The organism is Verrucomicrobiia bacterium (assembly GCA_035495615.1).
Taxonomy (GTDB): domain Bacteria; phylum Omnitrophota; class Omnitrophia; order Omnitrophales; family Aquincolibacteriaceae; genus DATJFP01.
This window is the reverse complement of the sequence record DATJFP010000011.1, coordinates 1-55,145: the sequence shown is the minus strand read 5'-3', so window position 1 is coordinate 55,145 and position 55,145 is coordinate 1. Positions and strand designations below refer to the sequence as shown.

41 protein-coding genes and 1 tRNA gene are annotated in these 55,145 nt (G+C 58.2%); 36 read left to right on the top strand and 6 right to left on the bottom strand.

Annotated features, from left to right (window positions below; genetic code table 11):
- The 16 genes from VL688_01195 to VL688_01120 all read left to right on the top strand — a co-directional run.
- A partial coding sequence (locus VL688_01195) for a hypothetical protein (protein ID HTL46655.1) occupies positions 1 to 1,375 on the top strand: 1,375 nt, incomplete at its 5' end.
- Between the two features lie 51 nt (positions 1,376 to 1,426).
- Complete coding sequence (locus VL688_01190; protein ID HTL46654.1) at positions 1,427 to 1,807, top strand: hypothetical protein; 381 nt, start codon at positions 1,427 to 1,429, stop codon at positions 1,805 to 1,807.
- A gap of 75 nt (positions 1,808 to 1,882) precedes the next feature.
- Positions 1,883 to 4,675, top strand: a complete 2,793-nt coding sequence (gene uvrA / locus VL688_01185) for an excinuclease ABC subunit UvrA (GenBank protein HTL46653.1) — start codon at positions 1,883 to 1,885, stop codon at positions 4,673 to 4,675.
- A gap of 114 nt (positions 4,676 to 4,789) precedes the next feature.
- Complete coding sequence (locus tag VL688_01180) at positions 4,790 to 5,242, top strand: hypothetical protein (GenBank protein ID HTL46652.1); 453 nt, start codon at positions 4,790 to 4,792, stop codon at positions 5,240 to 5,242.
- Positions 5,243 to 5,469: 227 nt separating this feature from the next.
- On the top strand, positions 5,470 to 7,143 hold the full coding sequence (locus tag VL688_01175) for an AAA family ATPase (GenBank protein ID HTL46651.1): 1,674 nt from the start codon (positions 5,470 to 5,472) through the stop codon (positions 7,141 to 7,143).
- The gene (locus VL688_01170; GenBank protein ID HTL46650.1) at positions 7,140 to 8,498 is read left to right on the top strand and encodes a hypothetical protein; all 1,359 of its coding nucleotides are present in this window, start codon (positions 7,140 to 7,142) and stop codon (positions 8,496 to 8,498) included. Before VL688_01175 ends, VL688_01170 begins: the two co-directional genes overlap by 4 nt.
- A 61-nt stretch (positions 8,499 to 8,559) precedes the next feature.
- The gene (locus tag VL688_01165; protein HTL46649.1) at positions 8,560 to 9,333 is read left to right on the top strand and encodes a hypothetical protein; all 774 of its coding nucleotides are present in this window, start codon (positions 8,560 to 8,562) and stop codon (positions 9,331 to 9,333) included.
- Between the two features lie 16 nt (positions 9,334 to 9,349).
- On the top strand, positions 9,350 to 9,946 hold the full coding sequence (locus VL688_01160) for a nucleotide exchange factor GrpE (GenBank protein ID HTL46648.1): 597 nt from the start codon (positions 9,350 to 9,352) through the stop codon (positions 9,944 to 9,946).
- A gap of 53 nt (positions 9,947 to 9,999) precedes the next feature.
- Positions 10,000 to 11,118 carry a molecular chaperone DnaJ gene (gene dnaJ / locus VL688_01155; protein ID HTL46647.1) on the top strand — a complete coding sequence of 373 codons (1,119 nt, stop codon included), beginning with the start codon at positions 10,000 to 10,002 and terminating at the stop codon, positions 11,116 to 11,118.
- Positions 11,119 to 11,121: 3 nt separating this feature from the next.
- Positions 11,122 to 11,514, top strand: coding sequence for a VanZ family protein (locus VL688_01150; GenBank protein ID HTL46646.1), 393 nt, complete (start codon positions 11,122 to 11,124; stop codon positions 11,512 to 11,514).
- A 53-nt stretch (positions 11,515 to 11,567) separates the two neighbouring features.
- On the top strand, positions 11,568 to 11,993 hold the full coding sequence (locus VL688_01145) for a thioesterase family protein (GenBank protein ID HTL46645.1): 426 nt from the start codon (positions 11,568 to 11,570) through the stop codon (positions 11,991 to 11,993).
- 232 nt (positions 11,994 to 12,225) lie between these two features.
- Positions 12,226 to 13,242 carry an NAD(P)H-dependent glycerol-3-phosphate dehydrogenase gene (locus VL688_01140; protein HTL46644.1) on the top strand — a complete coding sequence of 339 codons (1,017 nt, stop codon included), beginning with the start codon at positions 12,226 to 12,228 and terminating at the stop codon, positions 13,240 to 13,242.
- A gap of 89 nt (positions 13,243 to 13,331) precedes the next feature.
- On the top strand, positions 13,332 to 13,604 hold the full coding sequence (locus tag VL688_01135) for an HU family DNA-binding protein (GenBank protein HTL46643.1): 273 nt from the start codon (positions 13,332 to 13,334) through the stop codon (positions 13,602 to 13,604).
- 91 nt (positions 13,605 to 13,695) lie between these two features.
- Complete coding sequence (locus tag VL688_01130) at positions 13,696 to 14,412, top strand: class I SAM-dependent methyltransferase (GenBank protein ID HTL46642.1); 717 nt, start codon at positions 13,696 to 13,698, stop codon at positions 14,410 to 14,412.
- 165 nt (positions 14,413 to 14,577) lie between these two features.
- Positions 14,578 to 15,402 (top strand): mechanosensitive ion channel domain-containing protein, encoded by an 825-nt coding sequence (locus tag VL688_01125; protein ID HTL46641.1) that lies wholly within the window; start codon positions 14,578 to 14,580, stop codon positions 15,400 to 15,402.
- 106 nt (positions 15,403 to 15,508) lie between these two features.
- Positions 15,509 to 15,583: transfer RNA gene (locus VL688_01120), tRNA-Pro, on the top strand.
- A 250-nt stretch (positions 15,584 to 15,833) separates the two neighbouring features.
- Here the strand turns inward: VL688_01120 and VL688_01115 are convergent.
- Positions 15,834 to 16,484 carry a DUF6629 family protein gene (locus tag VL688_01115; protein HTL46640.1) on the bottom strand — a complete coding sequence of 217 codons (651 nt, stop codon included), beginning with the start codon at positions 16,482 to 16,484 and terminating at the stop codon, positions 15,834 to 15,836.
- A gap of 217 nt (positions 16,485 to 16,701) precedes the next feature.
- On the opposite strand from VL688_01115, the gene VL688_01110 reads away from it, so the two are divergent.
- The gene (locus tag VL688_01110; GenBank protein HTL46639.1) at positions 16,702 to 18,096 is read left to right on the top strand and encodes a PP2C family protein-serine/threonine phosphatase; all 1,395 of its coding nucleotides are present in this window, start codon (positions 16,702 to 16,704) and stop codon (positions 18,094 to 18,096) included.
- Positions 18,097 to 18,198: 102 nt separating this feature from the next.
- On the opposite strand, the gene VL688_01105 is transcribed toward VL688_01110, so the two are convergent.
- Entirely contained in the window at positions 18,199 to 18,420 is a 222-nt protein-coding gene (locus VL688_01105) for a hypothetical protein (GenBank protein ID HTL46638.1), read from the bottom strand.
- Positions 18,421 to 18,646: 226 nt separating this feature from the next.
- Between VL688_01105 and VL688_01100 the strand changes: the two genes are divergently transcribed.
- The 3 genes from VL688_01100 to VL688_01090 all read left to right on the top strand — a co-directional run bounded on the left by VL688_01100 (position 18,647) and on the right by VL688_01090 (position 23,297).
- The gene (locus VL688_01100) at positions 18,647 to 19,558 is read left to right on the top strand and encodes a response regulator (protein ID HTL46637.1); all 912 of its coding nucleotides are present in this window, start codon (positions 18,647 to 18,649) and stop codon (positions 19,556 to 19,558) included.
- Between the two features lie 158 nt (positions 19,559 to 19,716).
- Complete coding sequence (locus VL688_01095; protein HTL46636.1) at positions 19,717 to 22,185, top strand: MMPL family transporter; 2,469 nt, start codon at positions 19,717 to 19,719, stop codon at positions 22,183 to 22,185.
- A 128-nt stretch (positions 22,186 to 22,313) separates the two neighbouring features.
- On the top strand, positions 22,314 to 23,297 hold the full coding sequence (locus tag VL688_01090) for an aldo/keto reductase (GenBank protein ID HTL46635.1): 984 nt from the start codon (positions 22,314 to 22,316) through the stop codon (positions 23,295 to 23,297).
- A gap of 18 nt (positions 23,298 to 23,315) precedes the next feature.
- Here the strand turns inward: VL688_01090 and ligD (VL688_01085) are convergent, their stop codons facing one another.
- Genes ligD (VL688_01085) through VL688_01070 form a run of 4 tightly spaced genes read right to left on the bottom strand, consistent with a single transcriptional unit; the run spans position 23,316 to position 25,475 of the window.
- Positions 23,316 to 24,272 (bottom strand): non-homologous end-joining DNA ligase, encoded by a 957-nt coding sequence (gene ligD / locus VL688_01085; protein ID HTL46634.1) that lies wholly within the window; start codon positions 24,270 to 24,272, stop codon positions 23,316 to 23,318.
- On the bottom strand, positions 24,250 to 24,594 hold the full coding sequence (locus VL688_01080; protein HTL46633.1) for a hypothetical protein: 345 nt from the start codon (positions 24,592 to 24,594) through the stop codon (positions 24,250 to 24,252). The genes ligD (VL688_01085) and VL688_01080 overlap by 23 nt, the downstream gene beginning before the upstream one ends.
- 19 nt (positions 24,595 to 24,613) lie before the next feature.
- Positions 24,614 to 24,913, bottom strand: coding sequence for a hypothetical protein (locus VL688_01075; GenBank protein HTL46632.1), 300 nt, complete (start codon positions 24,911 to 24,913; stop codon positions 24,614 to 24,616).
- Between the two features lie 19 nt (positions 24,914 to 24,932).
- Positions 24,933 to 25,475 (bottom strand): hypothetical protein, encoded by a 543-nt coding sequence (locus tag VL688_01070; protein HTL46631.1) that lies wholly within the window; start codon positions 25,473 to 25,475, stop codon positions 24,933 to 24,935.
- A 314-nt stretch (positions 25,476 to 25,789) separates the two neighbouring features.
- Between VL688_01070 and ligD (VL688_01065) the strand changes: the two genes are divergently transcribed.
- The 16 genes from ligD (VL688_01065) to VL688_00990 all read left to right on the top strand — a co-directional run.
- Positions 25,790 to 26,785 carry a non-homologous end-joining DNA ligase gene (ligD, locus tag VL688_01065; GenBank protein ID HTL46630.1) on the top strand — a complete coding sequence of 332 codons (996 nt, stop codon included), beginning with the start codon at positions 25,790 to 25,792 and terminating at the stop codon, positions 26,783 to 26,785.
- Positions 26,782 to 27,735, top strand: a complete 954-nt coding sequence (gene ligD, locus VL688_01060; protein HTL46629.1) for a non-homologous end-joining DNA ligase — start codon at positions 26,782 to 26,784, stop codon at positions 27,733 to 27,735. Before ligD (VL688_01065) ends, ligD (VL688_01060) begins: the two co-directional genes overlap by 4 nt.
- Positions 27,719 to 28,597, top strand: coding sequence for a Ku protein (locus VL688_01055; GenBank protein HTL46628.1), 879 nt, complete (start codon positions 27,719 to 27,721; stop codon positions 28,595 to 28,597). The genes ligD (VL688_01060) and VL688_01055 overlap by 17 nt, the downstream gene beginning before the upstream one ends.
- On the top strand, positions 28,594 to 29,304 hold the full coding sequence (locus VL688_01050; GenBank protein ID HTL46627.1) for a DNA polymerase ligase N-terminal domain-containing protein: 711 nt from the start codon (positions 28,594 to 28,596) through the stop codon (positions 29,302 to 29,304). The genes VL688_01055 and VL688_01050 overlap by 4 nt, the downstream gene beginning before the upstream one ends.
- Positions 29,305 to 29,481: 177 nt before the next feature.
- Positions 29,482 to 46,584, top strand: a complete 17,103-nt coding sequence (locus VL688_01045) for an FHA domain-containing protein (GenBank protein HTL46626.1) — start codon at positions 29,482 to 29,484, stop codon at positions 46,582 to 46,584.
- Positions 46,585 to 46,681: 97 nt separating this feature from the next.
- Positions 46,682 to 46,960 (top strand): peptidylprolyl isomerase, encoded by a 279-nt coding sequence (locus VL688_01040; protein HTL46625.1) that lies wholly within the window; start codon positions 46,682 to 46,684, stop codon positions 46,958 to 46,960.
- 18 nt (positions 46,961 to 46,978) lie between these two features.
- A complete protein-coding gene (rho, locus tag VL688_01035; protein HTL46624.1) occupies positions 46,979 to 47,986 on the top strand; it encodes a transcription termination factor Rho in 1,008 nt (335 codons plus the stop codon).
- A gap of 15 nt (positions 47,987 to 48,001) precedes the next feature.
- The gene (locus VL688_01030) at positions 48,002 to 48,436 is read left to right on the top strand and encodes a DoxX family protein (protein ID HTL46623.1); all 435 of its coding nucleotides are present in this window, start codon (positions 48,002 to 48,004) and stop codon (positions 48,434 to 48,436) included.
- 56 nt (positions 48,437 to 48,492) lie between these two features.
- Entirely contained in the window at positions 48,493 to 49,740 is a 1,248-nt protein-coding gene (locus VL688_01025; GenBank protein ID HTL46622.1) for a dicarboxylate/amino acid:cation symporter, read from the top strand.
- A gap of 30 nt (positions 49,741 to 49,770) precedes the next feature.
- Complete coding sequence (locus tag VL688_01020; protein ID HTL46621.1) at positions 49,771 to 50,391, top strand: START domain-containing protein; 621 nt, start codon at positions 49,771 to 49,773, stop codon at positions 50,389 to 50,391.
- A gap of 34 nt (positions 50,392 to 50,425) precedes the next feature.
- Complete coding sequence (locus VL688_01015; GenBank protein ID HTL46620.1) at positions 50,426 to 51,253, top strand: DUF1338 domain-containing protein; 828 nt, start codon at positions 50,426 to 50,428, stop codon at positions 51,251 to 51,253.
- A gap of 242 nt (positions 51,254 to 51,495) precedes the next feature.
- On the top strand, positions 51,496 to 51,726 hold the full coding sequence (locus VL688_01010) for a hypothetical protein (GenBank protein ID HTL46619.1): 231 nt from the start codon (positions 51,496 to 51,498) through the stop codon (positions 51,724 to 51,726).
- Positions 51,727 to 51,856: 130 nt separating this feature from the next.
- Positions 51,857 to 52,291: a hypothetical protein gene (locus VL688_01005; protein HTL46618.1), complete on the top strand. Its 435-nt coding sequence runs from the start codon at positions 51,857 to 51,859 to the stop codon at positions 52,289 to 52,291.
- Positions 52,292 to 52,388: 97 nt separating this feature from the next.
- Positions 52,389 to 53,156, top strand: a complete 768-nt coding sequence (locus VL688_01000; GenBank protein HTL46617.1) for a YceI family protein — start codon at positions 52,389 to 52,391, stop codon at positions 53,154 to 53,156.
- A gap of 52 nt (positions 53,157 to 53,208) precedes the next feature.
- Positions 53,209 to 54,225, top strand: coding sequence for a 3-deoxy-7-phosphoheptulonate synthase (aroF, locus tag VL688_00995; protein ID HTL46616.1), 1,017 nt, complete (start codon positions 53,209 to 53,211; stop codon positions 54,223 to 54,225).
- A gap of 15 nt (positions 54,226 to 54,240) precedes the next feature.
- Positions 54,241 to 55,145, top strand: a 905-nt coding sequence (locus VL688_00990; protein ID HTL46615.1) for a TerC family protein, incomplete at its 3' end; no start/stop codon positions are given.

Here is a 55,145-nt window from a genome sequence, read left to right as displayed (position 1 = left end):
GCAAAACCATATCGGCCAGCTGGGCTACGACGACGGGCGTTACCTGGGCGAAGTCGAATACATCGAACAGCGCACGGATTTTCCCGCCAATCCGCGCAATCTGAACGAGACCCTGCTTTCGGAATTTCCTTTTGACCGCGGCGTTGCCGTCAAAGCGGGATACCGCGTGACAGACAGCATCATGCCGTATGGAAAATTCCAGATGCAGATGAAGGGGGACAACCTGTATCAGCTGGGCGGCGGCGTGCGGTATGAAGTTACGAATCAGATTTTCGCGTACCTCGAAGAAATGTTCGGCAATGCCGGAGACGCCACCTACTTCGGCCTCGAAAAGCAGCACAACTCGCGCTCGCGTTCTTATGCCAACATCCGCATGCGCGACCGCGGCATCGGTGAAAAGACCTTATCGAGCGCCATCGGCAGCTCTTATTCGCTCTCAGAAAAGTCCCGCGTGTTTTCCGAGCGTGAATACTCCACGCACCAGAGCGTGGACGGATTCGCGGACATCCTGGGCATTTCCGGCGAAATGCACGATCATTGGGACTACGAGGCGCGTTACGAAAGAAGGCACCTGGACAATTCCAGCACGCGCCTTCTCGACATCTCGGCCGCCAACGCGCTTGCACGGACCAATACCTTCAACACGGTTTCAGGCGCGCTGGCCTATGCCGACGGCAAAAAGCTGCGCGCGCGCACTTATCTCGAGGTCCGCCGCGACCAGGATGCCCCGAAGCTCTGGCAATGGGTCACGCGCAATTCCGTCGAATACCACATCAACGAGGACCTGAGCTACCTCGGGAAGGTGGACTTTGGCAAGTCGCGCTTCACGGATCCGGGAGACGATGTCGCCGACTTCATGGAGCTGTCGACCGGCTTCGCATACCGCCCCGTGGATTTCGACCGCTTCAACATGCTGTCGCGCTACACGTACGTGCGCAATTTCGCCGACGACGTCCAGTTCACGACCGGCAGTTTTTCGGCCGCCGAAACCGACGAGACCGCGCATATCATCGCGGTGGACATGGCCTACGACCTGCACCGGCTTCTCGGCGTGGTGGAAAAAATCGCTTACAAGCGGTCCATGCTGGACACGCCGTACAGCGCGGAGTCGGTCCTTCACAATTTCCTGTGGGCGCATCGCTTCAATTTCCACGTCACGCGCAAATGGGACGTGGCCGCCGAATACCGCATGCTCTGGCAGTTTGACGCGGCGCAGACGCTCAAGCACGGGCCGCTCCTGGAAATCGACCGGGAGTTCTACGAATACGTCCGAATGGGCGTGGGGTACAATTTCACGGACTTCGAGGACGATCTCCGGAAGTCCAACGGTTTCACGTCCCATGGCCCGTTCGTCCGCATGACCGGAAAATTTTAATTCAAGGCTTTTCCGGTTTTGCCGATTCATTGAGAACCTGAGGCGGATATCATGATCAAAAAAACCTTAATACTCGTTTTCGCTGTTGCCCTCGCCGGCTGCGCTTCGACCAAAGACAAGCTTCTTCCTGCCCACGACGAAGTGCTGATTTACCAGCTGCCTTTTGATTTGACGTATCTGCGTACTCTGGAAGCGGTTGAGAATGTCGGCGGCTGGGAGCTCGAGGAAACCGAGAAAGAAAAAGGCCTCATTAAGGTGCGCAACATCGATTTCGGCAGCTTTGAGGATGCGGACATCCGTACGGCGACTCTCCTCATTACCCGCATGAACCGCAACGAGACCTCCGTCTCCCTGGCGGAGTATTCCCAGCACGTCAAAGACGGCGACGTCCTTTTGAAACGCATTTCCCAGTACCTCAGCCGCGAAGTCTGATTTCCGGCCTGATTTTCCTTCCCGTTTGAAGCTTCGTTCCAACGCTTGACCTCCCTGATAAACTAATAGATGTATATGGATGCTATCGTTCTTCGCGGGGTTAAAACCCACAATCTCAAAGACCTGGACCTGATTCTTCCCCACAAAAGGTTCTACGTCATCACCGGCGTCTCGGGCTCCGGAAAGTCGTCCCTCGCCTTTGACACGCTTTATGCCGAAGGCCAGCGCCGCTACGTCGAATCACTGTCGGCCTATGCCCGCCAATTCCTCGAGCGCATGGAAAAACCCGACGTCGAAGGCGTGAGCGGCATTCCTCCGGCGCTGGCGATCGAGGCCAAAAACACGATCAACAATGCCCGGTCTACGGTCGGCACGCAGACCGAAATCAACGATTACCTCCGCGTTTTTTTTGCGCGCATCGGGCAGACGTTCTGCCCGGATTGCGGCATCGAAGTTACCCAAAACAACCCGCTGTCCATCGCCGGGATGATGGTCCGGGAATTCTCCGGAAAAAAAGCCGCGGTGCTGTTCCGCGTGCCGCTGGGGCAGAAAGGTAAAAATTACCTGAAAGAGTCCCTGGCCGAACTCGAACGCCAGGGATTTACGGAGTTTTTTTACAAAGGCGCCGCCGTGCCCGCAGCCGAGATCGAGAAGCAGAAGCTGGAAGAGCTGCAGGTCGTCGCGGACCAGATGGCCGTCGAGGAGAAATCAAAAAAACGCCTGGTTGATTCCGTGGAGCTGGCCTTCCGCCTCGGAAAAGGAGCCGTGCAGATCGCCGTGGGAAGCAAGGTGCTGAAATTCTCCGACCAGATGCAATGCCGCGAGTGCGAACGCGTTTTCCGGGAGCCCGTGCCAAATCTTTTTTCCTTCAACAGCCCGCTCGGCGCTTGCCCGCTTTGCCAGGGGTTCGGCCGCGTCATCACAATCGATTGGAACCTGGTCGTGCCGGACGAGAAAAAATCCCTGCGCCAAGGCGCGATCGAGCCGTGGACCAAGCCGAGCGCGGAATGGGAAAAAAAGCAGATGATCAAATACTGCGAGAAGAAAGGCATCCCGCTCGACAAGCCGTGGAAAGACCTTTCGCAGAAGCACCGCGACCTGATTCTTTTCGGGCCCGGTTCCGAGAAAGAATATTTCAGCGTCAAAAATTTCTACGAGTTTCTGGAGACCAAGACCTACAAGATGCACGTCCGCATTTTCCTGAGCAAGTACCGCTGCTACATCCCGTGCTCGCAATGCCACGGCACGCGGCTGAAGCCCGAGGCGATTTACGTCAAGGTCGGCGGGAAATCGGTCGCTGACCTGCAGCACATGAACATCGAAGACCTGCTGGCCTTCGTCAAAGGCCTGAAGTTTTCCAAGGAAGATTTCGACCGGGTCGAGCCGGTTTTTCTCGAGATCACGGGGCGCCTGCGGTTTTTGGTAGAAGTGGGCCTGGGTTATCTCAGCTTGGGGCGTCTTTCCCGGACGCTTTCGGGCGGAGAGGTGCAGCGCATCAATCTCGCGTCCTCGCTGGGTTCGGCGCTTGTCGATACGCTGTATGTGCTGGATGAGCCGAGCATCGGGCTTCATGAGCGCGACAATTATCTCCTGATCCGCCTGCTGCGGGAGCTGCGCGACCTCGGCAATACCGTGGTCGTGGTGGAGCATGACCGCGCCATGATCGAAGCCGCGGACGAAGTGCTCGACATGGGACCGCGGGGCGGTGAAAACGGCGGCCGCCTCCTTTTCCAGGGGCCGGTGAAGGACCTTCACAAGATCGAGGAATCGTTTACGGGACAGTATCTCTCGGGCAAGCTCGAGATCAAACGCAGGGGAACGGACAAGCTCGCGCTGACGCCGGAGGCGTCCATCGAGATCAAAGGCGCCACGGGTCATAACCTGAAAGGCGTGGACGTGAAGATCCCGCTCGGAAAAATGGTCGTCGTCACCGGCGTTTCCGGATCGGGCAAGAGCACGCTGATTTACGACACGCTCTACAATCATTATCTTCGCGACCGCGGGCAGCCGGTCCAGGATCTCGGGCCGGTCAAAGCCGTGCGCGGCCTCGACCGCTTCGACGAGATGATCCTGGTCGACCAATCGCCGATCGGACGCACGCCGCGCTCCAACCCGATCACGTACATCAAGGCCTTTGACGAAATCCGCAAGCTCCTTGCGTCGACGCCGCAGGCCAAGCGTCAGGGGTTCGGCCCCGGCCATTTTTCATTCAACGTGGACGGCGGACGCTGTCCGCATTGCAAGGGCGACGGGCGGATCAAAGTCGAAATGCATTTCCTGGCCGACGTTTTCATTCCCTGCGAAGCATGCCAGGCCAAACGCTACAAGCCGGAAGTCCTGGAGATCCGCTACCGTGAAAGAAACGTCGACGAAATCCTGGGGCTTACGATCGACGATGCCGTGGCCTTTTTCGCGGGCGAAGACACGCTTTGCGCGAAGCTGAAACTGCTGCAGCGCGTGGGGCTTGGGTATTTAAGGCTGGGGCAGTCGGCGACCACGCTTTCCGGCGGCGAGGCGCAGAGGCTGAAACTGGCGGTCGAAATGCTGGAGAAAAAAGCCAAGCACGTGGTTTACCTGTTCGACGAACCTACGACCGGCCTGCATTATCACGACATCCATTATTTGATGAGTGCCTTCGACGAGCTGTTGGCGGCCGGGAACTCGCTTATCATCATCGAACACAACATGGAAATCATCCGCCTTGCCGATCACGTCATCGATCTGGGCCCGGAAGGCGGCGGCAAAGGCGGAGAACTCATTTTTCAGGGCCGGGTGGAGAATTTGCTCAAATGTTCTAACTCCCACACGGGAAGTTACTTAAAACAATATCTGGAAAAACTGCCCAAACGGGCCAAATCCGCTGTTTGAAGTTACTTACTTTTAAAGGTATCATTGAGGGGTATTGAATGGAATGGCCCCTTCAAACGTCAAAGTCGCCAATCAACAGGGAGGTTCCGAGGGTCCTTGTTGCGGTTGTGGCCCATGAAAATCAAAGATTGGGTTTTACTTTTTGTCCTGGTCTCGAGCGTTGTGATTGATACCGGGGTGATCCGGAAAGACTTCGACCCCATCAAGAACACCCAGACCGACGCCATATCTCTAAAGCAAAAAGAGGAAGAAACCAAAGACGGAGTCAAAGGCCCCCCGACACCGTCTTTCAAATTTTACAAACGGACCGACTTTTTGGTCAAAACCCCCATGCAGACGCCCGTGGAGTGGCAACTCCCCAAAGCTGCTTCGTCAGACAGGATTCCGGAGCCGGGTGAGCCCATCCCCGAAGACCTGGGAACGGAAGAAAGAGGAACGGCGCAGCAGCCTCAGGCGGAGGCCGCTCCTTCGGAAGCCCCCCAGGAAGACTGGTGGTCGGAAACCGAGGAGACCAAGGAATCCAAGGAACCAGCGGCCAAGGCGGGGGATTGGCAGGATAACTGGTAGAGTCCCCAGAATTGAGTTTAAGAAATGGAGCTAAAAAGCCGTTTCTTATACGCGGCTCTCTGATCTTTAAGAAGCATTATGGTATTATTTATAACATAAAGCAGACAGCCCCATGGAGACGGCCTTCAAAGGTTGACAAAGTTTTTAATGAAAGGGTATAGTTTTAAGTACTATTGCCCGCACTATTTGATGCAACTTATTGAAATACAAAATGTTTGGGGAATCCGATGAATAAAAAGATGCGCGTTCTGAGAATGCATTACCTGAATCACCGGACTAAGATTTTCATTACCCTGGGCGTGGTTCTGCTGATCGTTTTGTCGGTTTACGGCATGATGTCGCTGGAAAGCTACTATCGGAACATCACGCTGGCGCAGATGCCGATCTCCATCCTGCTTGTTCTCGTGAACAGCGTGGTCTTCGTTTATATGTATATGGCCGTGATGCGGGGCGGTTTTTCGAAGATCGACAAGAAAAACATCAATGCCAAGGACGTCAGTATTAAGTTTGCCGACGTCATCGGCCTCGAAGACGTCAAGGAAGAGTCCTGGGAAGTGGTCCAGCTGATCAAAGACCATGCCCGCGTGAAAAAAATCGGCGGCAAGATCGTGAAGGGTATCCTCATGGTGGGTCCCCCGGGATGCGGCAAAACCTACCTGGCCAAAGCCATCGCTACCGAAGCGGGCCTTCCGTTTCTTTCCATGGCCGCCAGTGAATTCAACGAAGTGTTCGTCGGAGTCGGTGCGAGCCGCGTCCGCCAGCTTTTTCAGACCGCCCGCCGTTTGTCTTATGGCTTAGGCGGCTGCGTGATTTTCATCGACGAATTGGATGCCATGGGCCACCGCCGTACGTTTAATCAGTTCGGCAGCGGCGAATCCAATTCCACGCAGAACCAGCTTCTCGTTGAAATGGACGGTCTCACCCAGAAGTCGGAAAACATCATCGTCATCGGTGCCACGAACGCCGCGGAGGATTCGCTGGATCCCGCGCTGCTTCGTCCCGGCCGTTTTGACCGTAAACTCTACGTGACCAAGCCCGGCCTCGAAAGCCGCGAGGAGATTTTTAAATACTATCTCGGCAAGGTGAAGCACGAAGCTTCGATTGACTCCAAGCGCCTTGCGCGCAAAGCTGTGGGCAAAAGCCCGGCCGACATCGAGAACATCGTGAAAGAAGCCGCGCTGATCGCCACGCGCCACGGCAAGGAAATCGTGTCGCACAAGGAAATTTCCGAGGCCATCGAACGCATCGACCTCGGGACGAAAAATAAAATCACGATGAACGCGCGCGAAAAAGAAATGACGGCGTACCATGAGACGGGTCATTTGATCACGACTTACCTGCTGCACCCGCGCAACGACGTGTTCAAGGCTTCGATCATTCCCAGGAAGTCGAGCCTCGGCGTCGTGCATCCCACGTCCATCGAAGAATGGCACAGCTACGACCGCGAGACGCTTCTCGCGGACATCAAGGTCTGCCTTGCGGGTTATGCCGGCGAGAAGGTCAAGTTCAAGACCACGACGAGCGGCGTGACTTCCGATTTCAAGAAGGCCATGGCGATCGCCCACCACATGGTGTGGGAATGCGGCATGGGACCTACCGGCCTCGTGGGCGATTACACGATCATTCCGAAGGCCCAGATTTCCGAAGAAACCAAAAACAAGCTCAACGACGACGTTCAGGTGATCATCAAGGGCTGCCTGAAAGAAGTCGAGGACCTGCTCAAGCAGGAAAAAGACCTGTTCGAACGGTTTTCCCACGAGCTTCTGACCAAGCAGGAACTGGATTACGACCAGATCGAGGCCATTTTCGCGGAGTACGGAAAGGCCAATCCTCGCCGTTTCAGCGGCAATCCGGATACCGGGTCTGTGCCTCTTCCGGGCGAAGGAAGCGAATTGAAATGAGACTTCGTACGGGACATGCTTTCATCGGACTTTGCTTGATGGCTCTGGCGGCTGCCGGCTGCGAGTCCAGGTCCTATCCTTCGGACCGTTTGAAAGAATCTCTTTCCGAAATCTGCCGCACGGAATACGGCATCGATCACATCGAGGTCAAAATCGCAGGCGATACGATCGGTGTTTATCTTCCGCTCGACAAGCTTTTCGCGACGGACTTCAAAGGGTCGGTGATTGCAGGCAAGGTCCGTAATCTGGAAACGCTTTTCGAGCCTTCTCCGGAAGCCATGGATAAGGTGGAAGACGTGCTATTCTCCATTTCCCGCGTCCTGCTGAGCACGGACAAGAATTTCAAGTTTTACGTGCTGCAGGCGACGGACGTCGAGAACACCGGGCTGCAGCTCGTTCTCAAAGGCTATGTGGACGACGTGAAGCGCGTCCGCGTCTGGGACATTTCGCGCGAAGAATACCGCAAACGCGTCATCCATGAAATGAAACAGAACCGCGCCGTGCTGTGGCACCGTCCCGTGCGCCAATTCTTCGACAAGCTCCAAAAGCAGGACATGGCGTCCCTGGCCCAGGAATATTTCGGCACGACCATGACGCCGGAAACGCTCGAGTCGCTTTTCTTTAAAAAGCTGGCGCAAGGCGGCGTGGCGCAGTGGGACATCACGGACATGCGCAGCGCGCGCGTGCAGCGCGGCGAAGTGCTCGTCTATGTGAAGGCCATGCCTAAAAAAGCGGGCGTGCCGCTTTTGAAAGAAGATGCCCAGTATCTTTTCCTGGTTTCGTACAAGGCCGCGGAACCGCAGATCCTCCGCATCATCCCGTTCCAGTATTTGGATGAAGGCGGCAATCTCCAGAAAATCCCGTTCCCGGAAGACATCAAGATGGAGCAGAGCCTGGAGACCTGGGAACAGGAATTCCCGCTCGAAGAAATCAACCTCGGTGACTTTCTGGCCGAATCGGCCACGCGGCGCTCCCAGATGCTCATTGCCACCGACGAGAGGATTCAGAACACGTTCCAGGAAGTCAAAGCCAGCATCAAGTACGAAAAAGACCTGCCTTCACCGCATTTCAGCTATGTATTCGATTCGGTCGTGCTCCGCGATCCCGCGGCCAGCCCCGTGAATTCGATCGTCTACAATGAGGACATGGTCTACCTGCTGGATGTCATTTCCCGCGATTTTGTGGACCTGTTGCGAAGCTATCAGTTCGGCGATTACGAATATTTGAGCCTCCACATCCCTCAGGAGCAAGGAGAGCATATTATCGCCCGCGATGCCCTGGAGCTTTTCCGTAAGAAGAAAGTCGATTTCCAGGGGCTGCTCAATCCCAGCCCCAGCCCCGCGGCCGCGTTATAAATCCCGGCCCGCTTCCGATACCATTGAGCCGCCTTTCCTTTTTTGATAAAATAACTCTGGTATGAAAAAACCCATCACGCCGAGACAAGAGCTGATTTTAAATTCCCTCGTCGAAACGCACATCGATACCGCTGTGCCGGTCGGGTCCCAGGCCCTGCGCGGACGCTGCCGCATCACGGCTTCGCCCGCGACCGTGAGAAACGAGATGAGCGCGCTCGAGGAAATGGGCTACCTCACGCATCCGCATACGTCTTCTGGCCGCATTCCCACCGACCAAGGCTACCGGTATTACGTGGACCATTGCCTCGGTTTGAGCGAAGCTCCGGAACGCGTCGTGAAAAAATGCGAGGACGACCTGTTTGAACTGAGCAAGGAAACGCCTGATCCCATGAGCTTCGTGGAAGAGGCGCTGCGCCTTCTTTCGACGTTCGTCCGCGAGGCCGGCCTTGCGCTTTACGAAACCTCGGGGCGCGAGACGCCGCACGGCGGCGCGAAAGTTTTCATGCAGGGCTCCAGCCACATTCTGGAAAAACCCGAATTCCGCGACTGGAATAAATTACAGACGCTTTTCCGTGCCTTCGAAGAAAAAATGGAACTGATGGCGTCCATTCAGAGCCAGCTTCTCGAGCAGGGTGTTTCCATCCGAATCGGCCGGGAAAATCAGGTAGAGGCCCTCCGGGGCTGCACCGTGATCGCGGCGCAGTATTCGATTTCCGGCCGGCAGAAAGGCACTCTGGCCCTGGTGGCGCCGACGCGCGTAAAATATGCGCATGCCGTTCCTCTTCTCAAAAGCGTCGCCTCTTTGATGGGAGCCATCCTGGACGAAAAATTCTAGTTTTCGAGGCAAGGACATGACCCGCGTGGACCACAAGAACCCAAAAGACAAAACTCAGGAAGAATCCCAGGAACCGAAAGACGCTTCCCCGGATTCGGTCGTGCTTTCGAAAAAAGAGTACGGCGAGATGACGGCCCGCCTGCGCGAGCTCGAAGATATGAAGGACAAGCTCCTGCGCTCCGCCGCGGATTTTGAGAACGCGAAAAAAAGACTGGCCCGCGAAAGGGAGGAATTCATCCGCTTCAGCCAGGAGAACCTGCTCAAGGGGCTCCTGCCGGTCCTCGACAATTTCGAGCGCGCCATGGCGCACGTGGAGCTTCCGGCCTCGGGTTCCTCCAAGGAGCTCAAGGGCGTCATTTCGGGCATCGAGATGGTTTACAAGCAGCTGATGGACGTCATGAAAAGCCAGGGGCTGACCAAAGTCCAGGCCCTGGGCGAACATTTCGACCCGCACAAGCATGAAGCCGTGGCTTTCAAGGAAGAAGAAGGTAAAGACCAGGAAGTTCTCGAAGAGCTTGAGCCAGGCTATATGCTGAACGGCCGGCTCCTCCGCGCGGCCAAAGTCCGCATCCGTGTGGCGCCCTCCTCCGGCGCTCAAGGCGAATCCGAGTAAAGGGGCCGGTCTTCTCTCCATGTTCATCCTCTCATTCCTCGTGAAAGTCCCTTATGCCGAATAAAAGAGATTACTACATTGTCCTCGGTGTTCCGCGTTCCGCGACGGCCGATGAAATCAAGAAGGCGTACCGCAAGATCGCCATGCAGTTCCACCCCGACCGCAACCCGGGCAATGCGGAAGCGGAAGAAAAATTCAAAGAAGCCGCGGAAGCCTATGCCATCCTGAGCGACCAGGAAAAGCGCGCGCAATACGACCAGTTCGGGCACTCGCTCGGCGGGCAGGGGTTCCAGGGCTTCGAAGGATTCGCGGAGAATTTCGGCGGGTTTGGCGACATCTTCGGCGACCTGTTCGAGGATTTTTTCGGCGGCGGAGGACGCGGCGGCGGGCGGCGCCCGCGGCGCGGCGCGGACCTTCAGATCGGCATGCGCATTACGCTCGAAGAAGTCCTGAAAGGCAAGGAAACCGTGCTCGAGATCCCGCGCCTGGAAACCTGCGGCGAATGCGCCGGAAGCGGCGCGGCCAAGGGTTCCAAGAAAACGCCTTGCCGGGATTGCCAGGGGCAGGGCGAGGTGCGGGTTTCCCAGGGGTTTTTCACGCTCCGGCGGACCTGCCCCACGTGTCAGGGAGCCGGCGAAAAAATCGAGAAGCCATGCACGGAGTGCCGCGGCCAGCGGCGCGTCAAGAAAACGCGCAAACTCAATCTTAAAATTCCCGCGGGCATCCACTCCCAGGCGCGCCTCAAAATCACCGGCGAAGGCGAAGGCGGGGAGCAGAGCGGCAGAAGAGGAGACCTCTACGTCCTGATCGAAGTGCAGCCGCATGATTTTTTTGAACGCAAAGACGAGCACCTTTATTGCGAACTGCTCGTCCCTTTTACGACCGCCGTGCTGGGCGGGGAAGTCCAATGCCCCACGCTGACCGCAAAAGCAGCGCTCGAAATTCCCGCGGGAACTCCGGCCGGCAAGATCCTCAAAATTAAAGGTGAAGGCGTGCCCTCGCTTCAGGCGGCACAGGTCCGCGGCGACCTTTACGTGCGCGTCGAGATCGACGTGCCCTCCAAAGTTTCCAGTGAGGAAAAAAAGCTGCTCGTGGAATTCGCCCGGCTGCGGGGCGACAAAGTCCAGACTAAAAAGAAAGACCTGTTCGAGCGTCTCAAGGAATCCTTTTAGCCGATGGGCGCATCGCGCTTCTGCGAGTCCCCGCGTTTTTCCCGCGCTGTTTTCGCGCTTTACCAGATTCCCGTTTTTGTCCTTTCCCTGCTGCGGGGCGACCGCCTTCCGCCTTACGTCCTGGATATGAATGACAAATTCCTGCACGCCATGGAATTTGGATTGTTTTTCCTTCTCGCCGCGAATGCCCTCCGCCATTCACGCAGCGCTTTTTTGAAGGCCCGCACGACGGCCGTTGCCGTGTCCTGGACGCTTGCTGTCGGAGGGCTGATCGAGGTCCTGCAAGAACGCGTTCCTGGGCGCACCGGGGACGTGGCGGACTTTATCGCGGACGCGGCCGGTGTAGCCCTGGCGTATGCTGCGATGCGCGTTCTGCGCTCGCGGCGCACCGCGTAAAAGCCTGGCACCGCCCTGGGATTGATGTAAAATACGCTCGCAAAGGAGAGCCCGTGAAATATTACGATTACGAATACCGCGTCCGTTATGCCGAGACCGACAAGATGGGCATCAGCTACCACGCCAATTATCTTGTGTGGTTCGAGGCCGCGCGCACGGAATATTTCCGAGTCCTCGGCCTGCCTTATACGGACTGCGAGAAAAAGGGCCTCTTCCTTCCCGTCGTCGAGGTCTACGCTAAATACTACTCGCCTTGCACTTACGACGACCTTATCATCGTGCGCACGAGCGTCAGCGACATGGGCGGCACGACCCTGCGTTTCGAATACCAAGTCCTGCACAAGGAAACTTCCCGGCGCATCGTGACCGGACATTCGCTTCACGCGTTCGTCGACGCGCGCATGAAACCCGCGCGCGCTCCCGAAGAAGTTCGCGGCGCCATCACGCTGCATTCCCTTCTCCACAAGCCCGCCCGGTAGCGTCCGCGCATTTCGCGCGGGCAATCCAGATGAAAAGCAAGAAATTTTATAAGAATTCCCAAAAACATTTTGCGTTCGCGAGAAATTTTCTTAGAAATTGTTTTGACATCGGTAATTTCCGTGCTAAATTACGCGATACGTTTGCCGGCCTTGCGACACAAGGGCCGCAACGCGGTGCGTCCCGCGCACCGCGGGGAAGTCAACCCGTTTAACTTGATTTGGATTTTTTTTGATGAAGGGAAAATTCAAAATCACGGTGCTGGGTGACGGAGGGTGGGGGACGGCGCTTGCCGTAGTCGGTGCGCGCAAGCACAACGACGTCCTTCTGTGGTCCGCGTTTCCAGATTACGCGGAAGTTCTCCGCCAGAAGCGTGAAAACGTGAAGTTCCTGCCGGGGGTCAAACTCCCCGAGAGCATCAAAATCACCTCCGACCTCAAGGAAGCCCTGTCTTTCGGCGAGATCGTCGTTCTTGCCATTCCCACGCAGTTCCTTCGCGTCGTGCTGCACAAGGTGCGCGAGCACGATTATAAGGGGAAAGTCTTCGTTTCCGTAGCTAAGGGGTTGGAAAAGAAGACCTGCCTTCGCCCGTCGCAGATCATCTATTCTATTCTGGGCAATCAGACCCAGCTTGTCGTAATTTCCGGCCCTTCGCACGCCGAGGAAGTGGCCCGCCACATGCCGACGCTCGTCGTGGCCGCCAGCGACAACGCCAAGAATGCGGAAAAAGTCCAGGACGCGTTCATGGACACGTTTTTCCGCATTTATTCCCAGACCGACATCATCGGCGTCGAACTCGGCGGCGCGCTTAAGAACGTGATCGCCATTGCCGCCGGCGTATGCGACGGGCTGAAGTTCGGCGACAACTCCAAAGCCGGCCTGATTTCGCGCGGCATCCTGGAAATGATGCGTCTGGGCATCCGCCTGGGCGCGAATCCCAATACCTTCTACGGCCTTTCCGGCGTCGGCGACCTGGTCACGACCTGTTTTTCGCCGCATGGCCGCAATCTCCGCGTGGGGCGCGAGCTTGGAGCGGGCAAGAAAATCGCCGACATCCTGAAGGGGATGGAAATGGTGGCCGAAGGCGTGGACACGGCGCAGAGCGTGCACCAGCTTTCCAGGGAATTGGATCTCGACCTGCCTTTGATGGGCGAAGTCTATAACCTCGTTTTCGAAGACAAGGAGCCGAAGAAGGCTGTGTCCGATCTTTTGAACCGCGATGCGCGGGAAGAATTGAAACAGTATCGTTAATGGCGCGTGAGCGTCTCCGGTAGGTAAGAGGTTGAGTACCATCCGGCCTCTTATTTGGTGCAAATAAAGTAACGGGAGGGGGTGACAACATGAACAAGCAACAACTCGTAGCTGAAGTCGCGAAGAAGAGCAGCCTTTCCAAGGCCCAGGCCTGGAAAACGGTCGATGCTACTTTCGACGCGATTAAGGGTTCCCTGAAAAAGGGTCAGAAAGTTTCTCTGATCGGTTTTGGAAGCTTCCTCGTTCGTAACCGCAAGGCTCGTACGGGACGCAACCCGAAGACCGGGGAAACGATCAAGATCAAGGCCCGCAAAGTTCCTGCTTTTTCCGCGGGATCTTCGCTGAAAAACGCTGTGAAGTAATCGTATTACAGACCCGAAGGGCGGACCGGTTAAAAGCCGGTCCGCCCTTTCAGGTTCCGGAAGGTTTCAGGTTTCGCTTCAAGGAGTTTCGATGCGTTGTCCCAACTGCAAACGCCCTTTTTTCTTTTTGTCGGACCCCGGCCCGGGGCAGGAAAAAACGGGACAATGCAGCAAATGCCGCTTCCGGGCCGAGGCCCAGCTGCCCTCCTACGATTCTTACCATGAAGACCTCTACCCCGACCGCTATAAGCGGGACGTCAAGACCGATCCCCAGATCAAATTTATTTTCGATCACCTGAAAATCCGCGAAGGCGAGCGCGTTGCCGATCTCGGCTGCGGCGTGGGCGATTATACGCGCGCGATCTCCGGGCTGACCAAGAACGTGACCGGCTACGATTTGAGCGTGGACGCGGCGCGGGAAAAATATCCGGGCCTCGAGTTTGTCCAGGCCGACTTCCAAAAGACCCTGCCCATCCCGGACGGCGCCGTCGACAAGGTCGTTTCGGTCAGCGTGATCGAGCATCTTCCCGCATGGGGCTTTTTCCTGCAGGAATGCCGGCGCATCCTCAAGCCCGGAGGGACGATTGCCTTGACGACCTGCGACCGGGATTTTTTCCTGCACGATTTCCATTATGATCTGACCCACCTCCAGGAATGGACGCTCCGGGAATTCGAAGCCCTTGCCGGCAAGAGCTTCGAAAAAATCCGGGCGGAAAAAACCTGCTCCATGTTCAAGTACTATCCGGCCAATTGGATTTTCTGCCGCGCCGTCAAACCGGACCTGACTTTTATCGGAAGAAAGGTCTGAGAGATTTTTACGGCGTTCCGGCCGCAAATCGTGTCCCAGGTCCTTGGGTCACGCGGAGATAGGCCTTCCTTCGCGAAAGGCCGTCCTGTAAGGGATTTCCATTGCCCGGACCGGGATTTGCCATTAAAATACGGGCCGCATTCGATACTGTAAAAGGAGATACTCATGCAAGAAACCGCTCAAAAACTTGGAGAATACCTGGCCCTCTACGGGGTCAATATCCTGGCTGCCGCCGCGATTTTCTTAGTCGGGAAATGGGCGGTCGGGCTGGCCGCGCATCTGCTCGAAAAGGCGCTGAACGCCGCCAAGGTCGATGCCACGGTTGCCCGGTTCGCCAAAAATCTCTCTTACATTGCCGGGCTTACCTTTGTGGCTCTTGCCGCGCTGGCCCGGATGGGCATTGAAACGGCTTCTTTCATTGCCGTACTCGGCGCCGCGGGCCTGGCGGTTGGCCTTGCGCTCCAGGGATCGCTTTCCAATTTTGCGGCCGGCGTGCTCATCGTGCTTTTCAAACCCTACAAGGTGGGCCATGCCATCGAAGCCGCGGGCATCACAGGCACAGTCGAGGAAGTCCAGATTTTCGACACGGTCCTGAATACCGCGGACAACGTGCGCATCATCATCCCGAATTCCCAAATTATGGGGAATACGATCAAAAATTATTCCTGCAACCCGCTCCGCCGCGTGGATCTTGTTTTCGGAGTGGGATATTCGGACGATCTCAAGAAAGTCCGCGACGTGATCGAACAGGTCCTCCTGGCCGACTCGCGCGTGCTTCGAAATCCGGCGCCTCTGATTGCCGTCAAAGAGCTTGCCGCGTACAGCGTCAATTTCGCGGTGCGTGTTTGGGCGAAGGCCGCCGATTATTGGGACGTTTATTTTGCCCTGACGGAAAACATGAAGCTGGCGTTCGACAAGAACGGCATTACCATCCCGTTCCCCATGACCGACGTCAGGGTCCTTCAGCAAAGCGCCTCGACAAGCGTTTAAATGTCACCCGCTTTCCGGCCGGGCAGCGGCCTTATTGCGGGGGGTGACATTTCTGCCGGAATTTGCTAAACTTCTTAACCCTTCAAAGCCGTTGAACTCCTCTTATCGGGGCGTAGCGCAGCCTGGCTAGCGCACACGCTTGGGGTGCGTGCGGTCGGAGGTTCAAATCCTCTCGCCCCGACGATTGCAATGGCCGGGCCACAATTGGCCCGGCCATTTATCTTTCAGGCGAGAGGATTTGAAGGGAGTCCCTGAATAGAAACATGACTTAATGTCATGTTTCTAGGGACGGGCGGCGACCGGGAGCGAAGCGGACGGCGCCAAAACTCTCGCCCCGACCATATAGAAACCCGGAGGGCATTCGCCCTCCGGGTTTTTTTTCTTGCCCACCATTTTGTTTGGAGTCAACTCTGCTCTTGAAGAAAAGCCGTCTATCCTGCCACGGCTTCAGCGGGGCGGTGCAGCCAACGGAGAAAAAAATAAATGCCGATGCTCAGTAGGGCGGCAAAGAAACACCACACCGAATCAAAGGTCACCCAATACATGTAACGCGAAATCGCGGCAAAAATAATGTTCAGCACTCCCAAGGTGCGCACGCCTTTATAACTGGAAAAAAGATAAGGCGCATAGGTCGCGCCTAGATAAAGAAAGCCCACAAAATTAGCGAATTTGTGGATGTGATATTGAATGCTGTGGTGCACCACGGTAACATGGTGGTCATAGTGGAAAATAAACCAAAGCATATAACACGCGGTTGCGATTCCTATTGGAATAAAAACGGACAGTATCCGTTGGTTTTTCTTTTGAGTTTCCAAAAGGTAAATGCCCAGAGGGGAAATAAGGGGCCAGACCAAATAGGCAAAGAAAAGAAACAAGGCTGCCAAAGGCTTTCTCCATTGTTCGAGAGGCCCATCGTTTACGCCCAGCCATAGCAAGCCTTCAATGATTTGCTGAACCGCGAAAGCAAGAGGGAACGCCGCAAAAAGCAGTTCTTTTTTGGATCGGGTGGTTTTGAGGGTGGCGGTGCCGGCTGCAGTCAAAAGAGCGCCGCTCGTAAAACTTGCCGTGGGTCCGAAGCACATGGGAGCAACTTTATCACAAGGGCTATATTTATTTAAGTAAAAATATTCTTGAAGGGCCTATTCGGATTTGGTTTCGCGCCGGATAGGACTTGTGCATCCCGCACAAAAAATGTGGGTCAGAAAAAACAGGCGAAGACCTCATTTCGAACTCAGTCTTTCCTGCCCGATACATAGGTTTACAAACGGATACAAAGGCCGTATCATTCGAGAACCCTAAATGCTCCCTTGGATCTCCAAAATTCCGGAAGACTATAAGAAGGAATTCGAACTCCGCCGCGCCGCGTGCATGCGGTCCTGCCTGCGTGTCCTGTGCGTTTCCGTGGCCTCGCTTTTCTCCGCGGCCGTGGCGTTGTCGCTTTACGTGAATAGGGAAGATTCAGTCGGGAAGCGTCTGGCCCTTGCCGCTTACATTGTTGCGACCTGCGGGCTGGTTTTCAGGAGCGCGCCGCGCACCACGCGTCTCACGTCGCTCCGTTTGATGGGCCTTTTCGTGACCTGCGTGATCCTCTTTGCAATCGTCGAAGGCCCGCCGAATGATCCCGGCTCATACGCCTATGCCGGCGTCATGATTTCCATGATTGCCATTGTCCTTCTCATGCCATGGACGTTCGGCGACAGCGTCTTCATCATCGCGCTTCATTTTTTCGCGTGGATGATGTACTACATCAGCCGGGATTTCAGCCTGATCCATCTTCCCGCCACGATTTTCGGCACGCACCCTCTGGTCAATGGACTCGCGTTCATTTCGATTACGGCGATCCTGTGCCTCATCATCCGGCACAACGACAACCGGCTCGATGAAACCAATTTCCTGCTGTTCAAGGACGTGGAGAGCCGAAAGGGTCAGATGGAAAGGGAGCTCGAGCTGGCGGCTCGCGTCCACAACACGCTGCAGCCCCGGTCTTTTACGAGCGAGAAAATGGACGTGTTCGTTTCCTACCGTCCGGCCAGCCTGATCGGCGGGGACTATGCGCAGTTTCACCAATCCGACGGGCGCAGGCTCACGTTTCTGATCGGGGACGTGACCGGGCACGGCGTGCCCGCGGCGCTCATGGTCAATCGCCTGCATGTGGAATTCGAAACACTGGCGCGGGAGCACGGAGGGCCGGGCATGATCCTGAAGAAGATGAATGATTTCATCCTCTCGGATTTCAAGGAAGTGAACATGTACCTTACCGCTTTTTGCGGCACGGTGCTGTATGACGAGAAAAAAATCCTTTATTCGAACCATGGGCATCCGCCCCAGCTTCTCTACCGCGTGCGCCAGCGCCAGATCGTGGACCTTTCGCCGCATGCCACGTGGCTGGGCATCCATGACGGCCAGGAAAGGATGCACGAGACGGAAATTCCCTACGAAGAAGGGGACCTTCTTTTCCTTTTTACCGACGGCGTGCTTGAAACGCGCGACGCGGCCGGCGAGATTTACGGCAAACAGCGGCTCAAAGAATTCCTGATCCGCAGCCTCGACCTGGATCTTTCTGCCCTTCACCGCGAGCTCATGCGGGAACTTTCCGACTACAGCCGGAACGCCTTCAAGGATGACGTGTTCATGGTCTCCCTGAAGCCGCGCATTTCTGCCGGCGAGGCGCTGCCCGTTTCCCGGGGCGCCTGATTCCCTTTAAATCCAAAGCGCGCCGGGAAGGCTCAGCCGCGTCTGATCCATGAAAGGCCGCCCTGCCCGAAGGCAGGGAACGGCTTTCATGAATCTATGGAATTACATGGCGCCGGAAGACGCCGTGCCGCCCGTCGTGCCGCCCGTGTTGCTCTGGCTGGCACCCGTGGACATGCTTCCGGACTGGCCGCTCGTGGGAGCGCAAGCGCTGGTCTTCTTATCCCACTTCTGGCCGGAAGGACAATTCTGGCTATTGTCCGCAGCAAAAGCATTCATCGAAAACACCATCCCCATCACCGCAATCAAAAATGCTGCCTTTTTCATGATAATCCTCCTTGTTGGTAATGTGCGGCAGGATAAAGGATTCCCAAGAACTCAGGCATCGGGCTTTTGAGCAATTAACCCTCGGGGCGGCTTCGCGTTTAAAAAGAGTTTTTGGATGAAAGAAAAAAGAGGCGGATCGTTATAGCGGAAGTAGGGTAATTCCCAAATTTGCTCCGGCGTGCAAATAAGAGCAGAATCGCCTTGCTGCCTGTACTATAATCAAATCATGAGCGACCATTCCAAGGGTTCATCGCCTGACGCCAAAACTTCCTCCCGCAGCCGCCTGCTGCTCGTGGACGACAAGCCTGAAAATCTTATCGCCCTCGAAGCGGTGCTGGCCTCGGATTACGACCTTGTGTTTGCCAATTCCGGACGCCAGGCCCTCGAGCTGCTCAGCACCACGGAGGTTGATGTCATCCTGCTCGACATCCAGATGCCCGTTCTCGACGGCTATGAAACGGCGCGGCGCATCAAGCTCATCGAGCGGTGCCGGAACACTCCCATTATTTTCATCACCGCGATCTATACCGAGAATCCGCACGTCAAAAAAGGATACGAAGCCGGTGCCCTCGATTTTTTTACCAAGCCGTTCGACCCCGACATTCTGAAAATGAAAATCGCTGTCTATGCCTCTTTCCGGCAGAAGCACGCGCTTCTGAAAGAAAGGGAAATGAGGATCCGGGAATCGGAAGAACTGCTCAAGGCCGGGCGGAAGCTTGCCGCGGTTCTCGAAAGCCTGCCCATGGGCGTCATCATCGCGGACGTGGATGGACGGGTTCTCCAGACAAACGAAGCCGTTTCGAAAATATGGAAATCCACGGAGGTCCTGGAGAAGGACGCTTACGGCGACTTTCTCAAGTGGTGGGAAAGCGGCGGCCAGGTCATCAAGCAGGCGTTTGATCAGGCACTCACGAAAGGCGCGGCCACGCACAACCAAATCCTTCTCATTCAGTGCTTCGACGGCAGCGCGAAGACCATTCTTACCTCGGTTTCGCCCTTGCGCCGTCTCGACGAGAAGATCGTCGGCGCCGTGGCGGTGATTCAGGACATTACCCAGCACAAAAAAATCGAAGAAGATATGGAACAGCGCATCCTGAAGCTGATTTCCCTCGGCGTTGAATTCGAGCACGCGACTTAAGATCCTCCGCAAATCCCGACAAACCCTCCGGAATTTTCCCGCAAGTCCTGCTTTTTTTTCCGGTGCCGCAGCGAGATTAAACCCTACAATTAACGGGGGAAGGCCCCATGGTGCTTCCGCCGCCGCCCTTTTATATTGGTGAGCAGACGGAGAACATCGTGGACGAAAAAAAATCTTATTCTTCGGGCTTGGGATTCGCGCGCCGCCAGGGACAGTTTGTGTCCCGGCACGCCGCGGGCATCGTCCTCGCGCTGGCGCTTCTCAGCGCGGCGGCCTGGCCGCTGGCCTCGGGGCTGGGGCTTCACGCCAATTTCATGGACCTTCTGCCCGCGAACACGAAGAGCATCATGGACCTCAAGGCGCTGAGCGCCCGCGTCGGAGGTTCCAGTTATCTGATTGCGGTCATCGAATCGCCCTCCGAAGAGGCCGCCCGCGCCGCGGCCGGACGCTTCGCCGAGCGCGCAGCCTCGCTGGAAGGTGTCGGCTATATCGATAACCGCGCCGTTGCCCCGGAATTCCAGAGCCGCAAGCTTCTCTTTCTTTCCCTCGAAGGCCTTCAAAAGCTAAACAAAGATCTGAAGGACCTCGCCGGTTATTACCGCCGCAAGAGCAACCCGCTTTTCGTCGATTTATTGCAGGAAGAGCCGCCCTCCCTGGATTTCCATTCTTATCCGCTCGAGGAGGAAGTCTCGAAGATCGCGGGCTATTCCGGAAAGCGGGGCGGCGAGGCCATGCAGGTCGTGCTGATAAAACCTTTGCATCCTCTGAGCGACTTCGAGCGCTCGGAAAAATTATTCGCGAGGGTCCGCGCGGCCTTCGAAGAAGTGCGCGGCGAAGACGAAGCGCCGGTGACGCTGACGCTCAGCGGCCCCTATCTGGTCCGGTACCAGGAATATCAAACCATCAAGAAGGACCTGCAGAGGACGAGCCTTTTGTCCGCGGCGCTGATCATGCTGATCATGATTGCCGGATTCCGCAACGTCAGGTCGATTTTTTACATCTCAATTCCGCTTGGGATCGGCATGCTGTGGACCTGCGCTTTTGCGAAGCTGTGCGTCGGCTACCTTAATCTCATCTCGGGATTCCTGGTCGGGATCCTTTTGGGCATGGGCGTCGATTACGCGATCCATCTCAGGATCAACCTTGATTTTTATTACCGCAAGACGGGAAGCCTGCGGCAAGCCGTGGAAGAGACCTACGCGGAAGTCGGTAAGCCGATTTTCACGAGCTGCATGACGACGGCGAGCGCTTTTTTTACTTTGGCGATCAGCCCGTTCGAAGGCTTCCGTCAATTCGGCATCATTTGCGGGGCCGGCATCATCCTCGCTTTCCTGGCGGTTTTTTACGGCGTGCCGGCCCTCACGATGCTCGGCGAACAAAAATTGCCGCCGCTCCGCCACGGAAGGCCGGCCGAGCACAAGCTGCGCGTGCCCGGGGGGCTGATCGGAGCGATCCTCGCGGCGGGAATTGCCTTTACGGTTTATTCGGCGGCGCAATTCCGCCACCAGGCTTTTGATTATAATTTCGAAAACCTCCAGGCGCGCGACGAGGCGAACCGTCTGTCGCGGCGTATTTACAAGAACATGGGCGTGGAACTTTCGCCCGCGGCCTTCATCACCCCGGACCGTGCCATGGCGGTCGAGCTTGCCGGGCAGATCAACGACTATATCAAGACGCATCCAGACACCACGTTCCATTTCGCGGCTTCGGTCATGTCGCACGTGCCGCGGCATCAGGTGGAAAAAATCCTGCTGCTCGGCGGCATCGACTCCATGCTGCAAAAGTACGCGCCTCTCATCGCCAAACAGGATCCCCAGGTCAGGCAGCAGGTCGACATGCTGAAAGAGCAGCTCCATCCCGGGCCTTTCGGCCTAGACGAGGTTCCCGAAGGCATCCGGCGGCAATACGAAGACAAGGACGGGCAAATCTCGGTGGTCTTTGTTTATCCGCGCAAGGAAATCCTGGACGGCCAGGTGGCGAAGCGGTTCATCGCCGAGATGAGGCAGCTTCCGGTCCCGCCCGGCGTCACGCTCGCGGGCGAGGCCGTGATCTACGCGGAAATCCTGACACTCCTCGAGCGCGACATGCCGCGCGCCATGGGGCTCAGCCTGCTTCTGGTCGCGCTCGTCATTTTCGTCCAGTTCCGGCGGGTTTCGGATTTGATCTGGGTGCTGCTGCCCGTAGCCCTGGCCTTTCTCTGGACGGCCGGCATGATGGTCCTGCTCAAATTTAAATTCAATTATCTGAACGTGGTCATTTTGCCCAGCCTGCTCGGCGCGGGCATCGACAACGGCGTTTACATCTTTTATTCCTACAAGGAAAAAGGGGACAAGAGTTTCCTGGAGGCGCTGATGCACACGGGAAAAGGCGTTTTTCTTTCGTCGCTCACGGCCATTGCCGCGCTGGCCAGCCTGCTGATCGCGCAGCACCAGGGCATGGCCTCCATGGGCAAGCTCGGCGTGCTGGGATTCACGGCGTGCTTCCTGACGTCGATGTTTTTCGTCCCGGCGCTGATCACGGTGCTGGAACAAGGGCGGACGGCCGGAGATTTCTTCCGTTCCGCGTTTGCGCCTTTCGCGAAAAGGCAGGACGCCTTTTACAAAGACAAGCGGCGCACCGCCGCGTAACTCCGCGCGGCCCTTCTCTTCTTCCGGCCGAAAGCCGCGCTTGAACTTAACGTCAAAAAAAGGCAAAATCGCGGGAAGAACAGCGTTCGCCTTTCCTGCATTCTAATCTTAAATCATGCGAGGATTTTATGGAGCGGGTCGATCTCGGAAAACAGGGCCTCAAAGTATCGCGCCTGGGCCTGGGCTGCATGGGTATGTCCGACTTTTATTCGGGCGCCGGCGATGAACAGGAATCGATTTCCACGATTCATCTGGCGCTCGAGCGAGGCCTCGATTTTTTCGATACCGCGGACATCTACGGGCCGCATAAGAACGAGATTCTCGTGGGAAAAGCGCTGCGCGGGCAGCGCAAAAAGGCGGTGATCGCCACGAAGTTCGGCGTGCTGCGCGATCCGGACGGGACTTTCAAGGGCGTCTGCGGGCGGCCCGAATACGTGCGCAAATGCTGCGACGCCTCGCTGCAGCGGCTGGGCACCGATGTCATCGATCTTTATTACCAGCACCGGGTCGATCCGCAGGTGCCGGTCGAGGAAACGGTGGGAGCCATGGCGGATCTGGTCAAAGCCGGCAAAGTTCGTTACCTGGGATTGTCCGAGGCCGCACCCGAAACCCTTCGCCGCGCGCATGCGGTGCATCCCATCACGGCGCTTCAGACCGAATATTCGCTGTGGAGCCGGGAGCCGGAAAGCGAGATCCTGCCGGTGTGCGAGGAGCTCGGCATCGGCTTTGTCGCGTACAGTCCGCTCGGAAGGGGCTTTCTCACAGGACAGATCAAAAAGCCCGAAGACCTGCCCGAAGACGATTACCGCCGCCGTTCGCCGCGCTTCCAGGGCGAGAACTTCGAAAAGAACCTGCAGCTGGTCAAGAAAGTGGAAATCCTGGCGCGCGGAAAGAAGATCACACCGGCGCAGCTGGCCATCGCGTGGGTGATGGCGCGCGGCGGGCACGTGGTCCCGATCCCCGGCACGAAAAATCGCACGCGGCTCGAAGAAAACCTTCAGGCCCTCGAAGTCCATCTGACCGGGCAGGAGATGGACACGCTCGACCATATCGCGCCGCATGGTGTTGCCGCGGGTTCCCGCTACCTCGACATGAGCGCCGTCAACCGCTGACCGGCATGAGGAACGGAATCAGGCCGCGGCCCGGTGCTCGCCGGGCAGCTCCTGCCGGAGCGCCAGCACGGGCTCGAACAAATCTCCGGACCTCTCCGCGCGATCGATCACGTCTTCCGCTTCGAAATCCAGCAGCGCGGGATTTTTTTTCGCAAGGCAGGCTTCGACTTCTTTCCACGTGACGGGCGCGGAAGCCCAGGGTTTGGCTCTTGCCCGCAGAGAATAAACGCAGCATGTGGTTTTGTGCTCGTCGTTCTGCGACCAGTCCACGAAAATTTTCCCCGGGCGTACGGCCTTCGCCATGACGGACGTGACTCTTTCCGGATCATGCTTTTCCAGCGTGAGCGCGACCGAGCGCGCGAAATTTTTTGTCTCCTCGAAAGTCGCGCGCGTGTTGAGGGGAACGTAGAGGTGCAGGCCTTTTCCGCCGGAGACTTTGGGGAAACATTTCAAACCCAGTTTCTCGAAAAGGCCTTTCATGCGCAGGCCGATCTCGCAGCAATCCACGATGTTGGCCGGGGCCCCCGGGTCCAGATCGAACGCCACGCAAGTCGGCACGTACAGGCTGTCCGCGGTATAGAGAAAGGGATGAAGTTCGATCGATGCCAGGTTTAGGACCCACACAAGCGCGGCCGTACCGTCGATGTACAGGTATTCGATGGGCCGCGGCTTGTGGCGGCTTTTAATGGAGACGGTCGGGACCCAGTCGGGGCGGTAGAAGGGCGCTTCTTTTTCGTAAAAAAAATCGCCGGACGTGCCTTCGGGATATCGCTTCAGGGTCAGCGGACGGCGGGACACATGGGGCAGAAGATATGGCGCGGCTTTCACGTAATAGTCGATCATTTCCCCTTTGGTAAAGCCCGCGGGATAGAAGGGCTTGTCCAAGTTGGAAAGCTCGAGGGTGCGGCCTTCGATTTTAACCGTGACCGAAGTGCGGCGTCTCGTGCCGCGCTCAGAAGGTGCTGATCGTGTCATTCATGTGAGTCCCGGCGCCGCCGCCCAGCGTGGAACTGCCGGAAGTCGTCGCGCTGGACCGTTCGCCGGTATTGAGGTCGTTGCCGGCAGCGGTTTGAAAAGTTCCGGTGTCGGCTTCGATCACTCCTTCGCCGCCCTTGTGAAGCCGCAGGCGCGCGCTTTGTTTGAACTCCAACGCTTTTTCCGACACGCAGCGCGCCGTGGCCGGTTCCAAAGCCTGTCCCGGGGGACAAACCGCGGGCTTGGGCGCGGCCGCTTCCGCTCCCTGCGCCAGGGTAAGACTCAAAGCTATTGCCGCAGCGTAAAAGAAGAGATGCTTCATGACCGCCTCCGCGCTATTTTTAGATATTGCCCTGGCTGATGTCCTGGCCGGTAAGGGCCGGACCCGTTGCCGTATGAAGGGAACCGTTGCCGCTCCCGCCTTCGGGCATATCCGCGGTACCGCCGGCATCTCCGAGCCCGTCGGCCGTCGACGTGCCGGTCACCGCCGTATTCGCAGTCCCCAGCCCTGCATTTCCAGGCGCAGGACGGCAGCCTCCCGTGGATTCATTAAAGACCATGGCCGAAGGGCAGGTGTCGCTTCCTGCATGAAGCCCGCCCGTCATCACGGCGCTCAAAATCACAAGCAAGGTGAGAATCATAAAAATTTCCCTTTTCATTTTAGTGCGAGCCCGAGCTGCCGCCGGCCGAACTGGAAGCATTCAAAGTGCCTCCGCCGGTCACCGTGGGCGCGCCGGAATTTCCAAAACTGTCCGTTGTCCCGCCGAACGTCGTGCCGCCGGTCATACCGGGCGTCGCGCCCGTGGAAAGCCCCGTGGCTCCGGTCGCTCCGGTGGTTCCCGGAAGGCCGGTGATGCCGCTGACCGAAGACGTGGATCGGCTCGCAGGAACTCGGGTCGCGGATCCTGAGGTGCCGGCGTCCGCCTGTACGGAAGACGAGAGATTGTGCGTGTTGGCGGTCGTGCCGAGGCCGGTGCCCGCATTGAGTCCGGTTCCCGTAGTCCCGACCGCGGGGCTGTTCAATTCCCGCGAGAGATTGCCCGTCGTCGTGCTGAGTCCCGCGTTGCCGCTGATGGAAACGCAGGCGGCGGTCACGTTGTCGAACATCTGGCCCGACGGACAGCTGTTGTCCGCACTCGACTGGGCCGCGGCATAGGAAATAAAGCTGGTCGCCAAGAGAACCAAAAAGATAAACAGTTTCATAAATTTCTCCTTTCGTCGAGAAGCTTAAGAAAAGTTCAGACGGTCACAGCCTACCCCAGCGCGGGCTGCGGGAGAATCCGGGTTCCCGAGAAAAAAAGTAAGCAATCCCGCCGCCTTATTTTCGGAATATGCCTTAAACCAGAACTGCCAAGTTCCGACGCCGGATTCCGACGGTTTTTTACTCCTCATGCCTAGGCCCGCGTCATCCTTCTTCCCGGGTAAGACACGGCCCGACGCGATAAAGGTGCTTTCTTGCCTTGTCCAGCCGGCAGGAAGGCTTTTAAAATAGAACCATTCTCCCCGGAAAGGACAGCATGCCGACTCTTCGAACTTCTCCCAGACGCGCGCGCGGCGAATCTTTGCCGCAGTTTATTCCGCCCATGCTGGCCGTGCTTTCGGAAATGCCGGAAAGAGACGGCGGATACGGCTACGAATTCAAATGGGACGGCTACCGCGCCCTGCTGCGGTGGGACGGCAGCGTGCTGGATTTCCGCAGCCGCAACAACCTCAGCGTGATGGAAAGGTTTGCTCCGCTTGCGTGCATCAAAAAAGTTCTCGGGCGCCGGCCGCTGATTCTGGACGGCGAAATCGTGGCGCTCGACGCGAAGGGAAATTCGAATTTCAGCCTGCTGCAGCGGCATGGGCTTCAGGCGGCCTCGCTGGTCTACATGGCGTTCGACCTGCTTTACGCGGGAGAGCGAAGGACCACAGGACTCCTTTATACGGAGCGCCGCAAGCTGCTGGAGGCGCTGCCGGGCAAAGGCCCGTGCTGGATGATTCCGCCCTGGTCGGACAGCGGCGAAGACCTTTTCCGCAAGGCTCTCGAGAGAGGGATGGAAGGGATCATGGCCAAGAGGCTGGACAGCCTTTATGAATCCGGCGGCCGCTCGGGCGCATGGCGCAAGATCAAGATCACCGGACGGCAGGAATTCGTCGTGGGAGGATGGACGTCCGGCAGCGGCATGCTGAAAAATTCGGTCGGCGCCCTGCTTTTGGGATACTACGACTCGTCCGGCGAAAAAGCGCGGCTGCGGTATGCGGGAAACATTGGCACGGGTTTCGCTCTCGATGAAAGGGCCGCGCTCAAAAAATGGCTGGAGGCCAGGGCCTCGGCGCAGAACCCGTTTTCGGAACCGGTGCCGGACCGCGACGCCCGCTTCGTGACGCCAAAGCTCGTCATCGAAGTGGAATTCCGCGGATGGACGCACGGCGGCCGCGTGAGGCAGGGCGTTTTCAAAGGCGTGAGGACGGACAAGAAACCCGGCGAAGTAGTGCTGGAAAAAACGGTGCCCGAGGAGAAAGCGGCATGATCACCAAAAATGCGCCCGTCGAAGTCAAAGCCGGCGGGAAAAAAATCAAGCTCTCCAATCCCGGCAAGCTCATGTATCCCGGCGCGGGATTCACGAAATCCGACGTCATCCAGTATTACACGACGGCCGCTCCGGCCCTGCTCCCGCATTTGAGAGACCGGCTGCTCACGCTCAAGCGCTATCCGGAAGGCGTGAAAAAATTCTTTTTCTACGAAAAGCGCTGCCCCGAGCACCGGCCGTCGTGGATCAAGACCAAATGCGTGAAAAGCAAGCAGGACAAGGCGCCCCTCTCGTACTGCGTGATCGACTCGCTGGCCGGACTGATCTGGGTGGCCAATCTTGCTTCGCTGGAATTTCATACGCTTCTCGGCACGGTCCGGAGCGTGGACAGGCCCACGATGATGGTCTACGACCTGGACCCGGGGCCGGAAGCCTCGTTCCGGGACTGCGCGGAAGTGGCGGGGCGGCTCGGTGAATTTTTCGACGGCCACGGCCTTCGCTTTTTCGTGAAGACCTCCGGAAAACGCGGGCTTCATTTTTTAGTTCCGCTGAATACGCCCGTGACGTTTGCGCAAACCAAGGCTTTTGCGCGCCGCCTCGGAGAGCGTTTCGAGCGCGAGGACCCCGGCCTTGTGTCGACCCAGATGCGCAAGGACAAGCGCAGGGGAAAGGTGTTCGTCGACTGGAGCCAGAACGACAATCACAAGACCACCGTGTGCGTCTACTCGCTCCGTGCGACGGAGATGCCGTCGGTTTCCATGCCGATTACCTGGGCGGAGGTGGAAGCCCTGCGCAAAGGCGCGGACCCGGCGGCTTATGCGTTCGGCCCGCAGGACCTTGCCGGACGCCTTAAAAAACACGGCGAGCTTTTCGCGCCGGTCCTGACGATGAAACAAAAACTGCCGCGGGCTGCGTTCGAAAAAGGAGGAATCCATGAAGACGAAACATAAAAAACCCAGAAGCGAAAAGAAAGGGCATGGCAGCGAAGAAAAAAGCGAGGGCCGGAAAAAGAACCGCCTGCCGCGGTCCATGTGGAGCGGTTCCATCAGTTTTGGCCTCGTGAATGTGCCCGTCCAGCTTTACAGCGCGCTGCACATCAAGGACGTGCATTTCCACCTGCTGCATGCCAAGGACAGCTCGCGCGTGCACGAAAAAATCGTCTGCAATGCCGAGGAAAAAGAAGTGCCGCGTTCGGACCTGATCAAAGGTTATGAGGTGGCGCCGGGACAGCACATCGTCGTGAAGAACGAGGAGATCGAAAAGCTCGCGCCCAAGGCCACGCGCAACATCGAGCTCTTCCAGTTCATCAACTTGACGGAGATCGATCCTATTTATTTCGAGAAGCCTTACTATCTCGTGCCGGAAGAGAACGCGAAAAAATCTTATTCCTTGCTGCTGGAAGTCATGCGCCGCACGCAGCGAGTGGGCCTGGCGAAACTCGTCATGCGCAAAAAGGAATATCTCGCGGCGATCCGGCCCTATCAGGATTACCTGTGCCTCGAGACCATGCATTTCGCGGACGAGATCGAAAAGCCCAAGGAGCTGGAAGGGCTTCAGCCCGTGAAGGTGAACGAACGTGAAATCAAGGCCGCAACCGAGCTCGTGGAATCACTTTCGGAGCCGTTCGAGCCGAAGAAATTGCACGATGATTTCCGCGAGCAGCTCGAGAAGCTCATCGAAACCAAGGCCAAGGGCCAGGAGATTCACGTGTCGCCCGAAGCCGAGGAAGAAAAACCTGAAGTCGTGGACCTGCTCGCAGCGCTCGAAGCGAGTTTGAACGAGAGCAAGAATAAAAAGAAAAAGGCGGCATGATGGCGAGTCGCGCGAAAAAGACGGGCCGGACCCGGAAAAAGCCGCAAATGGTTTCGCGTCTGGCCCCTTACTGGAAAAAAAGATCCTTCAAGATCACGCCGGAGCCCGAAGGCAAGGCGGAACGGGCCGGATCGTCCCAACATCCGCCGCTTTACGTGATTCAAAAGCACGACGCCACGGCGCTGCATTATGATTTCCGGCTCGAAGCCGAAGGCGTCCTGAAATCCTGGGCGGTTCCGAAAGGACCGTCGATGGACCCCTTGGTCAAACGCCTGGCCATGCAGACCGAGGACCATCCGCTGGAGTACGCGCGCTTCGAAGGCATCATTCCGGAAAACCAATACGGGGCCGGGCCGGTCATCGTCTGGGACCTGGGCTTTTATGAAAATCAGACTCACGACAAGTCCCGGCCTCTGACGCTGGAAGAGGGAATCGAACGCGGCCACATCCGGTTCAAGCTCAACGGGCAGAAGCTGCACGGCGTTTTTGCGCTGACGCGCGTGGGAGCGGACCGGCGCTCCTGGCTTCTGGTCAAAATGAAAGAGGCGTCTTCTTCCGGAAAAAAAGATCCGGTCAAAGCCCTGCCGCGTTCGGTCCTCAGCGGAAAAACGATAGCCGAAATGGCCCAAAAACCCGAGGCTGTTTGGCAGTCCCGCAAAAAATCTTCGGGCCGGAAAACGGCTCCATCCCACCGCAAAGCGGCTTGAGCCGCTAACCCCTGTTCCCGGCAATGTTTGCCGTCAGACCCTCCGTTTCCTGTGCATAATAATGCTATGAATTGATAGATTGAGAATTTCGGTGGCCTTCTTTGATATATATAAGAGGGGTGGTACTTTTTAAATAGAGTGCCAAAAGGGGGAATACCAACCATTTGAGGTGAAGGAATGGTCGTTCTGTTTTACCGCCGTTTTGTGACCCGGGCGGTTGCTGCCTTCATGGGGAGCGTGTTCTTCCTGACGAGCGTGGGCCCGGCAAAGATCCTGTCCGCGGCCGAACCCGAACTCGCTTCTCCCGCCTTTCCCGAAATCGCCAAGATCCAGGTCCCCAAGAACATCGGCCAGATCCAGGAATTTTACGCGGGCAAACCCGGCGCGGGCACGGTCATCCTCGTGCAGGACGCGCACGGCGTTCCGCAGGCCCAGCGAAGCATTCGCAATCTGATCGATTACTTCGAAAAAACTTACGGCCTGGACACGATCGCGCTGGAAGGGGCCTCGTCTCGGCTGAACCCGCTCCTTTTCCGCAGCTTTCCGGACCCGGACCTCCTCAAGCAAGTCTTCAAGGGCTATCTTGAAAACGGCGAACTGACCGGCACCAGCATGGCCGCGATTTTCAACGAGCGCCAGGCCCGTTACGAAGGCGTGGAGGATTGGTCTCTTTACGAAGAAGGCTACGCGGCTTTTCTGCAGTCCCTGTCCGAAAGCGGGGAGATCACGGCCCGGCTGGACGCGCTGGAAAAAGAAGTCATAGCGGCGCAGGAAAAAAATTACGCTCCGGATCTCCTGAAAGTCAGCCGCGCGGTGCGCGACTTCGAAAAGGACAAATCCGACCTGCTGCAGGTGCTGCGCACCCTCGCGCAAATCAAAAGGCCCGCGCCGGGCAGCGAGCTGCTGCTCATCCTCGAGGAAAGCGAGGCTGCGCCCGACGCGGCCGCGCTGGACATCGAAGTCAAGAAATGGGCGGCGGAGATCAAACGCGCGCTCGACAAGCGGGGGGACGCCAAGGCCCGCGCCGCGTTCAACGAAAAATTCCAGGCCTTCCAGCTCTCGCAGATCACGGCCCAGGAGTTCGGCCTCACTCTTTCGCGGCTGGCCCAGGAAAACGGCATTGCCTTTCCGGTTTCCGACGCGCTTAAACATGTCATGAAGCGCCAGAAGCGCATGAAGGACATCGAAGGCACCCGCTTTTTCGATCAATTCGAAAGCTACGTCGGCCAGGTCAAGCAGGGGCTTTTCAAAGGCGCGGAAGACCGTGCGCTCGACGCGCGCGAGAACGTGCTCGGGCTTCTCAAGAGCCTCGCGCAGCTGCAGCTCAGCCGGCGCCAATGGGAAGACATCCAGAACCGGCCCATGGCGGATGCCGCCGGCGTTTACGCGAAGATGGGGGCTCAGACCGCTTTTTACCGCAACGCGGAAAAGCGCGACGCCGCGTTCGTGAAAAATCTGGCGCCTCTCATGAATGCGCGCAAGGGAAGCGGCACCGTGCTTTTTGTCGCGGGCGGTTTCCACACCGAGGGACTGGTCGAGCGGCTGAAAGCCCGCGGCGTTTCGTATGTCCTGATCATGCCGGACATCAGCACGCTTCCGGCGGAGATCCATTACAAAGACCACATGCGCGGCTGGGTGTCGTGGAAGGATTATTTTACGGCCGAACAGGGCAAGGTGGATGTGTACAAGGCGTTCGTGCGCGCCGCGCGCGACCGCCTGCTCGCGAAAGCGCCGGACCAGGGGCGCATGCTCAAGGAATGGCGCGACCAGATCATCCGCGACCTTGCGGCGTCCGGACGTCTCGATGAAGCGGCGGACCACACGGTCTTCATGGACGAAAAGACGCACGACAAAGACCGCGACGCGCTGGCCGGCCGCGTCGAGAAATTCATTGCCGGATTGAAAGACCTCAAGTCCCGCAATCAGCTCTCGGAGCAAAACATCATGCAGCTGCTCCTGCCCGCGACGCTCGCGGACCTTACCGCGGGTCAAATCGCGCCCGGCTCATTCTCGTCCCGCTTTTCGTGGGGCCCGGACGGCCTGGCGGCTTCGGGCATGACCTTTGCGCCGCCGGCCGCGGCACCGAAATCCGAAATGCGGGTGGATTTGGATCAGCCGTACGAGGCGACGGGCCAGACGCTCCGGCAATTTCTTGTAGAACTTCGCACCGACGCGGCCGCCTTTAACCCGAACCCCGTAAGAAAGTGGGCGGATTTCGATCTTGCCGACGGCGTGGACCTGGGGCTCTTCCTCTCCCAGGTGATTTTGATGGTCAATTTCACGCAGACCATGGATGCCTTGAACTTTTTCAAGACGTACCCGGGCCTGGTCGATCTCGATACCCTCAATGCGGTCCTTGCCGGATTTGAAAGTTCCGCGCTCGCGCAGCATCCCTTGGCCGCTCTTCCGCGGATGACGCTCAGGACCCTGCAAAAGTTAAAAGCATTCCAGGCCGGCAATGCCGTTTACGCGCAATTCAAGCCGCTTCTTCTGGAACTGGAAGCCGCGACGCGGGAATTGTCCGAGAGCCTCAGCATCATCAAGGTGACGCGGAAAATGGTCGCGGAAAGTCCGGGGGAAGTGGCGGAGCGGTTCGGGGAAGAAGCAAAAACAGAAGCCTGGCTCGCGCGCTGGGAAAAAGCCGCGGGCGAGGCCTACGGCGAAATCGATTACGCGGAATTCGTCATCCATTCCATCTCCGACAAATACACGGCTCTCGACACGCAGTTTTCCGCAGTCTTCAACAAGACCGGCTTTCTCGACGACGGCGACCTCTTGGCTCTAAGAAAAGCGGAAGCCTCGGCGCGGGAACTTGCCGCCGAGCACAGGACAAGCCTTACCAGCCTCCGCGATTCGAACGTCAAGCTCGGAAAATTAATCGCGCTTATCCGCGAAGTTCCGGAAAAGCCGGAACTCCGCGCGGCGGCCAAGACCGGCCAGCGCGCGGAACTGCGCCACGCGATCGAGCCTTCGGAACAGCCGCTGGATGATTACACGCAGGTTCCGGATTCGCGCGCCGGACTTTTTCTCGACCCCACGCATGAGGCTTCCAAAGTCTGGAATGCGGTGAGGGAACTGGACCTGGACAAGGCCTTTTCCAGCGAGGGCAATGCCCAGGTTTTTCCGACCCGGGAAAAGGACCTCGTGCTCAAGATGTGGGACGGGGAAAGGGCGCCGGCCTCGAAATGGTGGAAGCTTGAGTCCGCGCAGGCGCCGGCCGTGCCGCTTTGGCGCCGGATGCTGGGATGGCCGGGCGCCGCGGCGGATGCGCTGCGCCGATTTATCAGGCGCGAGATTCGGAAGATGCTGCAGCGTCTTGGGCTTTACCCCCTGTTCGGCCTCCGCGCCTTTCATCCGGGTTACGACGCGGCCGAGCAGTATTTCGCGCAGCACCCGGACCGCCGGCCGCGCATCCGTTTCCGCGTGATCGGCGAAACCGCGTTCCGCAATGCGGCCCGCGCCGCGAGGCAGTGGTGGATCCTGGGGCCCGCGACCGTTTACGGCGTGCTGCAGGACTTCGTTCCTTCCGGATGGTTTTTCAAGGCGCGCCTGCGCGAAGCCCTACGCGAAAATAACAAGGGCCTGGCCGAGGCCATGGTCAAGAGCGCGGTTGATTATCTCCTTTCCTTCTGGAAAGACGGCTATGCGGACGTGGACCGCGGCGTCAACATCCTGGAAAATTTTTACATCGCCGGGCCCAAAGACCTCGACGCTGCCCATCTCGAAATCGGCAGCCACGACTGGGACGCTTTCACCAACGACGGCACCGTCATCCGGAATTACCTGAAGCTGCTCGAGGCGGACATCGACAGGGTGGCCACGCAGCTCGACCAGGAAAAAGCCAAGCCTTTTCGCGACAACCTGATCGACATGCAGAAAAGCGGAGGCGCGATCATTCTCGGGATGCTCCTGCGTTTTTACGACACGGTCGCCGGAGAAAACGCCGCTGAAGCTCCCGCGCTGACGCGCCTTCTTCTCGACCAGCTGCACGCGCGCGTCAAAGTCCAGGCGTGGGACGCCCTGCAGGCGGCCCGCGCGGCCCCGCATGCGGAGCTTCGCACCGCGGGTTTGGATGAGAAAGTGGCCGCGGCGCGGGAGTTTTTCAGGGCCGGCGTTCCGGGGGAGGGCGGCGTGCTTGTGCCCCTGCCCATCGACGAAAACGGACTGGTCAGCGACAAGTTGAGCGCGGAGCAGCTCAAGGCCCTGCGGGCCTGGCATCAGAGCACGAGAAAAGCCGATATCCAGATGCCGCTCGGCGAGGACGGCTCGGACGATCTTTTCGTGAAAAAGGTTTATCTGGCGGTCTCGCTCTGGCGGCAAAAAAATGAGCGCGGGGAAGTGCAATATCTCCTGGGCAAGGGTTCCGGCATGGAGGCGGCGCTGCAGGGGCAGGTCGCGGCGCGCGAAAAGAAACAGGACTTTGCCTCGCGCGCGCACAGCGACTTTGAGCTGTACGGCCTGCGCGACGACATCCCTTATCCCGAGGCATTCCTCAAAGTGTTCAGCGAACAGGAGCGCTACCCGCCGACCAAAACCAAGGGCATCAACAAGCTTCCGGAAGATCTGATGCTTTCCACTTACGAGACCGTGAATTTCGGAGGCATCCCCGTGCTGGTGCCGCAGCTGGAATTGATGTTCGTGGATAAATTCGGCGCGATCGAGTCGGACCGCGCTTACCGCAAGGAAGGCGGGGACTCGGAACTCCTGGCCAGGGCCTACGATTTGAATTGGGACAAAGTCACGGCGTATTACCGGGACTTCGTGATTCAGCCCGATATCGAAGAGTCCTCTAAAAGCGACGGCGTCACCAAAACAAAAGCGCAATTTAGCAAGTATTGGACCAATAACGTCTCTTACCTGCTTTCCGGAAACGCGGAACAGGACGTGGCCGAGCTGACGCCCATGCTTTCGCTCCAGCTGTTCAACGGCGCTCATGAAACCGAGGCCGCCATAATCGCGCGTCTCGCGATCCAGGGAAACCTGGACGGGGCCTACGAACTTTTCGCCTCGACGCAGCGCCAAGATTACCGGAAGGCGCACGAAGGCTCGGCCGAACGCCTCGAAAAGAAGCTGACGGATTTCATCGCCCAGGTCCAAGGCGGGAAATCGGAGCTGCGCGCCGAAATGCGGAGCCGGGCGGAGATCCAGGGACAGCTTTCGCTCATGAGCCTGGGGCAGCTCGAAGACTATGCGCTCTCGAAAGGCTTCGAGCTTGGCGGCATCGAATCTTATCCCGATGAGAAGAAAGAAAGGGTATTGAGAGCCTATCTGACGGATGCCGCCTTTTTGACGCAGGGGAAAACACCCGCACCGGCAAAGATCCGCAACAGCAGATTTCTCCGGCTGATTCAGCGCACGTTTAATTTTCTGCCCATTGCCTTCTTTACCTACCTCATCATCGGGACGGAAATCGCGGCCTTTCATCTGGTCCTGCCGCAGCTGATCCAGAAGGCGGGACCTCTTCCGTTTCAGATTCTGGTTTCCATTTTGTGGGTGGGGCAGATGTTTGTCGGGCTGCTGGTTATGAAATTCGGATTGCGGACGATGTGGAACGGTTTCACGTTCCTTTTCCGGCATCCGACCCTGGGATCTTTCATGACCTCGCGCGCGGCGATGGACGTGCCCGGAGCCCGCCGGAGCTTCGAAAAAAATATGAGAGAAGGCACCGCCTTTGTCACCGCCGCCAAATACAGGGCGCATACGGCGGGCCTCCTGTCATTTCTGGCCGAAGATTGGGAAAAGCCCTTTGAATCGCTGCCTCCGGAAGCAAGACGGGGATACGGTTTTGCGGTGGCTTATTTCGCGCAGGCACAGGAGGGAGAAAATTTCCTGAACTTGGTGGAGAGCCGGTTGAAGTCCGGCCTCAAAGACCGGGATTCGGAAGATCCCCTGCGTGCTCTCCACTATCGCGCCGGCATTTGGCTGGGCGGGGCGTTCCGCGCAATCCGCGACGTTCTCGCCCGCGCGGGAGACGCGGAAAGTAACCGTAAGGCCGAAGCTCTGATTGTCGCGGTGGCGCAGGCTGAAGGGCCGGAAGAAGTCACGGGACTTTTGGAAAAAATGCTCGCGGGACGCCAGACGGCGGCGCTCCCCCGGCGCGTTGAACTCAGGGCTGCGGATGAGGCCGGCATGAAATGGCTCGGCGAAATCCATCCCAAAGTCCGCGAGGCCCTTGACGGCATGATCGCCGGCGAGCCGGAAATCCGCGCCCTGCTGCAGGAAGTCACTTCCCGCGGCGCCCGCGTTTTCGTCATGAATGACGATTTGATCGGAGCGACGGGCATGACCAAGCTCGATGCTTCCCATCTGGAGCTTGTCGAAAAGCTGGTGGGCAAAGAGGCGATGGGCGATCTAAAGGCCGGGGATTATTTCTTCAATGCCGAAAGCGTGAACTTTTTGTATCCGCCTCTCGCGTTCAGCCTGTTCAGCCACGAGCTCGGGCATATCCTGGCGGAGAAAGAAGGACGCATCACCGACAAGGGCCAGAAGGACTTGAACCTTTGGGCCGCGAAGCAGGGTGAGGCCTGGGGTGAAACCGCGAGTCTCTTGATGAACACGCTGGCCGATTTTACGGTGACCGAACTGCTCGACGAAAAAGGCTATTCGAAAGCGGCCGCCTCGTATCCCGCGGTTTATCCGGCCTCGGTGAAAGAGCGCATCGTCGAGGAAGAAAAAGTCGAGCCGGGCGAAACGCCTCAGCCGAATCCTTTGAGATTTCTTTTGAGGTATGCCGGAGGTCCCGCGCTGCAGGAAGTCAAGGAGCCCGCGCGCAAGGAGGAAATCCGGAAGGCCGCCTTTGAGAAATTCGCAGGCGCCGAAGCCGGGCTGGCAGGTCCCGCGCAGGAAGAGATTTTCCGGATTTTCGAAAACGAGCTGCTTCCGGTCCTCGCGGGCGGCCGATGGATGGCCGCGGGCGCGCTGGACAAAACTCTGGGACGTCTTCAGGAGCTTTTCACCGAAGACGGACAATTCCGGCGCGCGGAGCTGCGCACGTCCGCGGTTCCCGGTCCCGCCGTTCTTAAGGGAGAGAATCCGGACGAGATCAAGATCGGGGAAAATTCCATTCTCCTCACCGGCATGACGCCGGCAAAGCTCGCGCTTGCGATCAATCAGGCCCTGCAGGGACAGAACAACGTGTACGCCGTGGGAATCGACAGCCCCGCGAAGCTCAGCTTTTTTTCGGGAAGCGAAAGCGCGCTCGTCGAAAACGGGGACGAAGCGGACAAGATCGTGCCGCCTCTGAAAAAAGCGGTCGAGGCCGTGCTGGGCCGCGAGGTGGAAGGCAAGGCCGAAGGCGGATCGAACGGCGTGGCCGTCGTCGGAGGCATCCGCGCGTCGCGCCAGGCGCCGCGCATGCTGGCGCGCACCTTGAACGGCGCTTTTGCCGGATGGCCGGAAACGGCGGACAAGAGGATCGGCGCGGTTGTGTTCGCGCGCACAGGCGCGAGAGAGAAAGTCGAAATCATTTACGGCGGGCAGCGCTTCGAGGCCTCGGCGCTCACGCGCGACGCGGTGTTCGACGCGCTGCAAGAGGCCCTGAAGTCGGAGCTGCGCGCCGCCGAGCCTCTTGATTTAAACACGGTCCTGGGCTTTGAGCACCCGGAAAAAATGGAATCCATCCGCGCTAAATATCCCGATCTCTACAACGCTTACCTGGAAGCCACGCGCCAGGTCTTCAACGGAGATTACGAGAATGCTTTGGATACCATCATGGCTTTCGAATGGGGGCATCTCGTGCGGACCGGACGGGAAGTTCTGGGCAAGGCCGTGCAGTCGGCGCACGTGAAGTTTCTGGACCTGCAGCAGGGCTGGGGGCAGTCGCTCTCGTTGAAGGCGGGATTCGATGATCTTCTGGCGTCGATCCAAAGCGGCAAAAAACTGGATTTCAGTGTTCCCCGGCAGCCCCAAAATCTCGGCGAGTACCTGGACGGCCTGAAAAACGAAAGCGACGAAATCTACTTCGCTTCGCTGATCGTTCTGCTGATCAAAGAGAATTCCACCCGCAGCCGCGAAGCCTCGCTTGCCGGATACGCCGACGGCGACACCGTTTTTTATTCGGGAAGGGCGGCGGGGAATGCGCTTACGATCCTGCAGGAGGGCGCCGTAAAATCGGGGAAAGATTATGAGTTCGGCGGCTTCAACGGCATCTACATGGCAGGGGCGTTTGACCAAGGCTGGGTCTATTTTCTGAAGAAGAATTATCCCATGGCGCTGGGATTCAAAAAAAGCATGATGCAAAGGCTCGGCGCGGGCCTTTACGGCGGCGAATGGCTGGTCCGCAAATACAAAGGCTATTTCGATCCGTATGCGCCGGTTAAGAATTTCGACCTCTCGGACCTGGGCGCGGTGGTTTTCAAGGATGAAGCCGCGCGCGCCGAATTCGAAGCTTTGGCCGGGACCGCAGCGGCCAAGCTTTTTCGTGGGGCCGAAGTCGCTATCGGGTTCGAGACCATCGACAAAAAGGCCGAGCTGCGCGACACGGGGTCGGGGGTAAAAGCCGACAGGCGGCTGCAATGGGGCGATACGTCGCCGCCCGTCAAATTCAACACGAACACGCGCATGACGGTCACCGTGCTCCCGTCCGGCACACGCGCCGAGACGAATCTGTTTTCGCTTCGCCTGAAAGATCCGGCCACCGGCACGTTCGAACTTACTGCGCGCGCGCCCCGCGTGGCCGAAGGCGGAACGCAGCTGAACCCGGAAGAAACCATTCTGCTGCGGCCGGGCCAGAGTTACCGCATCGGGCGCAGCTCCTATAACAATTACGTGGTGGATGAATTGGAGATGCCTTTTGTTTCGCGGTTCCACGGCGTTTTGACCATTCATCCCGGCGGGTGGGCGGTTTACCGCGATGCCGGGTCTCTTTACGGTTCCGGCCTGAAGGTAACGGGCGCCGCGGACATTCTCGAAGACGAGGGGCCTCAAAACAAGAAGCCCGTCCGCAGGCCGGTAAGCAAAGCCGAGCAGGACCTGCGCTCGGACATGAGCCAGCTTTCGCTGGACATGAGTGTGATCTCACGCGAATCCATGAGTCAGGCGGGGCATTCCCAGATTTTCAATTATTCGCCGGAGAAGCAGCTCGAATGGAACCAGGCGCTGTCCGAGCTTCTGGTCATCCGCGCCGATTTCATGTCGCTGAAGGCGCGCGAAGACGAAATCCGCGCCAAAGATGAGACCGGCGACGTGCCGTATCTTTTCGCTTACGGCAAAGTCCTGATCGACGACAAGCTTTTCGGCAACCCGGCGCAGCCCTATTACTACCGCAAGCAAGGCAGCCGGCCGAATGAGGCCGCGATCCGCGCCGCGAAAAGCGCGCTGCTTATTGTGACGGAACTGCAGAAACGCGCGGGCATCGTGAAATCCGAACTGCGCGCGGCCGATCCGGCTTTTGAATCGAAGCTCACGGCCTTTCTTGAGGGAACCGGCACTTATCCGGCGTCCGAAGGCGTGCTCACGGAGGCGATGGTGCAGCGTTTGAAACAGCAGGCCGCTGCCGCGGAAGGACGCAGCCTCCAAGAACGCGAGCGTGCGCTGGACGCTGTGGCTGCCTTGGCCCATGCGAAAAATGAGCAGGTGCTGACTTTGGATTTTCTGGAAGAATTTCTTCCGCGGGCGCGGGAAATCGAAGTCCTTCAAGGGGCGGACGGCGCTTCCTACCGGATTCCGTACCGCTCCATGGAGATCCTGCTCGATCTGGCCCGCTTCAATGCCGAGAACGCGGCCGTGATGGAAAGCGACCGCTTCACGCGTCTCGTGGGGAATCTGGACAAGGACGCCGCGACGTTGAATGACATCGAGGATAAACTCCCCGCGCTTTTTCCTGAGCCAGGAGCGGCGGAGACCCTGGCGCAGAGGATCAATCAACTGCGGCGGAGTCTCGCATTCATCCTGCATTACTCCTCTCAGTACCAGATCACGAAAGGGCCCCGCGCCGCCCTGGCCAATCCCGCGCTATGGGCCGGCAAAAGACCTGCCGAGATCATGGCCGACCTTGCAAAAATTTACAAAAAAGTCCCCGCGGCGCTGGGGCAGCCGGGCGCGGCCGAGGCCTGGGCCAACGTTCCGGAGGCCGCGGTGCCCGCCCTTTATCTGCTGCTGCAGCGCAACGTCCGTGCGGAACTGCCCGCGGCGCAGCGGCTCTATTACGCTTTGAAGGGAAAGCTGGGCGGGGAAGCCGCGCTGCGCAAGGCTCTCGCGGCGGACCGCTTCGAAGTCCTTTCAAAGATCGGCACCCTTACCGATGCGGATGCGAAAACCGGCCGCGGAAGAGCGCTCGTGGAAAATGAGAAAAAGGCCGCGTCCTGGAATGCTGCCGCCAGCCTGCAGGAAGCGCTTGCCCTGTTCCCGAATGCGGGACTCGAAGACAAGGTCGACTTGGCCGCGCTTTTTTATGCGGAGCGCTACCATATCCGCCTCAGTCTTTTTACCCAGCCGGCCGGGGTCTGGGACAAGCCTCCGCTTGACTGGAACAACAAGCCGATCGTCCTGCTCAACACGCCCCAGCAGGACGGGGGCGCTGATTTCCGGCGCCTGCTGGAAAAACTGCAGGAGTGGAGCGGCGTTTTCGACGGCATCGATCCGGGGCTTTTGCTTCTCAATCCAAGCCTGACGCGGCTTGAAGTGGTGGGCAAGGGCCGCGCGCGTCACCGGTCTGTTGAGAAGGCGATCCTGCTGCAATTGGCCGACAACGCGCGCACGGCCTGGCATGAAACCGGCCACACGCTCGACCCGAATTATCTCGGCGACCCCTATTACATGACGGATAAAGTCCATGAATCGCTCCAGGCTTTCGCCGCCAGAAATCAGGATAAAGGCTACCGCTACGAAAACCGTGAAGACTTCAAAGCTTTTCTGCAGCAATTCTATGAGCGCCGGCGCAGCGCCTGGGCCATTCTTTTCCGCGCTCCGGCGTATTACGACGCCCAGTATGCCGCGCAGAAAAGGCAGGACTTCTGGCCGGCGTTTCTGGAAGTGCTCAAGCGGGAGAAGGAAGAAGTGAAGGCCTCCTTTGCCCTCCTCGACCGGACGGCGGAAGCCGACATCGACAAGTGGTATGAAGACGTCGCGGAAGCCATCATCCGGCGTTATTGGAATGTGCGCCGCGACAGCGAGCAGAAAGCGATCCGGGACGACCTGATCGAGGAAATCCATGAGGACCTGCGTGACGCGCTGAAAACGGTGAGAGCCAACGGCAGGCTGGACATGCACGTCAACTATGTCTACAACGTGCCCGGGCATGACAGCAATATCGGAATTGTCACCGATCCCCTGATCGATGCCCGGCTGCGCGCGTCTTACAACGAATGGTGGGCGGACTTTTTCCTCCAGGAAGACGCCGCCCTGGAAGCCGCCGATCCGGAAGCGCATGAGCTGCGCACGATCCTGTTCGGCCGTTATCAGGGGCATCTGCCCGAGGGATTGCCCTTTGCGGACGAAATCGAGGAGCTTCCTGTTGCCGAAGAATTCAAGGAGCCGGGTGAGGGCGCGAAGCCGGAACTCAGGACAAAGGCGTCGCGGGAAGCTGCGGCGCAAGCCGTTCCGGAAACTGCAAAAGCTGAGCTGCGGGCGAATGAACTCGTGCCTGTGAGGCAAACGCCGGCGGCGCTTCAAATCACGGAAATCATGTCGCCCGATGGAACGATTCAGGACGCGGCCGCCCAGCTTCCGCAGTATGAAGCCCGTATCCGGGACGTGCAGGCGGTGGGCCCTTTTAACTGGCCGGTGGCCGAAATCGAGGCCCAGTTGAACAAAAACGGCGCGCTGAACGGAAAGCCGCTGCGGGAAGTTCTCGCCATCAACGTCAAAGCGGTTCTCGACCGCGGGCATACGCCGGAGCAATTGGCCCGCGTCCTCGAAAGAATCATGGAGCTTTTGCCGCCCGCGGAAGGGCCGATCCGCAGCGGGCATACGACGGTTGGCGCATCGCAAATTCCAGCGCTCGGCGAGGCGCGCACCGAAAAATTTTACATTTCTACGTCCGGCGTGACCGACGGCAGCCTTCATTATTTTGTGACTAATCTGGAAACCGGCGCCCGGATTCATTTCGTCGATTATCCGAGCCAAGACATTCCTTTCCATGCGTCCATGATCCGGGCCGCCGGGCTTTTTTACGACAACACGGCGAACCGGCTTGGGGACATGCAGGATTTGATCGATGCCTTTTATCCCGACGCGGCCCGGGATGTGATTCTGCGCGCCCGCAGAGGCGAAGCCGTGGAAATCGATTCGGTCGAAGGCCTGCAGCGGCTCGAGCGGCTGTACCGGCAGAACCGCGAAGCGTTTGACCAGGCCGCGGCGCATGTCACGATCGTGCTCCGCAGCCCGGCTGCGCAGCTTTATTACACGCGGGACTTCCTTTCCGATAGAAACCCGGCGGAGGTCGAGCAGAACGCGGAACGCCAGCAGGCTTTGGAAAGGATTGCGGTAAGTTACCAGCTCGAGCTCAAGATCAAAGACGACGTGGATGCGTCCGCGGTTTACGAGCTTTGGAGGGCCAGCCGCAAGGCGGGAAGCCGCGAACCTCTGCCGCTGCCGGAAGAATTCTGGCTCGGCCCGAACGCGACCTATGCCGGCGATGTCCTGGACCACGTTTACAAATTCGATCCCCGCCTGATTGATCGGATCCGTTTCGCCGACGGCTTGAAAGCCGTACCCTGGAAGCAGTTTTCCGCGATCCGCCTCGGCTTCATTGCCAAGCGCGCCGACGACAGCCCGCAGGAGCGTTTCCTCAAACTCCTCGAAGCGCGTTACAAAAAAGAAGTGAACCCGGAAGAGCCCGCGCCCATTCCGGCGCCCGCGCAGCTCCCGGCTCCTGCCGGAACCCTTGGAGAGACTCAGTCCGCCCTTGCCGCGGTTCTTGAAAAGGGGACGGCTGAAGACATGGAAGCTTTGCGCGATATTCTTTTCGCGGACTTGGTGCGTCCTGTCCCTCTGTTCGGCGAGGACCTGGTTTCTCTCACGATCGCCCGCCTGGGCGACCCGGATGCGGAGCAGCGCGCGAATGCGTCGCTGGTCCTCTCCGAATTGACAGGCGCTAAAAACCTTGCGGTCACAAGGCCTGCCGTTTTTACCGGCCTGCTCCAGGCCCTCCGGGCGCGCACGCTTCAGGACGGCTCCGGCGCCACTCTGTTTCTCCATGCGGCGGCGGACGTTTTTGACTATGCCCCCGAACTCGCGGCCGACGCCTCCGTGCGCCGGCTGCTGGACGAGATGAGCCGCGACCTGAATGACGGGGCGCTGCTCCAGCGCTTCCGCGACGCGGATGAAGATGCCGACTACAAACTCAGGAACGGCCTCGACCGGTATAAGATGGCCCTAAGCCGGGCGGTCTATCACGGAATCCCCGAAGGAATCGATTTCCTGCAGCGGCAGCTCGAGAAAACCCGCGGCGCGCTTTCCAGCGCGGGAAAACTGGACCAGGAACTCAACTACAGACTGACGGACATTCGGGATAATCTCACGTTTGCCCAGGATGCGGCCCAGGTGCAGGAAAGGGGAGGCCGGCCCTACCACAGCTTCATGTCGTCCCGCGAAGTCGCCCTCATCCAGGACGTGCGCCGCGAAGCCATGCGCGCTCAGCGGGAAAAAGGACCCATGGATCCGGGGCGTCTTCTCCAGAGCTTGGACCGCTTCGTGAAATCCGAGCTCAGGACGGACGCGCCGCGGGAGGAAATTCCGGCGCCGCGGCGTCCGGAAGCGCGCGAAGTCACCGACAAGCGCGTGTTTGTGATCGGTCCCTTTCATTTCAAGATCCGGCTCGTTGGCGAGGAAGTCCAGATTTTGCTGGGTAAAGATGTGGTGGTGCGGAAAGTCCTGACCGACGGCGGCCAGGGCCTGACGATCGGCAGTTCGACTGAGGTGAAACCCGATTTCCTGATCGACAGCAGGCGGGTTTCGAAACTGCATGCCTTTATTTACCGCAAGGGAAATCAATATTTCCTCGAAGACGCCGGCTCGACCAACGGCACCCTGATCGTGAACGAAGGAAACATCCAGAAAACGGAGCTCCAATTCACGGCGCCGGAGCCGGACCTTTCGTCCGTGGTGGATTCCATGGCGGACATCATCATCCCGCAGGAGGCGCAGGAGGACGTGAAGCAGAAGGTCTTCGCCGTCGGTACCGAGTTCCAGGCGCTGCCCCTCGACGCAAACGGGCACGTCGATCTCGTGAAAGCATTAAAGCCCTCCGACGACAAGATCCCGAAAGGCGCGGAGCTCGTGACGGAAGTGCGCAATTACGTCCTGCGTTACGTGAAAGACACGGATGAAGCAAAAAAACAAACGGCCGCGCTGCAGAATCTCGACCGGCTCAAAGAATTTCCGGAGCTGCTCGGGTACATGGAACGCGCGCGGAGAGCCAACGTCCTGCTGGTCATCGGCCGGCCGATCGAAACGCGGAAGGACTTCGAGAAAAAATTTATCCCGTACCTCAAGGAGCTTCTCGGGATCTTCGAAGAAATGCCGCAGGAGCTCCTGTGGGAAATCACGGGGCCTCTGGGATGGGAAGTCGTGCAGACCAAAGAGGGCCATTTCGGGTATCAGGGCATGGAAGACAGCATGGTGGGCGGCGGCGCGGGCATGACCGTCATGTTCGACAATCTCGCCGAAGAAAACCAGCTCGAGAATACCGTGGTGCATGAAGTCCTGGGGCACAAGCGGCACAATTCCAAGCGCATGGTCTTCGAGCTGGCGCCGAACCAGATCCGGCGGCGCGGCGGCGCGGACGATTGGGAGATCGTCATGTCCGGCGAAGGATGGGCGCGCATCGCGGCCCTCAACGGCGTCAGGAGCGTGATCCCGCTGACCAAGGATTTGGAAGAGGCGATCGACAAGCAATATTCGATCGCGTTCGCCGCGCACGAGCTCCAGACGGATAAAATGCCGCAGCTGAAACCGCAGAAGATTCTCGACATCATGAGAAAACTTTTCCAGCACGCGCTTCTCTACCATCAGGACCTGCGCGAGATCGTGGCCTTCGCGACGGCGGACGACGATCTGGCTGCCCAAAAGAAGAAAGACAAGGAAATCCGCAACGACCGTTTCAAGCTGGAGCCGACGCGGCGCGTCCTCCTGGAAACCAATCTGAGAGTCGGCAGCATTCCCGTGGACCCCGCGAACAAAGTTTACGCGGCTTACGAATATAACGGGCTTCCCCGGCGTGTGAAATCGATCGGTCAGGGCATTCTTCCTACTTACACGAAACACTTTTTCAGGAACATCGGCACCGACGAGGCTCCAAAATGGCAGGAAGTCACGTTTGACACCAAGGCCCGCCAGTGGGCCGCTGTTCCCGGAGAGCCCGAAGCCCCGGCCGCGCCGTTGGGTCAGGCCGCGCCGCAAGCCGCGGAGCAGCAGAAGGAACTGCCGCGCACCCTTCCGGATGTCAATCCTCTCGAGGTGACGGTGGATTCTTACAGCATCGGGACCGTTGCCTTCAAAGTCGCTCAGATCCTGCATGAAGGCAGCCCGGCGATCATTCTCGTCAGGGAAGACAATATCCGGAAGCCGGTTTCGGGGCCGAAGACGGTCACGCCCTCCAATCCGATGCGCCTTGGAAAAGCGCCGGACAACGACCTTGTCATCCTCGGGCCGACGGTTTCCCGCTATCATGCGCAGATTCGCGAGGTCGACGGCGAATATTTTCTCGTGGACATGGATTCGACCAACGGTGTTGTCCATTATCCGAAAGCGGGCAAGGAAGGGAAAAAGCAAAAGAGTATCAAGCTCATTTTTACAGTCGCGCCCCTGCAGCCGCCCGGAAAAGCGGAATTGCGCACGCAGCAGGAAACGGCGCAGGCCTTCGAGCGCGTGGTCCAAAATGCGAAATTACTCCAGGCCAAGCTGGCGGGCATGGTCACGGATTTCGAAGCGCGCGGGTACCGGTGGATGAAAGGAGAGGACGGCGAGATCGAGCGCTTCATCGCGGGGCTTTCGGAGCTGGAAAAATTCAACCTGGCCTTCCTTGTCGACCCCAAGCCTGCGACGCTCCAGGTGCTTGGGGATAATTTTCAGCGGATCGTGAACCGGGACATGAACATTCCCGGCCTTTTATTCCATCCGTCGACGGCCGGAGATTTCGGCGAGCTGAATGAACGCGTGCAAGAATTGGCGGCCGCCATACGCGATTGGCTGCGGGAACGGGCGAAGGGGTTCGCGTTTCAGGCGCTCGAATACGCGGCCTACGATTTGAACCGCAATTTTCCCTCGCCCCTTAACGAAGCACTGAAGCACGTCGACGACGCTCAGCGCGGGCTGCGTGCGGGTGATTTCGCCGCGGCGCAGGCCGCCGTGGGCCGCGCCCGTGATGCAATCCGGTATCTCCAGGAACCGCCGGGCATGAAATCGCTCGACGACGCCTTTTTGCTTTTCGAATTGCTGAAAGGTTTCGGCGCTTTGGACCAGGCGGCACGTCCCGCGGAACTCCGGGGACAGGGGCAAACCGACGCGGCGCTCGCGGCCTCGAAGCAGGTGATCCGCGTGCTCAGCAAAAACGGCGGCGCAACGCGCGCGGAATTGCGCGAAGCGGCCGAAAGGACGGCGGTGGTCCTGAACCAGGAACAAATCGAAATCGACGCGTTCGTCGAAAGGCTTCGCAGCCTCGCTCGTGTCGCGGACGGCGGTGAATCGCTCATGGCCCAGGACGTCTACGAGCGGGGAATCGAATTCCTACTCGGCCAGCTCAGCGCGTACCTGCAGACGAGGCCCCTCCGCAAAGGATTTACGGTCGCGCTCGACCTGCCTTCCTCCTCCGATCTCAAGATGTACGCGGACCCGGTCAAGGAACTGGAAAGCTACATCGGCAGGATGGTCGTGCGCGGGCAGGTCAAAGGCCCCGATGCCCAGGCCCTTATCGAAGTCCTGGGCGCCCGGCTCAGCCGCGTTTCCAGCTTCCGCCAGGTGCGGCCGATCGGCGACCAGCGCGTTGTCCCGGGAATTTCGCCCGCGGTGCTGGGCGAGATCCCCAACGAATTTTTCTTCGACGTGAATCTCGAGGCCGATGCGGAAGTGCGCGACCCGCGCGTCCGCACGTATGCCGCGCTGCTCCAGCTGGTCGTGGGCATCATGGCCGCTTCCGAAATCAACGATCCCAACGAGCTCAAAGTTCCGGGCGAGAGATTAAAAGGAACGCTGCTCAAGCATTTTGCGCTGTTCGCGCAATATCAGGACGGCCGGATTTTTAATTTTTCCGGGCCGCAGTCGGTCAGCATTTCTTTAAGCACCCTCGCGGGACTTCTTTCCACGCAGTTCTTCGCCAACGAAGTGCTCAAGGCTTCCGCGTAACCCCCGTATTTCTCCGCTCCTTTCAGCGCTGCTATAACCTTCGATTCACCAAAAATCGCTTGCTCCCGACCGGGCACCCTCGGTACAATGGCACATCATGACCAAAGCCAAAGCGAGCCACATCCTGGTTAAAGACGAGAAAAGCTGTCTCGATCTCAAGAAGCAGATCGAGGGCGGCGCAAGCTTCAGCGATCTTGCGAAAAAACATTCCCTTTGTCCTTCCGGAAAATCGGGAGGGGATCTCGGGACGTTTTTCCCCGGCCAGATGGTGAGGGAATTCGACGAGGTCGTATTTTCCAAAGAAGTAGGCAAAACTCACGGGCCTGTCAAAACTCAATTCGGTTACCATTTGATTCTGATCGAATCCCGCTCCTAGCTGACTTTTGATTGAAATATGAGAAATTTTCACCGTCCTCCTGACCCCCGGCGGGGACACCATTCCCAGAATTCCCATCGCGGCCGTCCCGATCCCTCGGGTTTTCGGCAAGGCCCGCGTCATCCCGCCGCCCCGAGAAGGGACGAAGGCGAGGCCCGGTTTCTGGGCAGTACGGCCATCGATCCTTCCCCGCGCATCCGTTTGGAAGACGGCTCCACGGAACTCACCATGCGCGCCATGGACCTCATCTGTCCGATCGGCATGGGCCAGCGCGGGCTCATCGTGGCGCCTCCAGGTTCCGGCAAAACGACTTTTCTGAAGCACATCTGCCAGGCCATCGCCAAGGCTTACCCGCAGGTGAAGCTTTATTGCCTGCTGATCGACGAACGCCCTGAAGAAGTGACCGACTTCCGCCGCAAGGTGACGGGCGCGGAGGTTCGCTGGTCTTCGTCGGACGAATCCTATGATCATCACATCGCAACGGCGAGCGAGCTCATGAAGCAGGTTTACCGCGAAGCCGCCGACGGCGCGAACGTCATGGTGGTCATCGATTCTCTCACGCGTCTTTCCCGCGTGCATAATGCCGAAAGCCGTTCGAGCGGCCGGACGCTGTCCGGCGGCGTGGACGCGCGCGCGCTCGAAATTCCGCGGCGCATTTTCGGCTCGGCCCGCAAAATCGAAAACGGCGGGTCGCTGACCATCCTCGCCACGATCCTGGTCCAGACGGGCAGCCGCATGGATGAGGTCATCTTCGAAGAGTTCAAGGGCACGGGCAACATGGAAATCGTCCTCTCCCGCGAAATTTCCAACCGGCGGATTTTTCCCGCGGTGGACATCTCGAAAAGCGGCACGCGCAAGGAAGAGCTGCTGATCGATCCCAAGGAACTCGAACTGGTCCGGAAGATACGGCGCGTTCTTGCCACCTTCAATCCCGTGGAAGCCGCCCAGGCGCTCATCGAACAGCTCCAAAAATTTCCCACCAACAAAGACCTGCTCGGGCATCTGGCCAGCCAAACGTCCGCCTAGAGCGGAGGAGGACCCATGAAAACTTTCCTTTGTTCGCCGCCGATGGCGAGCCGCCGCGTTTCCGTGGCCCTGCTCCTCGTCCGGGTGATTTCCGGTGCCGCGTTCATGTCTTACGGCCGGCCCATGATCCAGCATCCTTTCCAGTGGATGGGGCCTGAAGCGCACGTACCCGGCATTTTCCAGGCGCTTGCCGCGCTCTCCGAATTCGGAGGAGGGCTGGCATGGATTCTCGGGCTTCTGACCCCGCTTGCTTCCCTGGGTCTTTTGTTCACCATGGCCTACGCGGTTTACTTTCATCTCTCCCACGGCGATCCGTTTGTCAGCATGTCTCCCGGCGGCATGGCGTATCAGCCCGCTCTTCTTTTCGCAAGCATCGCGCTGCTGCTCATCCTGGGCGGTCCCGGGCAATTTTCCCTGGACGCGGTGCTTTGCCGTAAAAAAACCGCGTAAGCTTCCGCCGCGGATGATTCGCTTGCATGTTTGCGCCCCGTGGGGATAATAAGGGCGTGCAAAAAACATGCGCGCCCGGCCGCGGCGTCCTGAAGCATTATGCGTTTCCGCTGATCCTTCTCGGTTCCATCACGCTGGGAAGCGCGTCCGGATTTTTCCTCAAAGACCGCGCCGCGATGGTCAAGCCTCTCGGCGACATCTTCCTGAATCTTCTTTTTACCGCGGTCGTGCCGCTCGTCTTTTTTTCCATCGCTTCCTCCGTCGCGGCCATGACCGATCTCCGTAAACTGGGACGCATTCTCTTGTGGATGCTGCTGCTCTTCGCCGCGACAGGTATCCTCAGCACGGTGCTCATGCTCGTCGGCGTCAAGCTGTTCCCGCCCATGACCGCGCCCGTGGCCTTGGCCTCGGCCCCGGCTCCTGTGGAAGGTTCTGTCGATTTCGTGGGCGCTTTCACGGTGAAGGATTTTTCCGACCTCCTCTCCAAGAAAAACATGCTGCCGCTCATCTTTTTTTCGATGCTGGTGGGGCTTGCCAGTTGTTCTCTCGGGGAAAAATCCAGGCCCTTCAGTGAATTCCTGGCCGCGGGCAGCGAAGTCATGGTCAAAGTGATTGGGCTCATCATGCTGTATGCGCCCGTGGGCCTGGCCGCTTATTTCGCTTACCTGACCGGCGTGTTCGGGCCGCAGCTCATGCAGTCCTACCTGCGCGCCGTGCTTCTTTATTATCCGTTCTCCATCGCGTATTTTTTCCTCGGGTTCTCGGCATATGCCTGGCTGGCCGGCGGGAGGGAAGGGTTCAAAAGGTTCTGGTCGAAAATCCCACTGGCCTCGATGACCGCGCTGGGCACGGGAAGCAGCATGGCCACGGTGCCGGTCAACCTGCAGGCCGCGGACGAGATCGGCGTGCCCAAAGAAATCAGCCGGATTGCCATACCGGTCGGCGCGACGATCCACATGGACGGGACTTGCCTTTCAGGTATTTTGAAAATCGCCATCCTTTTTAGTTTTTACGGGCGGCCTTTTTCCGGACTGGCCACCTATGCGACCGCCGTGGGCGTGGGCGTCTTGAGCGGCGTGGTCATGATCGGAATTCCAGGCGGAGGATTTTTGGGAGAGCTTTTGATCGTGACGCTTTACGGATTTCCTCCCGAGTCGCTTCCGATCATCACCATGGTCGGCACGCTCGTGGACCCGCCGGCCACCGCGGTCAACGCCGTGGGCTCCAATGTCGTCAGCATGCTGATTGCCCGCGTCATGGGCGGAAAAAACTGGATGCAGAATCAACAAGAAACCGGCGCCTGAAATTTGCGCTGAAACGCGGGGTCTTTTCACTTGGAAAAAAACGGCAAAATCATCGTGATCATGGCGGCCGCATTCGCGCTATTCGCGCAAAACGCGGCGGCGGAGGAGCATCCCTGGCAGCTCCGGAAAAACCAGGACGGCATTACGGTCTATGTCCGCCCGGTGGATGGTTCTCCGATCCTGGAATACAAAGCCACGGTTAACGTGAAGGTCCCGATCGAGAAAGCGGTCGCCTATTACGAAGATCCCACGGGCGCGGTCAGATGGTTCCACCAATGTTCAGAGTCGCGGCTCCTGGAATCCCGCAGTGATGCCGACAAGATAATGTACATGGCGCTCGACATGCCCTGGCCGGTTTCCAACCGCGACGCGGTTTATCTGCGCGCCCGGACGCCCGGGGAGAACGCCGGCGTTCAATTCGCGATTTCCGCGGTCACGGACGTGCTGCCGCCGCAGCCGGACAAAGTGCGCATGCCTTATTTGAAAGGCGTGTGGCGGTTCACGCCGCTTCCGGACGGAGGCACGGAGATTTACGTGCAGCAGCACGCGGACGCCGGCGGCCATATTCCCGCGGCCATCGTCAACAGGCTGGTCGTGGACATCCCGTTTAATTCGCTGAAAAATTTCCGGAAACGGGTTTCGGAGGATTGATGCGGTTACTATATATAGAAGGCTTGGGGAGGCGATGATGGGCCCCGTGGACCTTTTGCTGCAGCAACTCTGGGAAGACTATGCGTCCATGAACAAGCAGGCGGGCGTCATCCACAAGGCGCTGGAACAGCGCGGGGAAAAGATCGTGAACGACCACGTGGCTTTCCGTACTTTCGACATTCCCAAGGTCGGGCTTCCGGTTCTGGCCGCGCCGTTCATGGCGCTGGGTTACCGGGATGCCGGGGAAGCCTACGACTTCAAGGACAAGAAATTGAAGGCCCGCTATTTCAAACATCCGGATCCGGACAAGCCCAAGATTTTCATCAGCGAGCTCAAAGTAGGGGAATGTTCGGCGTCCCTTCAAAAGACCGTGCGCGGTCTGGTGGACCAGGTACCGCCGGGGCGCGAAGGCGATGGACGTTTCCTTGTTTCCGGAGTTCCGTGGAAGCGTCTTTCCTGGAAAGAATACCAGGAGCTTTTGAAGGAAAGCGAGTATGCCGCATGGATGGCGGCGTTCGGTTTCCGGGTGAATCATTTCACGGTTTTTTTCAACGGCTTGAAGACCTTTCCCGATCTTGCGGCTTTGAACGTTTTCATCAAAGGGCTCGGCTATGCCCTGAATGCCTCGGGCGGGGAAATCAAAGGAAATCCCCGGGTTTTTCTCGAGCAGTCCTCCACGATGGCTTATCCGGTTCCCACGGATTTCGCGGACCGCAAAGAAACCATCCCCGGCTGTTATTATGAATTCGCCCGCCGCTATCCGGCAAAAGACGGCCGTCTTTTTCAGGGGTTTTTACCCGAATCCGCGGACAAAATCTTCGAAAGTACCCATTTCCGGCCTGCTTCCGGACCGGCGCAGTAAGCTTGAAATAGTCAAAAAGCGTCAAAAGTTATCCTGCCCAAAAAAATTTTTTCTGCCCTTCCCGCATTTTTTTCGATTTCCCAAGTCACATTGAAATAAAGGGTTATGAAAAATACGCGAGATTTTTAACCCTCTGAAAGATCTGGCGCTTTTTCGATGTTAGTTTTGATATTCTTACAAGCGGCCTATACACTAAGGATTGAGTGAGGAAGTTCACTCAATAAAGCAACAAGGAGAAAATCATGAAAGAAATGATGATGCTCGTGTGGGCCCTCTCGATTCTCATGACGTTCGGCAGCATGGGCTACGCTACCGATGATGACGCGCGGGGAACCCCCAAACCGATCAATGAAGTCAGCTCCCTGACCGACGGCGATGTCGGCGGCAGCGGAAATTCGTTCTTTGAAAGCCAAGAGTCCATGACGGACGGCCAAACGGGCACGTCGTCAACCGACGGAACCGTTGTCCCGTAAACCTGGCCGGAAGGGCGTTATTCAGGAAGACCCTCATGAATAACGCCCTTCCGAAACGCCGGTATTGTCCGCTCTCATTTGGACCGGCAGGGATTCCCGGATTTTGCCGATAATTCCATGAGAGGCGAGCATGAGCAAACAGGACTTTTTACGCGGAGTGCGCCTGGGAGTACTGCTGGCGGTTTTATCCGCCGCTGCTTTTGCCGCTTATAAATACTTCCCGGGCATTTTTCCAACCGAGCGTCCGGTGCCGCAAACCGCGGATCCGGAACTCAACAAGCTCAATCTCATCATCGAATATTTCAAAAATGCGGACCTGGAGGTCATTACCGACGGTGTTTACCGCAAACCTTCCGAAACCCTGCCCTGGGTCAGGCGTTACGTTTCCCAGCATTTCAAACCCGGCGACAACGCCGCCGACTGGATCCGCCAGTACTGTTATCAAACCAATGCCGGAAACATGATTTACGTTCGTTTCCCCGACGGCTCGACCCGTCTCTTGCGGGACTATTTCCTCGAGCACCTGGCCCTCATGGAAGCGGGGGACAGGAAAGCCCTTGCCTGAAAGCCCGCAAAGGACTAGAATCCTGCGACTTACAATCCCATATCCCACAGGAAGTTATAACAAAAGCACCGGATGTTCCGCCAGTCCTGGAGAGCCCATGAAACCCATGACCTTGATCCTGAGTTTGTTCTTTCTTTGCCCGTCCCTTGCCTTGGCGCAGGCCCAGGTGCCCACGACGGCCGCCGATCATTTCCATAACGCTCCGGAAAACCTGAATACGGATCCCGCCTTTGTTCCCGGCGAATTTCCGCTGGGCGACATCTACGCGGCCCATACGGCTTATTATGCCAAGAAGGCCGAGCTGTCCCAGGCCGTGGCCGCGGACAGTGCTTCCTATGCCGTGACCCTGGGCACCGGGGAAGTTTCCTTTACTGTCGCCAAGAATGAGACCGCCAGTGTGCTTGGCTATTTCCGCGAATATCTGGGCGCTTTGAAGCTGGGACCCAATGGCCCCGAACGGCTGGACATGGTTCTGGACGTCAATTCGCTGGATACCGGCGTGCCCGGACGCAATAACCGGATCCTGAGCCTTTTCTTTCAGAGCATGAAGCCCGATCTCGGCCTGGTGACGATCGCCTTCGATCATTTCGAACTGGGCGGCGCTTTCGCGGACTGGAAAGCCGGCGAGACGCGCGAAGTCACGGCTTCCGGCATGATCACCCTGAACGGCGTGCAGAAGCCGCTTGCCGCCAAGCTCAGCGTCACCCGCAGCGGCCAGGGCTGGTCCGTCACGTCGGCCGAGCCGGTCACACTGCTGATTTCCGATTTCAATTTCGCCGACCGCGTTTACGAGCTGATGAAATCCTGCAACCACAAGGCCATCGGCAATGCCGTGGCCGTGAAAGTGAATCTCGAATTGCGTTAATATATGACGCAGGGACAGGTCTTAAGACCTGTCCCCATGAAGAAAGGTAAAAATGATCATCGTTCTGAAAGCCGAAGTCACGAAAAAGCAAGTTGACCACGTCGTCACCAAAATCAAAGAACTGAAGCTGAAGCCCGTCGTTTCTAAGGGCATTGAGCGCACGATCATCGGCGTGATCGGCGACGAAGCCGAAGTCCGCCTGCAGCCGCTGGAAGCCTTTCCCGGCGTCGAGAAGGTCATGGACATCCAGAAGCCGTACAAGATGGTGTCCCGCGAATCGCGCCATCAGGGCAGCACCTTCGACCTCGGAAAGGACGTGGTGATCGGCGGCAAGAAAGTCGTGATCATGGCGGGCCCGTGCACCGTGGAATCACAGGAACGCATCATGAAGCTCGCGCGGCTCATGAAAAAATCCGGCGCGACCGTCCTGCGCGGCGGCGCGTTCAAGCCGCGTACCTCGCCCTATGATTTCCAGGGACTCGGCGAGATCGGCCTCAAATATCTTGCCGCGGCGAAAAAAGCGACCGGCCTTCTGATTGTGACGGAAATGATGGACGTGCGCGACCTGCCGCTTTTCGAGCGCTACGCGGACATTATCCAGATCGGCGCCCGCAACATGCAGAATTACAATCTTCTGAAAGAGGTGGGGCTTTCCCGCAAGCCCATCCTTCTCAAGCGGGGCATGGCCAACAGCATCAAAGAGTTTTTGATGGCCGCCGAGTACATCTACTCGCAGGGGAACCATCGCGTCATCCTCTGCGAACGCGGGATCCGCACCTTCGAGACCACGACCCGCTTCACGCTCGACATCGGGGCAGTCCCGGTCCTGAAATCCGAGACCCATCTGCCCGTCGTCATCGACCCGTCGCATCCGGCGGGGAAAAGGGCGTTTGTCCCGGCTCTTGCCAGGGCCGCGGTCGCAGCCGGCGCCGACGGCCTCATCGTCGAAACCCACGACAAGCCGGAAGAAGCGGTTTGCGACGGGCCTCAGGCGCTTTTGCCCGAGATCTTCGACGAGCTGATGAAAGACCTGCGCAACATCGCGCGGGCCATTGGGCGGGATATCTAACTCCAAAGAGGAATCATGCACACGACAGCGGCGCCTCTGATCCACCCGCATCACTCGCTGGCAGTCTGGATCGGCTTCAATGTCTTCGTTATCCTCATGCTGGTCCTGGATCTGGGCCTTTTCCACCGCGCTTCCAAAGAAATCAAAATTAAAGAAGCGATCTGGTTGAGCGTTTTCTGGACGGTCCTCGCGCTGCTCTTCAATCTGGGCGTGTACTGGAAGCTGGGTTCGGACGCGGCCATGAAATTTTTCGCGGGCTATGTTCTCGAGCGCTCGCTCAGCGTCGATAACCTGTTCGTTTTCGTCCTCGTCTTCAGTTATTTCAAAGTCCCGACCGAGCAGCAGTACCGCGTCCTTTTCTGGGGCATCCTCGGCGCCCTGGTCATGAGGGCGATTTTTATTTTTGCGGGCGTTGCCGCCATTCAGGCCATCCATTGGATCATTTATGTCTTCGGCGGATTCCTCGTTTACACGGGCTTCAAGCTCTTCAAGGAAGACGATAAGGAGATCGAGCCCGAAAAGAACGCCATCGTCAAAGGCTTCCGCCGTTTCGTGCCCATGACTGAAAACTACGAAGGCGAAAAATTTTGGGTTAAGCGCGATGCCCGGTTCTGGGCCACGCCGCTGCTGCTTGTCCTGATTGTCGTGGAAACGACGGACATCGTGTTCGCCGTGGACTCCATCCCGGCCATTTTGGCCGTGACGACGGATTCCTTCCTTGTGTATACTTCGAACGTTTTTGCAATCCTCGGCTTGAGGCCGCTTTATTTCGCGCTGGCCGGCATGATGAAGATTTTTCGTTACCTGCATTACGGCCTGGGAGCGATCCTGATCTTTGTCGGAATCAAGATGATCGTCACAGACATCTATCACATCCCGATCGTCGTAGCCTTGGCCGTGATTGCCGTGATTCTCGCGGC

Excerpts from the sequence above, each read along its gene's own strand:
- VL688_01000 (HTL46617.1), top strand. The coding sequence starts at position 52,389 with ATGAAACCCATGACCTTGATCCTGAGTTTGTTCTTTCTTTGCCCGTCC.
- VL688_01140 (HTL46644.1), top strand. The coding sequence starts at position 12,226 with ATGAAGGGAAAATTCAAAATCACGGTGCTGGGTGACGGAGGGTGGGGG.
- ligD (HTL46630.1), top strand. The coding sequence starts at position 25,790 with ATGCCGACTCTTCGAACTTCTCCCAGACGCGCGCGCGGCGAATCTTTG.
- VL688_01075 (HTL46632.1), bottom strand. The coding sequence starts at position 24,913 with ATGATTCTCACCTTGCTTGTGATTTTGAGCGCCGTGATGACGGGCGGG.
- VL688_01090 (HTL46635.1), top strand. The coding sequence starts at position 22,314 with ATGGAGCGGGTCGATCTCGGAAAACAGGGCCTCAAAGTATCGCGCCTG.
- VL688_01180 (HTL46652.1), top strand. The coding sequence starts at position 4,790 with ATGAAAATCAAAGATTGGGTTTTACTTTTTGTCCTGGTCTCGAGCGTT.
- VL688_01160 (HTL46648.1), top strand. The coding sequence starts at position 9,350 with ATGACCCGCGTGGACCACAAGAACCCAAAAGACAAAACTCAGGAAGAA.
- VL688_01010 (HTL46619.1), top strand. The coding sequence starts at position 51,496 with ATGAAAGAAATGATGATGCTCGTGTGGGCCCTCTCGATTCTCATGACG.
- VL688_01055 (HTL46628.1), top strand. The coding sequence starts at position 27,719 with ATGAAGACGAAACATAAAAAACCCAGAAGCGAAAAGAAAGGGCATGGC.
- VL688_01005 (HTL46618.1), top strand. The coding sequence starts at position 51,857 with ATGAGCAAACAGGACTTTTTACGCGGAGTGCGCCTGGGAGTACTGCTG.
- VL688_01040 (HTL46625.1), top strand. The coding sequence starts at position 46,682 with ATGACCAAAGCCAAAGCGAGCCACATCCTGGTTAAAGACGAGAAAAGC.
- VL688_01105 (HTL46638.1), bottom strand. The coding sequence starts at position 18,420 with ATGAAAAAGGCAGCATTTTTGATTGCGGTGATGGGGATGGTGTTTTCG.
- rho (HTL46624.1), top strand. The coding sequence starts at position 46,979 with ATGAGAAATTTTCACCGTCCTCCTGACCCCCGGCGGGGACACCATTCC.
- VL688_01125 (HTL46641.1), top strand. The coding sequence starts at position 14,578 with ATGCAAGAAACCGCTCAAAAACTTGGAGAATACCTGGCCCTCTACGGG.
- uvrA (HTL46653.1), top strand. The coding sequence starts at position 1,883 with ATGGATGCTATCGTTCTTCGCGGGGTTAAAACCCACAATCTCAAAGAC.
- VL688_01190 (HTL46654.1), top strand. The coding sequence starts at position 1,427 with ATGATCAAAAAAACCTTAATACTCGTTTTCGCTGTTGCCCTCGCCGGC.
- VL688_01045 (HTL46626.1), top strand. The coding sequence starts at position 29,482 with ATGGTCGTTCTGTTTTACCGCCGTTTTGTGACCCGGGCGGTTGCTGCC.
- VL688_01170 (HTL46650.1), top strand. The coding sequence starts at position 7,140 with ATGAGACTTCGTACGGGACATGCTTTCATCGGACTTTGCTTGATGGCT.
- VL688_01100 (HTL46637.1), top strand. The coding sequence starts at position 18,647 with ATGAGCGACCATTCCAAGGGTTCATCGCCTGACGCCAAAACTTCCTCC.
- VL688_01135 (HTL46643.1), top strand. The coding sequence starts at position 13,332 with ATGAACAAGCAACAACTCGTAGCTGAAGTCGCGAAGAAGAGCAGCCTT.
- ligD (HTL46629.1), top strand. The coding sequence starts at position 26,782 with ATGATCACCAAAAATGCGCCCGTCGAAGTCAAAGCCGGCGGGAAAAAA.
- aroF (HTL46616.1), top strand. The coding sequence starts at position 53,209 with ATGATCATCGTTCTGAAAGCCGAAGTCACGAAAAAGCAAGTTGACCAC.
- VL688_01080 (HTL46633.1), bottom strand. The coding sequence starts at position 24,594 with ATGAAGCATCTCTTCTTTTACGCTGCGGCAATAGCTTTGAGTCTTACC.
- VL688_01050 (HTL46627.1), top strand. The coding sequence starts at position 28,594 with ATGATGGCGAGTCGCGCGAAAAAGACGGGCCGGACCCGGAAAAAGCCG.
- VL688_01150 (HTL46646.1), top strand. The coding sequence starts at position 11,122 with ATGGGCGCATCGCGCTTCTGCGAGTCCCCGCGTTTTTCCCGCGCTGTT.
- VL688_01030 (HTL46623.1), top strand. The coding sequence starts at position 48,002 with ATGAAAACTTTCCTTTGTTCGCCGCCGATGGCGAGCCGCCGCGTTTCC.
- VL688_01015 (HTL46620.1), top strand. The coding sequence starts at position 50,426 with ATGATGGGCCCCGTGGACCTTTTGCTGCAGCAACTCTGGGAAGACTAT.
- VL688_01175 (HTL46651.1), top strand. The coding sequence starts at position 5,470 with ATGAATAAAAAGATGCGCGTTCTGAGAATGCATTACCTGAATCACCGG.
- VL688_01165 (HTL46649.1), top strand. The coding sequence starts at position 8,560 with ATGAAAAAACCCATCACGCCGAGACAAGAGCTGATTTTAAATTCCCTC.
- VL688_01115 (HTL46640.1), bottom strand. The coding sequence starts at position 16,484 with ATGTGCTTCGGACCCACGGCAAGTTTTACGAGCGGCGCTCTTTTGACT.
- ligD (HTL46634.1), bottom strand. The coding sequence starts at position 24,272 with ATGACACGATCAGCACCTTCTGAGCGCGGCACGAGACGCCGCACTTCG.
- VL688_01130 (HTL46642.1), top strand. The coding sequence starts at position 13,696 with ATGCGTTGTCCCAACTGCAAACGCCCTTTTTTCTTTTTGTCGGACCCC.
- dnaJ (HTL46647.1), top strand. The coding sequence starts at position 10,000 with ATGCCGAATAAAAGAGATTACTACATTGTCCTCGGTGTTCCGCGTTCC.
- VL688_01070 (HTL46631.1), bottom strand. The coding sequence starts at position 25,475 with ATGAAACTGTTTATCTTTTTGGTTCTCTTGGCGACCAGCTTTATTTCC.
- VL688_01110 (HTL46639.1), top strand. The coding sequence starts at position 16,702 with ATGCTCCCTTGGATCTCCAAAATTCCGGAAGACTATAAGAAGGAATTC.